At 70.6% G+C, this 55836-nt stretch carries 54 protein-coding genes and 2 tRNA genes (2 of these 56 running past the window's edge); 31 read left to right on the top strand and 25 right to left on the bottom strand.

The window, feature by feature from the left end:
- The 7 genes from AB0C12_RS16855 to AB0C12_RS16825 all read left to right on the top strand — a co-directional run.
- Positions 1-786: the 3' portion of an ROK family transcriptional regulator gene (locus AB0C12_RS16855; RefSeq protein ID WP_360548720.1), read on the top strand. It extends 393 nt beyond the left edge of the window; the window shows 786 of its 1179 coding nt (coding positions 394-1179); its start codon lies off the left edge, out of view; its stop codon occupies positions 784-786.
- Entirely contained in the window at positions 783-2516 is a 1734-nt protein-coding gene (locus tag AB0C12_RS16850) for a sugar ABC transporter ATP-binding protein (RefSeq protein WP_360548718.1), read from the top strand. The genes AB0C12_RS16855 and AB0C12_RS16850 overlap by 4 nt, the downstream gene beginning before the upstream one ends.
- Positions 2513-3595: an ABC transporter permease gene (locus tag AB0C12_RS16845; RefSeq protein WP_360548716.1), complete on the top strand. Its 1083-nt coding sequence runs from the start codon at positions 2513-2515 to the stop codon at positions 3593-3595. The genes AB0C12_RS16850 and AB0C12_RS16845 overlap by 4 nt, the downstream gene beginning before the upstream one ends.
- Before the next feature lie 59 nt (positions 3596-3654).
- Positions 3655-4698, top strand: a complete 1044-nt coding sequence (locus AB0C12_RS16840; RefSeq protein ID WP_360548714.1) for a substrate-binding domain-containing protein — start codon at positions 3655-3657, stop codon at positions 4696-4698.
- A 34-nt stretch (positions 4699-4732) separates the two neighbouring features.
- Positions 4733-5917: a Gfo/Idh/MocA family oxidoreductase gene (locus tag AB0C12_RS16835; RefSeq protein ID WP_360548712.1), complete on the top strand. Its 1185-nt coding sequence runs from the start codon at positions 4733-4735 to the stop codon at positions 5915-5917.
- 511 nt (positions 5918-6428) lie between these two features.
- Positions 6429-7526, top strand: a complete 1098-nt coding sequence (locus AB0C12_RS16830) for a TIM barrel protein (RefSeq protein WP_360548710.1) — start codon at positions 6429-6431, stop codon at positions 7524-7526.
- A gap of 189 nt (positions 7527-7715) precedes the next feature.
- Entirely contained in the window at positions 7716-8723 is a 1008-nt protein-coding gene (locus tag AB0C12_RS16825; RefSeq protein ID WP_360548708.1) for a sugar phosphate isomerase/epimerase family protein, read from the top strand.
- Positions 8724-8870: 147 nt separating this feature from the next.
- On the opposite strand, the gene AB0C12_RS16820 is transcribed toward AB0C12_RS16825, so the two are convergent.
- Positions 8871-9191, bottom strand: a complete 321-nt coding sequence (locus tag AB0C12_RS16820) for a hypothetical protein (protein ID WP_360548706.1) — start codon at positions 9189-9191, stop codon at positions 8871-8873.
- 213 nt (positions 9192-9404) lie between these two features.
- On the opposite strand from AB0C12_RS16820, the gene AB0C12_RS16815 reads away from it, so the two are divergent.
- Positions 9405-9477, top strand: a tRNA-Asn gene (locus AB0C12_RS16815).
- A gap of 1470 nt (positions 9478-10947) precedes the next feature.
- Positions 10948-11205, top strand: a complete 258-nt coding sequence (locus tag AB0C12_RS16810) for a PqqD family protein (protein WP_360548704.1) — start codon at positions 10948-10950, stop codon at positions 11203-11205.
- Between the two features lie 75 nt (positions 11206-11280).
- On the opposite strand, the gene rfbB is transcribed toward AB0C12_RS16810, so the two are convergent.
- From rfbB to AB0C12_RS16780, 6 genes are all read right to left on the bottom strand, one after another.
- Positions 11281-12282 (bottom strand): dTDP-glucose 4,6-dehydratase, encoded by a 1002-nt coding sequence (gene rfbB / locus AB0C12_RS16805; RefSeq protein ID WP_360548702.1) that lies wholly within the window; start codon positions 12280-12282, stop codon positions 11281-11283.
- A complete protein-coding gene (locus AB0C12_RS16800; RefSeq protein WP_360548700.1) occupies positions 12279-13346 on the bottom strand; it encodes a glucose-1-phosphate thymidylyltransferase in 1068 nt (355 codons plus the stop codon). The genes rfbB and AB0C12_RS16800 overlap by 4 nt, the downstream gene beginning before the upstream one ends.
- A 79-nt stretch (positions 13347-13425) precedes the next feature.
- Positions 13426-14085, bottom strand: a complete 660-nt coding sequence (locus tag AB0C12_RS16795; RefSeq protein ID WP_360548698.1) for a response regulator transcription factor — start codon at positions 14083-14085, stop codon at positions 13426-13428.
- Positions 14082-15227: a histidine kinase gene (locus tag AB0C12_RS16790; RefSeq protein WP_360548696.1), complete on the bottom strand. Its 1146-nt coding sequence runs from the start codon at positions 15225-15227 to the stop codon at positions 14082-14084. The genes AB0C12_RS16795 and AB0C12_RS16790 overlap by 4 nt, the downstream gene beginning before the upstream one ends.
- A complete protein-coding gene (locus AB0C12_RS16785; RefSeq protein WP_360548694.1) occupies positions 15224-15736 on the bottom strand; it encodes a hypothetical protein in 513 nt (170 codons plus the stop codon). Before AB0C12_RS16785 ends, AB0C12_RS16790 begins: the two co-directional genes overlap by 4 nt.
- A 44-nt stretch (positions 15737-15780) precedes the next feature.
- A complete protein-coding gene (locus tag AB0C12_RS16780) occupies positions 15781-17859 on the bottom strand; it encodes an MMPL family transporter (RefSeq protein WP_360548692.1) in 2079 nt (692 codons plus the stop codon).
- Between the two features lie 125 nt (positions 17860-17984).
- Between AB0C12_RS16780 and AB0C12_RS16775 the strand changes: the two genes are divergently transcribed.
- Genes AB0C12_RS16775 through AB0C12_RS16765 form a run of 3 tightly spaced genes read left to right on the top strand, consistent with a single transcriptional unit; the run spans position 17985 to position 21083 of the window.
- On the top strand, positions 17985-19193 hold the full coding sequence (locus AB0C12_RS16775; RefSeq protein WP_360548690.1) for a DegT/DnrJ/EryC1/StrS family aminotransferase: 1209 nt from the start codon (positions 17985-17987) through the stop codon (positions 19191-19193).
- The gene (locus AB0C12_RS16770; protein ID WP_360548688.1) at positions 19190-20392 is read left to right on the top strand and encodes a nucleotide disphospho-sugar-binding domain-containing protein; all 1203 of its coding nucleotides are present in this window, start codon (positions 19190-19192) and stop codon (positions 20390-20392) included. The genes AB0C12_RS16775 and AB0C12_RS16770 overlap by 4 nt, the downstream gene beginning before the upstream one ends.
- 31 nt (positions 20393-20423) lie before the next feature.
- Positions 20424-21083, top strand: a complete 660-nt coding sequence (locus AB0C12_RS16765; RefSeq protein WP_360548686.1) for a class I SAM-dependent methyltransferase — start codon at positions 20424-20426, stop codon at positions 21081-21083.
- On the opposite strand, the gene AB0C12_RS16760 is transcribed toward AB0C12_RS16765, so the two are convergent.
- From AB0C12_RS16760 to AB0C12_RS16740, 5 genes are read right to left on the bottom strand one after another with little or no spacing between them, the layout of a single operon-like run.
- Positions 21080-22096, bottom strand: a complete 1017-nt coding sequence (locus tag AB0C12_RS16760) for a prenyltransferase/squalene oxidase repeat-containing protein (protein ID WP_360548684.1) — start codon at positions 22094-22096, stop codon at positions 21080-21082. The genes AB0C12_RS16765 and AB0C12_RS16760 overlap by 4 nt on opposite strands.
- Positions 22093-22815, bottom strand: a complete 723-nt coding sequence (locus AB0C12_RS16755; RefSeq protein ID WP_360548682.1) for a class I SAM-dependent methyltransferase — start codon at positions 22813-22815, stop codon at positions 22093-22095. The genes AB0C12_RS16760 and AB0C12_RS16755 overlap by 4 nt, the downstream gene beginning before the upstream one ends.
- Positions 22809-24071: a glycosyltransferase family 4 protein gene (locus AB0C12_RS16750; protein WP_360548680.1), complete on the bottom strand. Its 1263-nt coding sequence runs from the start codon at positions 24069-24071 to the stop codon at positions 22809-22811. Before AB0C12_RS16750 ends, AB0C12_RS16755 begins: the two co-directional genes overlap by 7 nt.
- Positions 24072-24123: 52 nt before the next feature.
- The gene (locus tag AB0C12_RS16745) at positions 24124-24414 is read right to left on the bottom strand and encodes an acyl carrier protein (RefSeq protein WP_360548678.1); all 291 of its coding nucleotides are present in this window, start codon (positions 24412-24414) and stop codon (positions 24124-24126) included.
- A gap of 27 nt (positions 24415-24441) precedes the next feature.
- Positions 24442-25725 carry an Nramp family divalent metal transporter gene (locus AB0C12_RS16740; protein WP_360548676.1) on the bottom strand — a complete coding sequence of 428 codons (1284 nt, stop codon included), beginning with the start codon at positions 25723-25725 and terminating at the stop codon, positions 24442-24444.
- Positions 25726-25891: 166 nt separating this feature from the next.
- Between AB0C12_RS16740 and aepX the strand changes: the two genes are divergently transcribed.
- The 12 genes from aepX (at position 25892) to AB0C12_RS16680 (ending at position 38407) form a co-directional block, all read left to right on the top strand.
- Complete coding sequence (gene aepX / locus AB0C12_RS16735; RefSeq protein ID WP_360548674.1) at positions 25892-26818, top strand: phosphoenolpyruvate mutase; 927 nt, start codon at positions 25892-25894, stop codon at positions 26816-26818.
- Positions 26819-26882: 64 nt separating this feature from the next.
- The gene (locus tag AB0C12_RS16730) at positions 26883-28121 is read left to right on the top strand and encodes an aminotransferase class I/II-fold pyridoxal phosphate-dependent enzyme (protein WP_360548672.1); all 1239 of its coding nucleotides are present in this window, start codon (positions 26883-26885) and stop codon (positions 28119-28121) included.
- A complete protein-coding gene (locus tag AB0C12_RS16725) occupies positions 28118-29548 on the top strand; it encodes an aminotransferase class III-fold pyridoxal phosphate-dependent enzyme (RefSeq protein ID WP_360548670.1) in 1431 nt (476 codons plus the stop codon). Before AB0C12_RS16730 ends, AB0C12_RS16725 begins: the two co-directional genes overlap by 4 nt.
- Positions 29549-29555: 7 nt before the next feature.
- Entirely contained in the window at positions 29556-30404 is an 849-nt protein-coding gene (locus AB0C12_RS16720) for an SDR family oxidoreductase (RefSeq protein WP_360548668.1), read from the top strand.
- Positions 30401-31501, top strand: coding sequence for an amidohydrolase family protein (locus AB0C12_RS16715; protein WP_360548666.1), 1101 nt, complete (start codon positions 30401-30403; stop codon positions 31499-31501). The genes AB0C12_RS16720 and AB0C12_RS16715 overlap by 4 nt, the downstream gene beginning before the upstream one ends.
- Entirely contained in the window at positions 31498-31911 is a 414-nt protein-coding gene (locus AB0C12_RS16710; RefSeq protein ID WP_360548664.1) for a Rieske (2Fe-2S) protein, read from the top strand. Before AB0C12_RS16715 ends, AB0C12_RS16710 begins: the two co-directional genes overlap by 4 nt.
- Complete coding sequence (locus AB0C12_RS16705) at positions 31908-33146, top strand: beta-ketoacyl-[acyl-carrier-protein] synthase family protein (RefSeq protein ID WP_360548662.1); 1239 nt, start codon at positions 31908-31910, stop codon at positions 33144-33146. Before AB0C12_RS16710 ends, AB0C12_RS16705 begins: the two co-directional genes overlap by 4 nt.
- An 18-nt stretch (positions 33147-33164) precedes the next feature.
- On the top strand, positions 33165-33857 hold the full coding sequence (locus tag AB0C12_RS16700; protein WP_360548660.1) for a VTT domain-containing protein: 693 nt from the start codon (positions 33165-33167) through the stop codon (positions 33855-33857).
- Positions 33854-35080 carry a cytochrome P450 gene (locus AB0C12_RS16695; protein ID WP_360548659.1) on the top strand — a complete coding sequence of 409 codons (1227 nt, stop codon included), beginning with the start codon at positions 33854-33856 and terminating at the stop codon, positions 35078-35080. Before AB0C12_RS16700 ends, AB0C12_RS16695 begins: the two co-directional genes overlap by 4 nt.
- Before the next feature lie 139 nt (positions 35081-35219).
- A complete protein-coding gene (locus tag AB0C12_RS16690) occupies positions 35220-35894 on the top strand; it encodes a TetR/AcrR family transcriptional regulator (RefSeq protein WP_360548657.1) in 675 nt (224 codons plus the stop codon).
- A gap of 63 nt (positions 35895-35957) precedes the next feature.
- The gene (locus AB0C12_RS16685; RefSeq protein WP_360548655.1) at positions 35958-37370 is read left to right on the top strand and encodes an NDP-hexose 2,3-dehydratase family protein; all 1413 of its coding nucleotides are present in this window, start codon (positions 35958-35960) and stop codon (positions 37368-37370) included.
- Entirely contained in the window at positions 37370-38407 is a 1038-nt protein-coding gene (locus AB0C12_RS16680; protein ID WP_360548653.1) for a Gfo/Idh/MocA family oxidoreductase, read from the top strand. Before AB0C12_RS16685 ends, AB0C12_RS16680 begins: the two co-directional genes overlap by 1 nt.
- Here AB0C12_RS16680 and AB0C12_RS16675 read toward each other — a convergent pair.
- From AB0C12_RS16675 to AB0C12_RS16635, 9 genes are read right to left on the bottom strand one after another with little or no spacing between them, the layout of a single operon-like run.
- Positions 38358-39503 carry a phosphonoacetaldehyde reductase gene (locus tag AB0C12_RS16675; protein WP_360548651.1) on the bottom strand — a complete coding sequence of 382 codons (1146 nt, stop codon included), beginning with the start codon at positions 39501-39503 and terminating at the stop codon, positions 38358-38360. The two genes, AB0C12_RS16680 and AB0C12_RS16675, sit on opposite strands and share 50 nt — an antisense overlap.
- Positions 39500-40900 (bottom strand): aldehyde dehydrogenase family protein, encoded by a 1401-nt coding sequence (locus tag AB0C12_RS16670; RefSeq protein WP_360548649.1) that lies wholly within the window; start codon positions 40898-40900, stop codon positions 39500-39502. The genes AB0C12_RS16675 and AB0C12_RS16670 overlap by 4 nt, the downstream gene beginning before the upstream one ends.
- Positions 40900-41787, bottom strand: a complete 888-nt coding sequence (bcpA, locus tag AB0C12_RS16665) for a carboxyvinyl-carboxyphosphonate phosphorylmutase (protein WP_360548647.1) — start codon at positions 41785-41787, stop codon at positions 40900-40902. Before bcpA ends, AB0C12_RS16670 begins: the two co-directional genes overlap by 1 nt.
- 14 nt (positions 41788-41801) lie before the next feature.
- Positions 41802-43016 (bottom strand): hypothetical protein, encoded by a 1215-nt coding sequence (locus AB0C12_RS16660; RefSeq protein ID WP_360548645.1) that lies wholly within the window; start codon positions 43014-43016, stop codon positions 41802-41804.
- A complete protein-coding gene (locus AB0C12_RS16655; protein WP_360548643.1) occupies positions 43013-44314 on the bottom strand; it encodes a CMP-5'-phosphonoformate--3-phosphoglycerate phosphonoformyl transferase in 1302 nt (433 codons plus the stop codon). The genes AB0C12_RS16660 and AB0C12_RS16655 overlap by 4 nt, the downstream gene beginning before the upstream one ends.
- Positions 44247-44840 (bottom strand): adenylyltransferase/cytidyltransferase family protein, encoded by a 594-nt coding sequence (locus tag AB0C12_RS16650; protein ID WP_360548641.1) that lies wholly within the window; start codon positions 44838-44840, stop codon positions 44247-44249. The genes AB0C12_RS16655 and AB0C12_RS16650 overlap by 68 nt, the downstream gene beginning before the upstream one ends.
- A complete protein-coding gene (gene aepY, locus AB0C12_RS16645; RefSeq protein ID WP_360548639.1) occupies positions 44837-45976 on the bottom strand; it encodes a phosphonopyruvate decarboxylase in 1140 nt (379 codons plus the stop codon). The genes AB0C12_RS16650 and aepY overlap by 4 nt, the downstream gene beginning before the upstream one ends.
- A 55-nt stretch (positions 45977-46031) precedes the next feature.
- Entirely contained in the window at positions 46032-47051 is a 1020-nt protein-coding gene (locus AB0C12_RS16640; RefSeq protein ID WP_360548637.1) for a C-terminal binding protein, read from the bottom strand.
- Positions 47051-48352 carry a histidine kinase gene (locus tag AB0C12_RS16635; RefSeq protein WP_360548635.1) on the bottom strand — a complete coding sequence of 434 codons (1302 nt, stop codon included), beginning with the start codon at positions 48350-48352 and terminating at the stop codon, positions 47051-47053. Before AB0C12_RS16635 ends, AB0C12_RS16640 begins: the two co-directional genes overlap by 1 nt.
- A gap of 295 nt (positions 48353-48647) precedes the next feature.
- On the opposite strand from AB0C12_RS16635, the gene AB0C12_RS16630 reads away from it, so the two are divergent.
- On the top strand, positions 48648-49919 hold the full coding sequence (locus tag AB0C12_RS16630; protein ID WP_360548633.1) for an NAD(P)/FAD-dependent oxidoreductase: 1272 nt from the start codon (positions 48648-48650) through the stop codon (positions 49917-49919).
- 36 nt (positions 49920-49955) lie between these two features.
- Here the strand turns inward: AB0C12_RS16630 and AB0C12_RS16625 are convergent, their stop codons facing one another.
- Complete coding sequence (locus AB0C12_RS16625) at positions 49956-50828, bottom strand: SMP-30/gluconolactonase/LRE family protein (protein WP_360548631.1); 873 nt, start codon at positions 50826-50828, stop codon at positions 49956-49958.
- Positions 50829-50888: 60 nt separating this feature from the next.
- On the opposite strand from AB0C12_RS16625, the gene AB0C12_RS16620 reads away from it, so the two are divergent.
- The gene (locus AB0C12_RS16620) at positions 50889-51041 is read left to right on the top strand and encodes a hypothetical protein (protein ID WP_360548629.1); all 153 of its coding nucleotides are present in this window, start codon (positions 50889-50891) and stop codon (positions 51039-51041) included.
- A 71-nt stretch (positions 51042-51112) separates the two neighbouring features.
- Positions 51113-51186: transfer RNA gene (locus AB0C12_RS16615), tRNA-Ile, on the top strand.
- A 56-nt stretch (positions 51187-51242) separates the two neighbouring features.
- On the opposite strand, the gene AB0C12_RS16610 is transcribed toward AB0C12_RS16615, so the two are convergent.
- Positions 51243-51320 (bottom strand): hypothetical protein, encoded by a 78-nt coding sequence (locus tag AB0C12_RS16610; RefSeq protein ID WP_360549042.1) that lies wholly within the window; start codon positions 51318-51320, stop codon positions 51243-51245.
- Between the two features lie 227 nt (positions 51321-51547).
- Here AB0C12_RS16610 and AB0C12_RS16605 point away from each other — a divergent pair, with 227 nt between their 5' ends.
- Both AB0C12_RS16605 and AB0C12_RS16600 read left to right on the top strand, forming a co-directional pair.
- Entirely contained in the window at positions 51548-51703 is a 156-nt protein-coding gene (locus tag AB0C12_RS16605) for a hypothetical protein (protein WP_360548627.1), read from the top strand.
- 86 nt (positions 51704-51789) lie between these two features.
- Positions 51790-52278, top strand: a complete 489-nt coding sequence (locus AB0C12_RS16600; RefSeq protein ID WP_360548625.1) for a hypothetical protein — start codon at positions 51790-51792, stop codon at positions 52276-52278.
- 70 nt (positions 52279-52348) lie between these two features.
- Here the strand turns inward: AB0C12_RS16600 and AB0C12_RS16595 are convergent, their stop codons facing one another.
- Both AB0C12_RS16595 and AB0C12_RS16590 read right to left on the bottom strand, forming a co-directional pair.
- A complete protein-coding gene (locus AB0C12_RS16595; RefSeq protein WP_360548623.1) occupies positions 52349-53719 on the bottom strand; it encodes an aldehyde dehydrogenase family protein in 1371 nt (456 codons plus the stop codon).
- A complete protein-coding gene (locus AB0C12_RS16590; protein ID WP_360548621.1) occupies positions 53716-54585 on the bottom strand; it encodes a fumarylacetoacetate hydrolase family protein in 870 nt (289 codons plus the stop codon). Before AB0C12_RS16590 ends, AB0C12_RS16595 begins: the two co-directional genes overlap by 4 nt.
- Positions 54586-54672: 87 nt before the next feature.
- On the opposite strand from AB0C12_RS16590, the gene AB0C12_RS16585 reads away from it, so the two are divergent.
- Together AB0C12_RS16585 and AB0C12_RS16580 are read left to right on the top strand one after the other, a co-directional pair.
- A complete protein-coding gene (locus AB0C12_RS16585) occupies positions 54673-55443 on the top strand; it encodes an IclR family transcriptional regulator (RefSeq protein WP_360548619.1) in 771 nt (256 codons plus the stop codon).
- Between the two features lie 268 nt (positions 55444-55711).
- On the top strand, positions 55712-55836 hold the start of the coding sequence (locus tag AB0C12_RS16580; RefSeq protein WP_360548617.1) for an extracellular solute-binding protein. The gene runs 1309 nt beyond the window's last position; only the first 125 of its 1434 coding nucleotides appear in the window; the start codon lies at positions 55712-55714; its stop codon lies off the right edge, out of view.

The following is a 55836-nucleotide window of genomic DNA, read 5'->3' as shown; positions in this document are numbered from 1 at the left end:
CGGCTCGATGCCGTCGGCATCGGGGTGCCGGGGCCGGTGAGTTTCCGGGACGGGGTGCCGGTGTCGCCGCCGATCATGCCCGGCTGGGACCGCTACCCGGTGCGTGAGCTGCTCGCCCGCGAGCACGGGTGCCCGGCCGTCGTGGACAACGACGTCAACATCATGGCCATCGGGGAGCGGCACGGCGGGGTCGCCCACTCTGTGGACGACTTCCTCTTCGTCAAGATCGGTACGGGCATAGGCTGCGGCATCCACCTCGGCGGCGGTGTCTACCGGGGTGTCGACGGCTGCGCGGGCGACATCGGCCACATCCAGGTCGACGCGCACGGGCCGATGTGTTCCTGCGGCAACGCCGGTTGCCTCGAAGCACTGTTCAGCGGAGCCGCTCTGGCCCGTGATGCCGGTGCGGCGGCCCGCAGCGGTGAGTCCCCGGCGCTGGCCGAGCGGTTGGAGGCCAACGGTGAGATCGGCGCCCGGGATGTGGCCGACGGCGCCGCGGAGGGCGACGTCACCTGCATCCGGCTGATTCGCGACGGGGGTCGCCGGGTCGGGGCGACGCTGGCCACGCTGGTGAGCTTCGCGAACCCGTCGATGATCGTCATCGGGGGCGGGCTCGCCCAGCTCGGTCACATCCTGCTCGCCGAGATCCGCAGCGTGGTCTACCGGCGCTCGCTACCGCTGGCCACCGGCAACCTACCGGTGGTGCTCAGCGAGCTCGGCGCCCGCGCGGGCGTGAGCGGCGCGGCCGTCCTGGCCAGCGACACGGCCTTCGAGCAGGCGTCATGACCGCCCCCGAACCGGCCCGCGACGACCGGCCCACCGCCGTCCCGGCGCCAGAAACCCCGGCTGCCGGAAGCCCGGCCAACGAACGCAACGCCGCCGGAAGCCCGGCCAATGAAAACAACGCCGCCGGAAACGCGCTCACCGGAAGCACAGCCACCGGAAGCCCGGCCGCCGCGGGAAGCCCGGCCGCCACGGGCACCGAGCAACGCGAACGCGACGGCATCGGCGAGGTCGTCCTCCGTCTGGACGGCGTGGTCAAGACCTTCCCCGGCGTCCGCGCCCTCGACGGCGTGCAGCTCGAGGTCCGGGCCGGCGAGGTTCACTGCCTGCTCGGCCAGAACGGCGCCGGCAAGTCCACGCTCATCAAGGTTCTCGCCGGCGTCCACCACGCCGACGAGGGCAGCATCACCTGGCTGGGGGAGCCCTTCGCCCCGGCCAGCCCCCAGGCCGCCATGCGGGCCGGGATCGCCACCATCTACCAGGAGCTCGACCTCGTCGACGATCTCTCCGTCGCCGAGAACGCCTTCCTGGGGCACGAGGAGAGCCGCGCCGGTTTCCTGCGGCGGGGTTCCACCGCGCACCGTACGAGGCAGATCCTGGCCCGGCTCGGGCATGACCACATCTCGCCGCGCCGCCTGGTCCGGTCGTTGCCCGCGGCCGGCAAGCAGATCGTCAGCATGGCCCGTGCGCTCTCGCACGACGCCCGGCTGATCGTCATGGACGAGCCCAGCGCTGTGCTTGCTCATGACGAGGTCGAGAACCTCTTCCGGATCATCCGCGAGCTGACCGCGCACGGCATCGCGGTCATCTACATCTCGCACCGGCTGGAGGAGATCCGCGACATCGGCGACCGGGTCACCGTGCTCAAGGACGGCCGTACCACCGCCGCCAATCTGCCCGCCCGCAGCACGCCCACGCGGGAGCTGGTCAGCCGGATGACCGGCCGGACCATCGAGTACGTCTTCCCGCCGCGCGAGGTCAAGACCGGCACCACGCCGCTGTTGCAGGTGGAGGGGCTGACCCGGGCCGGGGAGTTCGCCGATGCGTCGCTGAGCGTCAAGGCTGGGGAGATCGTCGGGATCGCCGGGCTGGTCGGGTCGGGGCGTTCGGAGCTGCTGGAGACGATTTTCGGGGCCCGGCGGGCGGACAGCGGCACTGTCACGCTCAACGGTAAGCGGATCACGTCGATCGGGGCCGCGGTGCGGGCCGGCATGGGCATGGCCCCGGAGGAGCGCAAGAGCCAGGCTCTGCTGCTGGACGAGCCGATCTACCGGAACATGACGCTGGCCACCTTCAGCGGGTACGCGCGCGGTGGTTTCACCGATGTCGACAAGGAACGTTCGGCCTCGGCCGAGACCGCCGACGCGCTGGAGTTGCGTCCGCGGGACGTGAGCCGGCCGGTGCGCACGCTCTCCGGCGGCAACCAGCAGAAGGTCGTCGTCGGGCGGTGGCTGCTCGGCGGGACCAAGCTGTTGCTGCTCGACGAGCCGACCCGGGGCGTGGACGTCGGCGCGCGGGCCGAGCTCTACCAGGTCATTGCGGATCTCGCCGCCCGTGGGGTGGGTGTGCTGCTGGTCTCCAGCGAGGTCCCCGAGGTGCTCGGTCTGGCTGACCGGGTGCTGGTCATGCGCGAGGGGCACCTGATCCACGAGGCGCCCGCGAGCGAGATCGACGAAGCCACTGTTCTTGATCTCGTCATGGCGGGATCTCTGATGGAAGGGGAGCCGGCATGACCGATCAGACGACCAAGGCAAGCCTGCCGGCGCAGAGTCCGCCGGTTGAGCCGCCACCGCCCGCGACCGGCCAGGCCCGGTCGCGCGGCAACTGGTTCAAGGGCGACGGCGCCGAGCCGCTGCGCCGCAACCTCGGCCTCGTCGGCGTGCTGGTGATCCTGGTGATCATCGGTGCCGCCACCCGGCCCGAGCTGTACGGCGACGTCACCTGGGTGAAGAACAACACCTTCACGATCCTGCAGCAGGCGTCCGCGATCGGTGTGGTCACCGTCGGCATGACGTTCGTGATCATCGGTGGTGGCATCGACCTGTCGGTCGGCGCGATCATCGCGGTGGCCGGCGTCTGGTCCACCACGCTGGCGACGCAGAGCTACGGCACCCTGGGCATGATCTTCACCGCCCTGGTGGTCGGCATCGTGGTCGGGCTGATCAACGGCGTGCTCATCTCGTACGGCCGGTTGGTGCCCTTCATCGCGACGCTGGCCATGATGGTCGCCGCCCGCGGTGTGGCGGCGCAGATCTCCGGCAAGCAGACCCAGGTGTCGGCCAACACCACGATCAACGACATCGCCAGCACCCGGTGGCTCGGCATCCCGCTGCTGGTCTACATCCTGGCGCTGGTCGTGGCCGCGGGCTGGGTGCTGCTGAACCGCACCACCTTCGGTCGCCGCACGGTGGCCGTCGGCGGCAACCCGGAGGCGGCCCGGCTGGCGGGCATCAACGTCAAGTTCCACACCGTGCTGCTGTACGCGTTGTCCGGCCTCTGCTGCGGCATCGCGGCGATCATGTTGACGTCCCAGGCGACCAGTGCTCAGGCCGCCATGGCGAACCTGTACGAACTGGACGCGATCGCCGCGGCGATCATCGGTGGCACGCTGCTCAGCGGCGGCCGCGGCACCATCATCGGCGCGCTGTTCGGCGTGCTGGTGTTCTCCACCATCACCAACCTTTTTGCGATCAACAATCTCTCCACCGAGGCCCAGAACATGGTCAAGGGCGCCATCATCGTCGCGGCCGTGCTGGTCCAGCAGTTCCGTTACAAGTCACTCACTCAACTCCTGGGTCGTACCAAGAGCTGACCTACCCCACAAACCCCACGGCGACCGGTGACGGCCGCCCGGTCACCCCTGGAGAAAACATGTCGAACTTGTCCCGCCGCCGCATCCTCTTCGGTGGCGCCGCGGTCGGCGCCGGCGCCCTGCTCACCGCCTGCACCAGCAACACGCCGGAGGAGAACACCCAGGTCAACACCGGCAACGAGGACTCCAACCCGAACGCCGCCCCGGGCACCAAGGTGGTCATCGGTTTCTCCGCGCCGGCCGCCGACCACGGCTGGATCGCGGCCATCACCAACAACGCCAAGGCGCAGGCCCAGGCGTACAAGGACGTGGAGCTGCGCGCCGTCGAGGCCGGTGCGGACGCCGCGACCCAGCGGGCCGCGCTGGCCACCCTGATCGCGCAGAAGCCGAACGTGCTGGTGATGCTGCCGCACGACGGCAAGGAGCTCAACGCCACCGGCCTGGAGGCCATGAAGGCCGGCATCCCGGTGGTCAACCTGGACCGGGCGTTCCCGGACCGGGCGGCGTACCGGCTGCAGATCAAGGGTGACAACTTCGGCATGGGCATCGCCGCCGGGACCTACATCGGCCAGCAGCTCAAGGCCAAGGGCGTCACCAACCCGATCATCGGCGAGATCCCCGGCATCGACTCGCTGGAGCTGACCCAGGAGCGGTCGAAGGGCTTCGTCGAGGCGCTGGCGACCTTCGGCTTCAAGGTCGCCAACCGGCGGCCGGCGGACTTCACCGCCGACGGTGGCCAGCGGGCCGCGACCGACCTGCTGCAGGCCCTGCCGAAGATCGACGCCATCTGGAACCACGACGACGACCAGGGCATCGGCGTGCTCGCGGCGATCAACCAGGCCAGCCGCAAGGAGTTCTTCATGGTCGGCGGCGCCGGCTCGAAGGCGGCCATGGACGCGATCGCCGCCGACAACGGCCCTCTCAAGGCAACGGTGACCTACAGCCCGTCGATGGCTTCGTCGGCCATCTCGCTGGCCCGGTTGATCGGCCAGAACAAGGGCATGTCGGACCTGGTGGAGCTCCAGGTGCCCAAGGAGATCACCCTCGCCTCCGAAACGATCACCAAGGAGAACGCCGCCCAGTACGCCAAGCTCGGCTTCTGAGCGTTCCGTCCACTTCGGCGTAGAAGGAGATCACATGGGGCAGCTGCGGGTCGGCATGGTCGGGTACGCGTTCATGGGCGCCGCGCATTCACAGGCATGGCGCACCGTGAACCACGCCTTCGACCTGCCGCTGTCGGCACGGATGTCGGTCGTCTGCGGCCGCGACGAGGACAAGGTCGCGGCCGCGGCGGCCAAGCTCGGCTGGGAGGGGCATGCCACCGACTGGCGTGCGGTCGTCGAGCGTGACGACATCGACCTGGTCGACATCTGCACGCCGGGCGACACCCACCGCGAGATCGCGCTGGCCGCGCTGGCCGCGGGCAAGCACGTGCTGTGCGAGAAACCCCTGGCCAATTCGGTGGCCGAGGCCCGGGAGATGGCCGCGGCCGCGGCCCAGGCCCAGACCCGGGGGGTACGGGCGATGTGCGCGTTCAACTATCGCCGGGTCCCGGCGGTGGCGCTGATGCGGCAGCTCGTGGCCGACGGCCGCATCGGCACCATCCGTCACGTGCGGGCGGTCTACCTCCAGGACTGGATCGTCGACCCGGAGTTCCCGCTGGTGTGGCGGCTGCGCCGGGACGTGGCCGGCTCGGGTGCGCTGGGCGACATCGGGGCCCACATCGTCGACCTGACCCAGTACGTCACGGGCCAGTCGATCACCGGGGTGAGCGCACTGACCGAGACCTTCGTGAAGGAGCGGCCGCTGCCCACCGCGGCGGCCGGGCTGTCGGCGGAGGGCAACGGCAGTTCCGGCCGCGGTCAGGTGACCGTGGACGACGCGGCGCTGTTCCTGGCCCGGCTGGACGGGGGAGCGGTGGCCACGTACGAGGCGACCCGCTTCGCCACCGGCCGCAAGAACGGGCTGCGGGTGGAGCTGAACGGCTCGCTGGGTTCGCTGGTGTTCGACTTCGAGCGGATGAACGAGCTCCAGTTCTACGACGCCGCACTGCCCAGCGCGGAGCAGGGCTTCAGCCGGATCCTGGTGACCGAGCCGGACCACCCGTACATGGCGGCGTGGTGGCCGGCGGGTCACCCGATCGGTTACGAGCACACCTTCACCCACGAGATGCGGGACCTGATCGAGGCGATCGCCACCGGACAGGACCCGACGCCCTCGTTCGCCGACGCGTTGCAGGTGCAGCTCGTCCTCGACGCGGTGGAGCGCTCGGCTGCCGCGTCGTCCTGGGTGGACGTGGAGGCCGTGCTGGCAGGAGTGTGAACCAGACCTCCGCCGTGCGCCGCGAGGGACGAACCGGTTGCGCCCCGGGTCGTCGGGCGGGCGGCGGAGCGGCTGTCCGGCATCGACCGTCCGGGTTCCCGGCCGGTGCCGGACAGCTGTGGGACATCCGCACGTGTGATCGTTCCGTGCGTGTCCAAGTGTGCATTTGATGCACAGATAACGCTCTCTCCGATGGTGTGTCGACTTGCTGTCGGAAGGCTTCACGAGCAGGTCATGGTGGGCGGTGGCATCGGCACGAGCCGATGCCACCGCCCTTTGTGGATCATGTCTGCGCCGGTCAGCGCGTCGCACGGCCGGTACGCCGCTGATCCGGCAGGCGGTCGAGGCTCGTATCCGGGGGCAGACAACCCACGGATGGAGGCGTCATGGCATCCCGTCGGTCCGCCACGACCGCATCGGAAAATCGCGGCCAGATGATCCATACTGGACGCTGCACGAACCGATGCACGTGCGAATGCACCGGTGACGCCCCGCTCCAGGAGGGATTCTGATGCGTTTGCGCCACCACCCGGGCCGGGTTGTCCACCTGAGCCATGGCACCCACGAGCGGCCTGCCCGGGACCTCCCGGCCGTCGTCGAGCACCTCGACGCGTACGCCGCCGTCCGTGACCGGTTGGCCGTGGACACCCTGGGGGTGAGCCTCTGGCTCCCGCCCACCCTCGCCGCCGCCCTCGCGATCGACGGGCGCTCCCGCACCCGGCTGCGTGCCGAGCTCCAAGCCCGCGGGCTCGAGATCGTCACGCTGAGCGGAGCGCCCTACGCCGAGGGCGGCGACGAGGACCCCACCGGGCCGGACTGGAGCCACCCGGCCCGGCTCGAATACACCCTCGATCTGGCCCGCATCCTCACCGACCTGCTGCCCGAGGACGCCGTCCGCGGCGCGGTGACGACCACCGGCCTCGGCCCGCGCGCGGGCTGGGACGCCGCCAAGCAGAAGGCCGCCGCCCGGGTCCTCTCCCGGCTCTCCGCCGGCCTCGCCGAGGTGGCCTGGCACACCGGCCGGGCGGTCCGCGTCGGCTTCCAGCCCGAGCCCGGCTTCGTCCTCGACGACACCGACTCGATCGTCGAGGCGTTCGGCCGGCTCGACCGCGACCGCCTCGGCGTCTGCCTCGACCTGGCCGACCTGGCCTGCACCTGGGAGAGCCCGGTCGCGGCCCTGGACCGGCTGGCCGCGGCCGGCGTCGCGGTCATCCGGGTCGAGATCGCCGCGGCGCTCGAGGCCACCGATCCGGTCGCGGCCGCGGAGGCGCTGCGGGGGTACGTGCAAGCCGGCCACCCGCACCAGGTGACCAACCCCGCCGGCGCGAAGGTCGACGACCTGACCCAGGCGCTCGCCGACTTCCCGCCCGGCCCGTGGCGGGTGCGGTGCCACGTGCCCCTGCACACCCCGCCCCCACCGCCGCTGACCGCCACCACGGAGGTCTGGCAGGCGGCGCTGCGGCACCTGCTCTCCGGCGCACACCCCGGCACCGAATACCTGGCCGTCGAGTCCCCCGCCGGGGGCACGGGCGCCCAGCTCGCGTACCTGAAAAGTGCCCTGGGTGAGCTCGGGCTGTCGCCGCCCGCCGAGGCCTGCGCCGCACACTGATCGCGGGGCTTTCGCGGCCGCGGCCGCGGCTCTAGAGTCGGTGCAGGCACCGCCGCGACGGGCGGGCCGGACCGGGAGGCGCAAACCCGGCCCGGCCGCGACGTCCCGACCGGTGATGCCTGCGGCCCGCCACCCTCGCGCGGGCCACCGGAACCCTTTTCGTGCACCGGCGAACAGGGAGTTTTGACAATGGCGCGACCCATCACGCTCTTCACCGGCCAGTGGGCCGACCTGCCGTTCGAGGAGGTCTGCCGGCTGGCTGCCGAGTGGGGCTACGACGGCCTGGAGATCGCCTGCTGGGGTGACCACTTCGAGGTCGACCGGGCGCTGGCGGAGGACGACTACGTCGACCGCAAGCGCGAGCAGCTCGCGAAGCACAACCTGAAGGTCTTCGCGATCTCCAATCACCTGGTCGGCCAGGCGGTCTGCGACCACCCGATCGACGAGCGGCACCAGGACATCCTGCCCGCGGCGATCTGGGGCGACGGCGAGGCCGAAGGGGTGCGGCAGCGGGCCGCCGAGCGGATGAAGGACACCGCCCGGGCCGCCGCCCGGCTCGGCGTGGACACCGTCGTGGGCTTCACCGGCTCCTCGATCTGGCACACCGTGGCCATGTTCCCGCCGGTGCCGCCGGCCATGATCGAGCGCGGCTACCAGGACTTCGCCGACCGGTGGAACCCGATCCTCGACGTCTTCGACGCCGAGGGCGTGCGGTTCGCCCACGAGGTGCACCCCAGCGAGATCGCGTACGACTACTGGACCACCCGGCGCACGCTGGAGGCGATCGGCAACCGGCCGGCGTTCGGGCTCAACTGGGACCCGTCGCACTTCGTCTGGCAGGACCTCGATCCGGTGAACTTCATTCTCGAGTTCGCCGACAAGATCTACCACGTCGACTGCAAGGACGCGAAGGTCCGTACCGGTGACGGCCGCCGCGGCCGGATGGCCTCCCACCTGCCGTGGGCCGACCTGCGCCGGGGCTGGGACTTCGTCTCCACCGGGCACGGCGACGTGCCGTGGGAGGACTGCTTCCGCGCCCTGAACGCGATCGGCTACACCGGCCCGCTGTCCGTCGAATGGGAGGACGCCGGCATGGACCGCCTGGTCGGCGCCCCGGAGGCACTGCAGTTCGTGCGCCGGCTGGCCTTCGACGCGCCGAGCGCGGCCTTCGACGCGGCCTTCTCGTCGTCCTCCTGAGGCGCCCGTCGTTGTTTTAACGCGCTCGTTGTCCTGACGCGCTACGTCGTCCCGTCCCGGAGCGCTCGTTGCCCCGGAGCGCTTGTTGTCCGGACGCCAAAGGCCCGGTCCACCGTTGGTGGGCCGGGCCTTGAGAAGCGGTACTTGTCAGTACGTGGTGCCGGTGCCGTTCGACGAGGTCATCCCGGACCCGCTGGTGGACAGCGTGCTGGTCTCGGAGCCCGTGCTGGAGCTGGTGCTGGCGGACTTGAGCTTCTCACCGATCTTGGACTCGTTGAGCTTGTCCTTGCCCTCGGTGTAGAGCTTGTTGGCCTGCGCCTGGGCGACTCCGGCGGCCTCCTGGACCGTCGGGTGCTCCCACACCTTCTTGGCGTTGGCGGTGATCTCTTCGTACTTCTCCCGGCCGGCACGGCTGCCCAGGACGAAGCCCGCCGCGAGACCCGTGATGAACATGAGCTTTCCGCGCATGGCGGCTCCTTCCGTTCGGTGACGCTCGTGCGTCGAACAGGTGCTTACCCATCCTGCACCGCAGTCATGCCCCTGGTCTGTGTTTCATCCCTGTTGCGCGCGCCCCGGCGCGCCGGGTCACCCGTTTTCACCCTGGGCGGCCGGTCATGTATTGTCGTTCCGGTCGCCACCACTACCGCGGAAGCGGGAGCGGGAGCGGAGGTGACGGTTTGATCCCCTGTAGCTCAATTGGCAGAGCAGCCGGCTGTTAACCGGCAGGTTATTGGTTCGAGTCCAATCGGGGGAGCTTACGCTCGGGCCGCGGGCGAGTCGGATTTCCGGCTCGTGTGCGGCCTTTCTGTCGTTCTGGGCGATGTGCCGCTGGCCGTCCGGTGAGCCGGCATCTCCTGTCGAAGTAGTCCGGGATGTGGCCCGTCGGTTATCAGGCGGCGGTGTGGCCGAGCTTCCTGGGCGGTCGGCTGGTTCTCCTAGACCGCCTACCGATGACCACCGTCGGTCACGTTCTGTTCGGCCGCGAATGGCAGTTGGGTACCGAGGGTGCGTCCTCGGCGAGGGCCGCGACAGTCCCTATTCCGGGTGATGCCGACGGCCGAGGCCACGATCGGCCCGGTTCCCGATGTGTCCGCCGGAAGATGCGTGCCGACGTGTACGGCCACTACCGGGATCTGCAACGACGTGGGCGGGGGAAGGGGCGCGCCTCTGCCGGCGCGATCGGGATTGACGCCGCGTTGTATTGCTGAGCCTGGACCGCGTGCCGTCCTCGGGCGGGTTACGGCTCGACGGTTTGGGCGGTGGCTCGACGGCTCGGTGGCGTGGGCGGCGGCCCGGCGGCCCGGGGGCGTGGGCGGCGGCGCGGCGGCTTGGCGGCTCAGCAGGGTGGGCGGCGGCTTGGTGGCTTGGGCGGCGGCGTGGCGTGGGCGGCGCGGCGGCGTGGTGGTTCGAGCGGCGGCCCGGTGGCTCGGGCGGCGGCGCGGCGGCTTGGCGGCCGAGCGGCATGGGTGGCGGCATGCTGGCTTGGGCAGCAGCGCGGCGGCGTGGGCGGCGGCGCGGCGGCGAACAGCGACCGCCGGAGCCTTTGGTGATCTCCGATGCGGCGGCCCGCCGGATAGCGCGGCGTGAGTCGCGATGCGGCTTTGCGGGACCGTAGCAGAAGCTCCTATGAAATGGCTGGGAATTTGTACCCCGGCCGGACTATGGGGGGTGGATTTGTCGTTGTCGGGCGCATGCTGTCGCCGGTCCCGAACGACGGATCATCGGGGGTCTGCCGCGCCGTGCTTCACGTTCATTGCTGCTCAGAACCGATGCGGGCGGGATGGCCGCGACCCGTGGACGACCGGGTCATCCGGGTGTGACGAGGCTGGGCGGCGCTAAGAGCCGATCTGGAGCAGTGTGCAGATCGTGCAGATCATCTCATCGGGTCGATCGGCCGTTGATCTTCGGCGGCAACACGGCTATAACATCGCGGGAGTTGAATGTAGTATGAACGGCGACAGTCGTTGAATAGCAAGCACGGGAGCATGACGACCGGCCGATCGCCACCCGCGACGGTGTCTGGACGCCGGCGACCCTGTGCACCGGCGGTGCTGCGGTCGGGGAGTTTCAGCAGCTCAAGCCGGTTCGGGAGGGTGGGGGATCCCGATGACTGTGGCACTACGGGGTGATGCCGGTGCGAGATACGGGGGAATCGAAGGTGGAAGAGGCAGTACCGGAGAGTAACGCGGGTGGCGAGTCGGCTGTGACCGTTCCAAAGTGTGGAATGGTGGCGATCGAAGAAGTTGGCGAAGGATTGCACAATGTCGTCGCGGAACACGACGGAGCCAGCTTCACGACCAATGATGTCGGACGCTGCATTCTCGAACTTTGTGACGGCAATCGGACAGAGGAGCAGATCGTCGGTATCGTCGGTCGCCGGTTCGGCTCCATTCGGGCCGACCTTGTGCGGCTCGATGTCGATCGCTTTCTTCGCGCCGTTGTCGATCTTGGCGTTGCGATCGTGATCTCCAGCCAGATGTGAATGCCGAATGCGCCGTGTGCAGACGATAAGTCGGTGCACGGCGCATGCATTTTTGCCCGGCGGGCGATGCTCATCTCAGCATGCCGGAATCCTTTCACCCGTGGTCGGCGTGCCCTCGGCAACGGCGGGCTGCCACCAAGCTCGGTTCTCCCGGTACCACGCGACGACGTCGGCCAGGCCGCGGGCCAACGGTGTCCGGGGCTCGTACCCCAGCTTCTTGATCTTCGTGATGTCGACGGAGTATCGGCGGTCGTGGCCGGGCCGGTCGGTGACCCGGTCGACGACCGACCAGTCCGCGGCACATTCGGCCAGCACCATCGTGGTCAGCTCGCGGTTCGACAGCTCGGTGCCACCGCCGATGTTGTAGATCTCGCCCGGCTCGCCCCGCTCCAGCACGGTCTGGACGCCGTCGCAGTGATCATCGACATGGAGCCAGTCCCGCATGTTTCCACCGTCTCCGTAGAGCGGAACCCGTCCTCCGTCGAGCAGCCGGGTGACGAACAGCGGAATGACCTTCTCGGGATACTGGAACGGGCCGTACGTGTTGGAGCACCGCGTGACCCGCACGTCCAGCCCGTACGTGTGGTGGTAGGCGCGGCACATCAGGTCACCCGACGCCTTGCTCGCCGAGTACGGAGAGTTCGGCAGCACCGGGTCGTCCTCCGTCCATGATCCGGCGTCGATCGAGCCGTACACCTCGTCGGTGGAGACCTGGATCATGGTGGGGATCCGCGCCTTGCGGACGGCCTCGAGCAGGCGGTGGACCCCGACGACATTGCTGTTGACGAAGGATCCGGCGTCCGCGATGGACCGGTCGACGTGTGTCTCGGCCGCGAAGTTGACCACCACGTCGTGACCGGGCAGCAGTCGATCGAGGCATTCGGTATCGGTGATGTCCCCTTGCACGAGACGGAACCGCGGGTCGGCGGCGACCTCGGCCAGATTCGCCGGATTGCCGGCGTAGGTGAGCTTGTCCAGCACCGTGACCTCGGCGTCCGGACCGTAGCGGCCGGACAGCAGACTGCGCACGTAGTGCGACCCGATGAAGCCGGCACCCCCGGCGACGAGCGTCCTCACGGCCGCAGCTTCAGGGTGCTCTGGTCACCGACGACCAGTTGATGGGTGTTCGGGGCCTTCGTCGCGAGGGTCACCTCGACGTACCGGCCGATGAGCGACGACTCGATACGGGAGACACCGCGGATCGTCGATGAGCTGAACATGATCGAGTATTCGATCTCCGCGTCCTCCAGTGTGCAGTCCGAGCCGATCGAGGTGAAGGGCCCGATGTACGAGCGGATGATCTTGCAGTTGGCGCCGACGATGAGCGGTCCCCGCAGCATGGAGTCCTCGACCACGGCGCCCTCCTCGATGATCACCGGGCCGATGATCTCGGTCGCGGGGTCCACGGTGCCCTCGATGCTGGTCTGCGCGGACTCCAGCACCATGCGATTGCACTCGAGCATGTCCTGCACCTGGCCGGTGTCCTTCCAATAGCCGGTCACCCGGTGCGAGGCCACCCGGTGGCCCTCGTCGATCAGCCACTGCACGGCGTCGGTGATCTCCAGCTCGCCCCGGCGCGACGGTTTGATGGCCCGGACCGCCTCGTGGATCGCCCGGGTGAAGAGGTACACCCCGACGATCGCCAGGTCACTGCTGGGGTCGGCGGGCTTCTCCTCCAGTCCGACGATCTCGCCGCTGCGGTCGAGCACCGCCACGCCGTACGCCTGCGGGTCGTCGACCCTGGTCAGCAGGATCTGCGCGGAGTACACCTCGGGACGGAAGGATTCCACCAGGTCCCGGATGCCACCGACCAGGAAGTTGTCGCCGAGGTAGAGCACGAAGTCGTCGTCACCGAGGAAGTCGCGGGCGATCAGGACGCAGTGGGCCAGGCCCAGCGGCGCCTGTTGCGGGATGTAGGTGATGGAGACGCCGAAGTCGCTGCCGTCGCCCAGCGTGCTGCGTACCTCCGCGCCGGTGTCACCGATGATGATTCCGACGTCGGTGATGCCGGCTTCCCGGATGGCGGTCAATCCGTACAGCAGGACGGGTTTGTTGGCGACGGGGAACAACTGCTTCGCGGAGGTGTGGGTGAGCGGGCGCAGGCGGGTACCTCGACCGCCGGCCAGTACGAGTGCTTTCATTCAGCTCCGATCCTGACGCGGTGACACAGCGGTCGGTGGACATTCGTCGTGGCTCCTCGGCGAGCCGGTGGGCGGCCCATCAGGACATCAGTCCCCGCCGGTAGGCGTAGGCGACGGCCTGGGCGCGGTCGCGCACCCCGGTCTTGGCGAAGACGTGGTTGATGTGGGTCTTGACCGTCGCCTGGCTGAGCACCAGCGCGGCCGCTATGTCGGTGTTCGACAGCCCGCGCGCCACCAGTCGCAGGACGTCGACCTCCCGCTCCGTGAGCCCGTCGGGCGCCTCGCCGTCGAAGACGTCCGCCGACAGGGGCAGGTGTTCCAGCAACCGGCGCTGGACGTCCGGAGTGAGGTCGGCGCCGCCCCGGACCACCCGTTCGAGAGCACGGGCGATGTCCTCGGCGCTCGCGTCCTTGGTCAGATAGCCCCGCGCACCCGCGCGCAAGGCGCCGAATATCTCGGTGTCCTCCGCGAAGGTGGTCAGGACGACAACCTCGGTCCGCGGGAACTCCGTCCGGATCCGCCGGGTCGCCGTGACCCCGTCCGTGCGGGGCATCCGCAGGTCCATCAACACCACGTCGGGATCGTGGGCGGCGGCCGCGGCGATCGCCTCGTCGCCGTCGGCGGCGATCGCCACCACCTGCACACCGTCGAGCATGGACAGCATCATTTGCAGGCCGTCACGGACGAGGCGCTGGTCGTCGGCGATGACAACACGGATCGTTCGTGAGTCTCGAGTCATGCTGGTATCCATAGCCGGACCCGGAACCCTTCACCAAACGGGGCCGCGTCGAACCGGCCGTTCAGCAACTCGGCCCGTTCGCGCATTCCGGCCAGTCCGTATCCGGTACCCGTGTCGGTGGGGACGTGCGGCTCACGGGCACCGGTGTCGGTGACGTCCACCCCGTAGCCTTCCTCGTCGAACTGCAGGTGCACCGTGACGTCCGCGCCCGGTGCGTACTTGCGAGCGTTCGTCAGCGCCTCCTGCACCGCCCGTTCCAGGGTGAGCGCGACCTCCGGTGACACGGCCCGGTCCTCGCCGAAGCAGGTGAACTCCGCGTTGGCCTCGGTCGCGAGCCGCTCGATCGTCTCGGGTGCGGGGCGGGCTGTCCCGCGCAGGGAATACACCGCCCGCCGGGTTTCCATGACGCCGGCGCGGGCCAGTCGTTGGGCCTGCTCCACCTGCTTGGTCACGGCCTCCTTGGGCGCGTCGCGGTCGAGCAGCAGAAGCGCGTTCTCCAGGCACATGACCTGCGCCGACAACGTGTGCCCCAGGATGTCGTGCACCTCGCGGGCCAGCCGCTGGCGTTCGGCGAGCATCTCGGAGCGGGCCGCCGCAGTCCGGGCCGCCCGCTCGCTGACCAGCAGCCGGGCGATGTCAGCGGCCTGGCGGCGGGCGGTACGGACGCTGAATCCGATCAGCGTGACGCCCAGGCAGCCGGCCATCAGTCCGAAGGCCACCGCGGTCGAGTCGCGCAGGAAGCCGATGGCGCTCACGGCGGTCACCACCGCCACTCCGAACACTTCGGTCCATCGCACCGGCAGCCGGCCCAGCGCCCACGGCAACACCACCAGCGACACGGCCCAGCCGACCGAGCGTGGCGCCAGGGCGTAGAAGGCGTCGCCGGCCGCCACCGCCGTTGTCAGGCCGGCCAGGACATGCCGGGGTCCGCGGTCACGCAGCAACCGGGCGTAGCTCCCGCCCGCCAGAGTCACCAGCACGAGTGGGACGGCGTACAGGTACTGCCGGCCGGAGACGGTGGCGAAGGCCAGAGCGGCGTACAGCACACCGCCCGCAATGCGGACGGTGTCCGAGGCACCGCCGTACCACCGATGGTGCTTGGTGACGGCCTCCACGGCGGGGGGCAGCGGACCTCCGCTCATTCCACGAACTCCATGGCGTCGTTTCGCGTTCCTCTGAGGGCGACCGCTCCACGCCAGGCCAGTGTGCAGCTCTGGGAGGTGAGCGTCGTGGCGAAGAAGAGCATCGCCTCGCCGACCCCTTCCTCGGCGCCGATCTGGTGGGCGGTGACGAACTCGCCGATGCGCAGGGCGAAGGTCAGGCACCACAGGATCACCGTCCGGCGGTTGCCCTGGGCGAACGCGACATCGTCGACGATGGACACGTCCATGGTGAAGGCGCGCGCTATGCCGGTCGCGACAGCCAGCAGCACGCCGACGCCGAAGACCATGAGGTCCAGCGACTGGTGCAGCCGGTCCACCATGTCAGGGTCGACGATGAAAGCAAGGACCGCGACGACCAGCGGGAGCGCGGCGAGCCGCCGCAGGGTCAGCTGCCGCCGGCGGAGCTGCCGGTAGATCATGATGGCTACCACGGCGGCACCGAGAGCCCACAGGAGCGCGTCCTGCAGCCATTCTGGTGTGGAGAACATCGTCCCTGCTCCTTCGGTCAGTGCGCCGGGCTTCGCCTCCGAGGCTAGTGATCGGGCGTGGATGCCACATCAATCCGTGAGTTGAACGGCCGGGTCGGCTCCAGGGTGGAGAGCTGCCCGGTGCGCGGTCCGCCCGGCGCCCGGGCCGGCCACCAGATGCGGTCGCCGAGCGTCAGTACGACCGCCGGGACCAGCGTCGCCCGCACGACCAAGGCGTCGAGCAGCACCCCGAGCGTCACCGCGAAACCCACCTCGGCGAACTGGACGAGCGGCAGGGTGATGAGCACCGCGAAGGTGCCCGCCAGGACGACACCGGCCGAGGTGATCACTCCGCCGGTGCCGATCAGCCCGCGCAGCATCCCTTCGGCGGTCCCGGCCGACCAGGTCTCCTCCCGTACCCGGTGCATGAGGAAGATCGTGTAGTCGACGCCGAGCGGTACCAGGAAGAGGAACGCGTACAGCGGGGTCTCGGGGCTCATCCCGGCGAAGCCGAACAGGTGATCGTAGGCGAGTGTGCTGACGCCGAGGGTGGCCGTGAAGCTCAGCACGACGGTCAGGGCCAGGCAGACGGCTGCGACGACCGAGCGCAGCAACAGGCCCAGGATCAGCGCGATGAGAAGGAGGATGCAGGGCGCCACCACCTCGTTGTCACGCCGGGTGGTCCGGCTCCGGTCGATCTGCTCAGCGGTGGTCCCGCCCACCAGTGCCGCGGTGCCGTCGAGGCGGGCGCGCACCTCGGTCACCACGGCGCGGGCCCGTTGCTCGTACGGTCCGCTGTCCAACGTCGCCTCCAGCACGGCTCGTCCATCGATCGCGCTGTCCCACCGCACGGCCAGGACGCCGGGCGTGTCGCGTACCGCTGTGAAGACGTGCTGATCGCGGCCACCGGGAAGAACGATCACCACCGGAGCGACCGCGCCGGGGGAGAAGTGGTCGGCGATGGTGGACAGGCCCGCCACCGACTCGGGGGTGTCGCGGAACGCCTCGGTCGGGGCGAGGTCCAGGCGCGCCCCGGCCAGCCCGCCGCTGAGCAGCAGCAACACGATCGTCGCGCCGACGAGCACGGCACGCCGACGCCGGGCAACCGTACGAGCCGCCCAGGCCCAGCCCGCCGTCCGGCCGGTCGTGCCGACGGCCGGAGTCATCGGCCAGAAGATCCACCGGCCGCCGGCCAGCAGCAGCACAGGCAGCAGGCCGAGCACGACCAGGACGGTCACCAGTACGGCGATGGCGAGCGTCGGACCCAGCAACCGGGTCTCGCCGAGATCGGCCAGCAGGAGGCACAGCAGTGCCGTGGCCACCGTCGCGGCGGACGCCAGGATCGCGCCGATGCACCTGGCGAGGGCCCGTCGCATGGCCGGGAAGCGGTCCTGCTGCCCGCGTAGTTCCTCGCGATAGCGGGTGATCAGCAGCAGCGAGTAGTCGGTGCCGCAGCCGAAGACCAGCACTGTCAGGATGGCGGTGCCGAAGCCGGTGACGGCGCCACCGAGCCGGCCGTACGCGTAGACCGCGGCCCGTGCCGCCTCGAGAGCGACCGCCACGGAGATCAGCGGCAGCAGCCACAGGGTCGGGCTGCGGTACGTCAGCAGCAGAATGATCACCACGACGATCGCCGAGCCGGTGAGCAGCTTGCCGTCGACCCCGTCGAGAGCGTTGTCCAGATCTGCCTCGAGGGCGCCCGGGCCGGTCACCTCCACCCGCAGGCCGGTGCCGGCGGGGAGATCGGCTCGCAGGCGGGTCACTGCCTCCGCCTCGGCATGGGCCGGCGCCGTGGTCCGGAAGCTCGCTGCCGCACCGTCCGGCGCCCGGACCACCGCGCTGGTGTCCGGGGTCGTGGCCGCCACCCGGTCACGACTCGCGGTCACGGCGGCCAGGTCGGCGGGGGAGAGCCCGCCGTCGCGATGGAAGACCACGACGAGATCGGACACGTCGCCCCGAACCTGCTCCTCGAGACGGGCGACCTCGGTGGAGGCCGCTCCCGCCGCCATCCGTCCGGAGTTGTCGCCCTGGTCCAACGAGCTCAGACGATCGGCGAACGGCAGGACGAACGCGGCCAGCAGCGTCCAGGAAGCCAGCAGGAGTGCGAGCCAGGGCCCACGCCGGTGCCTCACGTGTCGCGACACGATCGTCTTCTCCTCGACGTCGACAGCTATCACTACGGTGATGTCATGCAATACACTACCGATGTGACTCATCATTGTGCTGAGGTGGAAGTCGCCCGATCGCGGTGGCGACGTCGGGCGTCGCTGTGAGTGCGAGTCCGGCGGCAAGTGCCGCGTTCGGCCACGCCGTCCGGGTGGGGGCGCCGAACATCCCGGACCGGGACCGCGTGCTGGATCGCATCGCCGGGGCTCTCAGCCGCCGGACGCTGAGCAACAACGGCCCGCTGGTGCGGGAGTTCGAGGATCGCCTTCGCCGGCTGACCGGCGCCCGGCACTGCATCGCGGTGACCAACGGAACCGTCGCCCTCGAGCTCGCCGTGCGCGCGTGCGGCCTCACCGGCGAGGTGATCGTGCCCTCGTTCACCTACGTCGCCACACCACACGCGCTCAGCTGGCAGGGACTGACCCCGGTCTTCGGTGACGTCGACGCCTACGGTTGCCTCGACCCGGAGCATGTCCGCCGGCTCGTGACGCCACGCACCAGCGGCATCGTGGGCGTACACCTGCTGGGCACCTGTTGTGACGCGGCCGGACTGGAGGCGGTGGCCGCCGAGTTCGGCCTCGCGCTGCTTTTCGACGCCGCGCACGCGCTCGGTTCGGCCACGGACGGCCGCCGGGTCGGGACGCTGGGCCGGGCGGAGATCTTCAGCTTCCACGCGACCAAGTTCGTCAACTCGTTCGAGGGCGGCGCGGTCGCCACGGACGACGACGAACTGGCCGCGCGGGTGCGTGCGATGCGCAACTTCGGTCAGGACGACGACGGCGTGGTGCGCTCCTTGGGCACCAACGCCAAGATGCACGAGATCTCCGCCGCCATGGGCCTGACCGCGGTGGAGAACATCACCGGCCTCATCGCCGGCAACGAGCAGCGGCACACCTGGTACGCCGACGGTCTGCGGGACCTGCCCGGCATCGCCGTGCGTGGCCCGCGGCCCGCCGACGCCAGCAACTACTCGTACCTGTCCGTCCAGGTCGACCCCGCGCGTGCCGGTGTGACCCGGGACGAGATCGTCCGTCGCCTGGCGCAGGAGAACGTCTTCGCCAAGGTGTACTTCCACCCCGGCAACCACCGGCTGGAGCCGTACCCGCAGGAGCGGCACCGGCCGCTGCCGTTGCCCCGCTCCGAGCGTCTCGCCGAGCAGATCCTCGTGCTGCCGAACTCGGCCGACCTCACCGCCGACGACGTCGGGCTCATCTGCCGTCTGATCCGTGACCTGGTCACGCCGGCGACCGGAGCGCGCGGCGAGCAGACGTCACGGCCGACCGTATCCGTCCGAGCACGGGAGAGTTCATGAAAGCGCTGTTCACCACCTGGGCCTGGCCCTCCCACTTCTATCCGCTCGTGCCGGTGGCCCGGGCGCTGGCGGCCGACGGTGTGGACGTACGGGTGGTCACCGCCCCCGACCACCTCGCCACAGTGGAGAGCACCGGCCTCATCGGTGTGCCGGCCGGCCGGCCGGTCGACTTCCACTCCCTGCTGAAGGGCGCCCTGGAGCTGGACCCGGAGCAGAGTTCGGCGACCACCCGGGTGGCCATGGACTACGGGAAGCTGCTGCACGCCGTCGAGGTCTTCGTGGAGGTCGCCGACGCGATGCTGCCCGCGACCATCGAGTTCGCCGAGTCCTGGCAGCCCGACCTGGTCGTGTACGACCTGATGAGCTACGCGGGCCCGGTGCTGGCCAACCTGCGCGGCATCCCGTCGGTCAGGCACCTGTGGGGCCCCGACCTGCCCGGACACTTTCGCCAGGTGATGGGGCGCGGCGTCGGCGGGCCGGTCCGGGACCTGTTCGCCCGGTACGGCTTCGACACCGACGACGTGTGGGGCACGCTGACGCTCGACAACTGCCCGCCGAGCCTTCAGGTGGACACGCCGTATCCGACGCAGCACATGCGTTATGTCCCGTACTACGCGTCGGCCGGCGAGTCAGCCTGGTACGGCATGCGCACGTCGCGACCGCTCGTGTGCGTCACCGGCGGCACCACGGATCCGGTTCTCGGTGCGCACGTCTTCGGCGTACCGCAGCAGATCGCCGCGATAGCGGAGCTGGACGTCGACGTCGTCGTCGCGGTGTCCCGGGCCGACGGCGCCCTCTTGACCGGCCTGCCGGCCAACGTCCGGGTGGTGCACGACGTGCCGCTGCACCGGATACTCGCCGACGCCGACGTGCTGGTCTCGCACGGCGGCACCGGCACGGTGCTGACCGGGGTGGCCGCGGGAGTGCCGCAACTGATCACCCCGTCGTTGCCGGACCACGCCTTCAACGCGGAGCGGCTGTCCGGTGCGGGGGCCGGTCTGGTGCTCGATTGGGAGGACATGGACCGTGACACAATCTGCCGCATGGTCACCGATCTACTGCCCCGCGACGGCGGGTACGCGACCGCGGCGCGGCGTCTGAAGGCCGAGAACGACGCCCTGCCCGCGCCGGCGGAAGTGGTACGACCGCTGCGGACACTGGCGCAGCTCTTCGACCCGGCCACCGCCGAGCGGGCGTAGGACCACGGTGACGGCCGCGCACCCGGTGCCGATGGATGCCCGGCTCCGGGCGATCGCGACGGAGGCCCGTGGCTTCATGCCACCGGACGAAGGCCTGGCGCTGTACGCCGCCGGGATCGCGGCCGGTGAGCTCGGCCACCTGCTGGAGGTCGGCACGTACTGCGGCAAGTCGACTGTCTATCTCGGGGCCGCGGCTCAGGCCCGGGGCCGGCGGCTCATCACCGTCGACCACCACCACGGCTCGGAGGAGCACCAGCCCGGCTGGGAGTATCACGAGCCCGACCTCGTCGATCCGGTGACGGGCCGCATCGACACGTTGCCCACCTTCCGCCGCACACTGCATCGCGCCGGTCTCGAGGACGTGGTGGTGGCGCTCGTCGGCTCGTCGGCCACCGCCGCCGGGTTGTGGGGGAGCCCGGTCGCGCTCGTGTTCATCGACGGCGGGCACACCGACGCCGCCGCGGAACAGGACTACCAGGGCTGGACGCCGCACCTGCTGCCCGGTGGTCTGCTGGTGATCCACGACGTCTTCCCGGATCCCGCCGACGGCGGGCAGGCGCCCTACCGGATCTATCGGCGGGCCTTGGACAGCGGGGAGTTCACCGAGTCGGCCGCGGATGGCACCGGCTCGCTGCGGGTGCTCCGCAAGAACCCGGTGGCCGTCGGCGACGTCCGCCCATCCGTGCCCTAGTCGGCCGGCGTAGCGAAGACCTGGCTGGTCGCCGGCGCACCCATGACCGCCGCGGTGGCGAGCACGACGGCTCCCGCGGTCCACGTCGTCCGCTCGACCGGCCAGTAGGCGTCATCGGGGTACACGTAGCCGGTCCAGTACGAGCCGTCGCTGTGGCGTAGCTTCTCCAGCCCGGCCAGCAGGTCCGCGGCGGCGGCGGTGTCGCCGGTGGCGCAGAGGGCGAGGGCCAGCTCGCTGGTTTCGGCGGCGGTCACCCACGGCCGGTCGGCCACGCACCGGGCCCCCAGGCCGGGCACCACGAATCGGTCCCAGTCATCGGCCAGGCGTTCGCGTCGGGCGTCACCGCGCAGCACACCGCCGAGGACGGGGTAGTACCAGTCCATCGAGAACCTGTGCCGCGGGGAGAACCGTTCGGGATGCCCGGTCAGCGCGCCGGCGAGCCGGTCGGCTGCCTCCCGCCAGCGCGGGCGGGCCAGGCCGAGATGAGCGGCCACCGCCAGCGCGCCCCGCAGTCCGTGCAGAATGCTGCTGCAGCCGGTCACCAGCGCCTCGTCGGCCCGGGTGCCGGCCGGGCTGACCGCCCAGGCGACCTGGCCACCGGGCAGTTGCAGGCGCAGGACGAAGTCGACCATCGCCTGCAGCGCCGGCCACATCCGCCGCAGGAAGGCGGTGTCGCCGGTGCACAGCAGATGGTGCCAGAGCCCCACACCCAGGTACGCGGCGAAGTTGGACTCCTTGGTGTGATCGGTGACGACGCCGTCCTGGTACCGGCTGTACCAGGATCCGTCCGGATTCTGCACCCGGCGCAGCCAGTCGAACGCCGCCGCGGCCGCCTCGTGCCGGCCCGCCGCGTCCAGGGCCATCGCCGCCTCGACGTGGTCCCACGGATCCGTGTAACCGCCGGCGAACCACGGGATGGCGCCGTCGGGCTGCTGAGTGAGCAGGATGAACTCGATCGTCCGGTTGATCGAGTCGTCGTCGGGGAGGCCGGGGAGCAGGACGGTCTCCGTCATGCCGGGACCTTCTCCTTGCCCAGGTAGACCACGAAGCTCTTACCGACCAACGGGTTGAGCAGACGTTCCGGGATGCGGGTCCACCACGGCCGGTGCATGATGTCGTGCACCAGGAGCCTGTGGTACAGCTGCGGCAGGCGCGCCTGCTCATCGTCCGGACCCACGAGGCATTTGAGCCACCAGTACGGCGAATGCAGGGCATGCGCGTGATGCGTACCCTTCGGGGTGAAGCCGGCCGCGCGCAGCCGGGCCAGCAGCTGGCCGCGCCGATAGATCCGGATGTGGCCGCCCTCGACCTGGTGGTAGGCGTCGGAGAGGGCCCAGCAGATCCGCTCCGGCCACCAGCGCGGAACGGTGACCGCCAGCATCCCGCCGGGCGCCAGCACCCGCTGCGCCTCGGCGATGACCGCCCGGTCATCCGGGATGTGCTCCAGCACCTCCGAGAGAACCACCACGTCGAACGAGCCGTCCGCGAACGGCAGGCGCCGCGCGTCGCCCCGCAAGGCGATCGCCGTACCCGCCGTACCGGTCTCACCCGCCGCGTCCATCGCCGCGAACATGTCCTTGACCTGGGCGATGTCGGCTGGGTTGAGGTCCACGGCGGTCACCTTCGCGCCGCGCCGGTACAGTTCGAAAGCATGCCGTCCCGCGCCGCAGCCGAGGTCCAGGGCGCGGTCACCCGGCTTCAGCGGCAGTTTGGCGAAATCGATGGTCAGCACCGGTCGAAGCGTCCTTCCTGCGCGGCGATCGCCGCGCGGTAACTTTCGACGGTGCGCTCGGCGCACCGGGCCCACGTGAACTGCCGCTCGACCCGGGCCCGCCCGGCCCGGCCCAACCGGGTGCGTTCTCCGGGATCGTCCAGCAGCTCGCCGAGGCGCTCGGCGAGCGCCTCGGAATCCGCCGGCGGCACCAGCCGCGCCGCCACCCCGTCGGGTCCGGCGACCTCGGGCAGCGCCCCGGCGGTCGTCGCGATCACCGGCAATCCGCAGCCCATGGCCTCGATCACCGGCAGCGAGAACCCCTCGAACAATGACGGGACCACCGCGATCTCGGAGCTGCGCAAGGTGTGGATCAGGTCGTCCTCGCTGAGCCGGCCGGTGAACCGGACGGTGCCCGCGCCGAACCGCTCGTGCAGGTCGGCGACGCGCCCGGGAGTCGCCGACCCGATCACCACCAACCTCGCCGGGCGGCTCGTGCGGATCTTGGCCACGGCTTCCACCAGATACTCCAGGCCTTTGAGCGGGACGTCGCTGCTCGCCGTGGTGACGATCTGGCCCGGGACCCGCGGCACGGCGGGATCCGGCGCGAACCGGTCCGGGTCGGTGCCGATGGGGACGGTGGAGATCCGTTCGGCCGGCACCCGGAGATGCTCGACGATCTCGTCGCGGGAGGCGTTGGAGACCGTCAGGATGCCCGGCAGCCGGCCGGCGACCTTGCGTTGCATACGGGTGAAGCCGTACCAGCGCCGTAGCGACAGCCGCTTGGCCGGCGACACCGCCGCGCTCAGGTCCAGGGCGCGGTCGATCTGGATGGGATGGTGCACCGTGGTCACCAGCGGCACGCCGTCGCGCAGCAGTCCGAGCAGGCCGGAGCCGAGGCTCTGGTTGTCGTGCACCACGTCGTACCGTTCGGTGGATGCCCGCAGCAGGCGGCGCGCCCGCAACGAGAAGGTGCGGGGCTCGGGGAACCCCGCCGTCATCATCGTGGCGACCTCGACGACGTCGATCCAGTCGCGATACTCGCGCAGCCGGGGAACCCGGAACGGGTCAGGTTCGCGGTAGAGGTCGAGGCTGGGCACCCGGATCAGCGCGACGCCCGGATCGAGCTCCGGGTACGGCGGTCCGGAGAAGACGTCGACCCGGTGCCCGAGCCGGGTGATCTCCCGGCTCAGGTGCCGGACGTAGATTCCCTGGCCGCCGCAGGTCGGGTTGCCGCGATAGGTCAGCAGCGCGATGCGCAACGCGGGTCCTCGCATGTCGTCTCCTGACGGGCCGCCTGCACGATCTTGCCCCAACCTAGCGGATCACCTACGCCGAGGTGGCCGGTGTCGATGTGACATCCGCCGATTCCGGGGTGTCCAGCCGGGTCGTGAGATAGGCGACCACCGATCGGACATCGGTGAGCCCCGCCGCGTCCTCGTCGGGAATACGCATCTTGAACTCGTCCTCGGTCACGGCGAGGATCTCCAGCATGGACAGCGAGTCGATGCCCAGGTCGTCCTTCAGGAGTTTGTCCTCGGTGATCTCGTCGGTCGTCAGGCCGACCGTTTTGGCAAGAATGCCGACGACCTGGTCGTAGAGTTCGGCCTCAGTGGGCATCGTTCGCTCCTCATGATCTCGATCGGGTCAGAAAAGGATGGACAGGGTGAGCCCGCAGACCGCGGCGGCCCCGAGTGCGGCGGCCACGGTGGTGCTGCGGGTGTTGACCAGCTCGCGCATCAGGTCCGGCCGCCGGGTGAACATGATCAACGGCACCAGGGCGAACGGGATGCCGCAGCTGAGCACCACCTGGCTGAGCACCAGGGCGTGAGTCGGCTCGATGCCGAGCACGAGGATCACCAGGGCGGGGAGCAGGGTGGCCAGGCGCCGCAGCGTGATCGGGATCCGCCGGCGCAGGAAGCCCTGCATGATGACCGCGCCCGCGTACGTGCCCACCGATGACGAGGCGATGCTCGAGACCAGCAGCGCGACGGCGAAGAGCGTCGCGATCACCGGGCCGATCGTGGCGTGCAGGCCGGCGGTCGCACTCTCTATGTCGGCGACCTGCCAGCCGGTGAGGCTGTCGGCCGCGGCCACGAGCAGGCTCAGATTGGCGACGCCGGCTATCGACATGGCGAGCAGGACATCGGCGCGGCAGGCCCGGAGCACCGCGCGTCGCCGGGCCGTGCCGGCGGGTCCGGTGGCGACGCCGAACCGGCTGCGCATCAGCTCAGCGTGCAGATAGACGACATGCGGCATCACCGTGGCACCGACGATGCCCGCGGCGATGACCGCGCTGCCGCTGCCGTTGAGCCGGGGCACCGTGCCGGCCAGCACCGCCCCGACAGACGTGCCGTCGGCCAGTGCGGCGGCGACGAAGCCGCCGACGACCACGAGGAACAACGCGGCGGTGACCCGCTCGTAGCGCACCTGGCCGATCGACTGCAGCTGCAGGATCGCGATCGCGACGATGCCGACCAGCAGACCGCCGACCGCCAGGGGCAGGCCGAAGAGAATGTGCAGCGCGATGGCGCCGCCGAGCACCTCGGCCAGGTCGGTCGCGGCCGCCACACACTCCGCCTGTAGCCACAACACGAGGGTGACGGCCCGCGGGAACCGGGCCCGGCACAGCTCGGGCAGGGTGGATCCGGTCGCGATGCCCAGCTTGGCCGCGAGGTACTGCACCAGGACGGCGAGGCAGCTCGCCGCGACCACCACCCAGACCAGCTGATAGCCGTAGGTCGACCCGGCCAGCATGTTGGTGGCGACGTTGCCGGGGTCCACGTAGGCGACCGCCGCCACGAAGGCGGGGCCCAGTGCCCGGACCGGCAGAAGTGACCGAAGGCCGCGTTCGTCCGGGGTCACGCCGCTCAGCTCGCCGGCGGAGCGCTCGGTCAGAAGGGACCGGTCCTCGCGAGGACTTTCCGCCATCACAGGCTCCCTTCCGACCAGACACCGGGACGTGCCCCAGCATGCGTGGGACCGGTTACAACGTCAATAGGCTTTCTAACAACAGCGATGTTGTTATGGACAACAACGGTGTGATCGTGTTCAGTGTGGGGTGTACCGCCCTACCGAGTCACTTCGAGGAGCTCGCATGACCATCGACCAGAGGCCGGGCAAGCAGGACGGCGGCGCTACCGGCCACCGAAGCCCCGGCGCAGCCCTACGTGCGCTGCTCGCCGAGGCGAACGCGGCGCCGATCATGGGCGTGCACGACGGACTCAGCGCGCGCATCGCGCTCGCCGAGGGCTTCCAGGCGCTGTGGGCGTCCGGATTGTGCATGTCCACCGTGCTGGGGGTCCGGGACAGCGACGAAGCTTCCTGGTCTCAGTTGCTCGCACTGGTGGAATCGATCGTCTCGAGCGTGGACGTGCCCGTCCTGGTGGACGCCGACACCGGTTACGGCAACTTCAACACCGCCCGCCGCTTCGCCTGCAAGGTGGAGGGCCTCGGCGGCGCCGGCATCTGCCTGGAGGACAAGCAGTTCCCCAAGATGAACTCCTTCGTCGGTGACGGGCACGCGCTCGCCCCGGTCGGCGAGTTCAGCGGGAAGATCCGGGCCTGCAAGGACGCCCAGATCGGGTCGGACTTCGTCGTGGTCGCCCGCACCGAGGCGCTCATCGCCGGGCACTCGGTGAGCGAGGCGCTGGCCCGGGCCGAGGCATACCGGGAGGCCGGCGCCGACGCGATCTTCATCCATTCCCGGCAACGGACGGTCGACGAGATCGCCGAGTTCGCGGTCGAGTGGGCCGGGCGGCACCCCCTGGTCATCGCGCCCACGACGTACTACGACACCCCGATCGCCCGCTTCCGTGAGCTCGGCATCGACGGCGTCATCTGGGCCAACCAGGGGCTGCGGGCAGCGGTGACCGCCATGCACGCGGCGTACGCCGAGATGTGGCGCGACCGCGGGGTGACCGGCATCGAACCGCGGATCGCGACCCTGAAGCAGATCTTCTCGCTGTTGCGTTACGACGAGCTCGAGGCCGCCGAGCAGCGTTACGCCGGCCTCATCAGCTGACCGTTCGCCGGCGATCCCGACCGGTGCCGCGAGTGCCGATCACCTGACCGGATAGGAGACGACGTTGGACCTGTTCGAAAAGCTCACGAGTGGCCCGCGAGGTCCGCTGGCGGCCTTGTCGCACGCCATCCACGGCAAGGCAAGCTTCCCCCGACTGCGGGGTCCGATCGGCAGCCGGATGGAGTGGAACGGCCGGGAGATGCTGGTCTGGAGCGTCAACAACTACCTGGGTCTGGCCAACCTGCCGGAAGTGCGCGAGGCGGACGCCGAGTTCGCCAACCGCTACGGACTGGCCGCCCCCATGGGCTCGCGGATGATGACCGGCGAGACCGACGAGCTGGAGGCCCTCGAAACCGAACTGGCCGACTACGCCCGTAAGCCCGCCGCGCTGTTCCTCAACTACGGTTACCAGGGCATGCTGTCGTTGATCGACTCGCTGGTCACCCGGCACGACTGGATCGTCTACGACGCCGAGTGCCACGCCTGCATCATCGACGGCGTCCGGCTGCACGCGGGCAAGGCGAAATCCTTCCCGCACAACGACATCGCCCGCTTGGAGGCGGTGCTCCAGCAGGTCGACAGCCTGCGCAAGCCGGGCGATTCGGTGCTGGTCATCAGCGAGGGTGTCTTCGGTATGTCCGGCGTACAGGGCCGGCTCGCGGACATCGTCGCGCTCAAGCAGAAGCACGAGTTCCGGCTCCTGGTCGACGACGCCCACGGCTTCGGCGTGATGGGACCCGACGGTGGCGGAACCGGTGAGGAGCAGGGCGTACAGGACGGGATCGACCTGTACTTCGGCACGTTCGCCAAGGCCGGTGCCAGTATCGGCGCCTTCGTGGCCGGGCCGGCCGAGATCATCTGGCAGCTGCGCTACACGATGCGTTCGCAGATCTTCGCCAAGGGCCTGCCGTGGCCGATCGTGGCGGGCAACCGGGTGCGCCTGCGGCTGATGCGTACCCGTCCCGATCTGCGCAAGCAGTGCCTGGCCGTCAGCAACGCGCTGCAGAGCGGGCTGCGTGAGGCGGGCTTCGACGTCGGGGCCACCGCCGCGCCGGTGACGCCGGTCATGTTCAACCTGCGTGACCTCGATGTCGCGGTCGGCCTGGAATTCATGGACCGGCTGCGGACGAAGTACGACATCTTCTGCTCCGGCGTGATCTATCCGGTGGTTCCTCAGGGTGTGGGGCAGCTGCGTCTCATTCCCACCGCGGATCACACCATGGCCGATGTCGACCAGACGATCACCGCGATGGAGCATGCGGCGCACGAGGTGCTCGGCTGGTCCGCGGCGGTGCCGGCGTGACCACTCAGGCGCCGCCCCGCCGGTTCGGCACCATGCCGGCCGCGGAGATCCTGGCCCGGGCCCGGGCCCTCACCGAGCGGCCGGCCCCCGTGCCGGACCCTGACCGGTTGGCCGGCGAACGCGCCGTCTTCGAGAAGCGCACCACCCGCTCGGCCGCGCTGGCCGAGACGGCACGTTCGCGGATCGGGGGCGGAACCGGCCATGTCGACGCCCTGACCACGCCGTACCCGCTGTTCATGGACCGCGGTGCCGGCGGCACGGTGACCGACGTGGACGGCAACACCTACGTCGACTGCATCCTGGCCGGCGGTGCGATCTCGCTCGGCCACAACCACCAGCGGCTGAACCGGGCAGTTCAGGAGGTGGTGGCCACCCGTACCGGCTTCCACGGCCACCTCGACGAGTACGAGCTGCGGACGGCCGACGCGATCTGCGCGATGTTCCCCGCCGCGGAGGCGGTGCGGTTCACCGCCTCGGGTGCCGAGGCCAATCTGGCCGCGGTCCGGCTCGCCCGCGCTGTCACCGGACGCCGGCGCATCGTCAAGTTCATGGGTCACTACCACGGCTGGGGCGACCAGTTCATGGTCGATCTCGAGGTGCCGGGCTCCGGTGCGTTCATGGCCGGCGGCGTCCCGGAGTCGCACTACGCCAACACGGTCCTGGTGCACCCGCACCGGCTGGAGGACCTGGCCGCTGTGCTCCGCCAGGGTGACGTCGCCGCGGTGCTGTCCGAGCCGCTCGGTGGCGAGTCGGGCCTGGTGCCGTTCAACGACGGGTTCCACGCCGAGGCCGCCCGCCTGACCAGGGAGCACGGCGCGCTGTACGTCTTCGACGAGGTCGTCAGCGGCACCCGGGCCGGCCTCGGTGGTGCGCAGAGCGTCCTCGGCGTGGTGCCCGACCTGTTCACCCTCGGCAAGGGCCTGATGAACGGCTATCCGGGCTGCGGTGTGGTGGCCGGCCGGGCGGACGTCATGAGCGCAGCGGGCACGGGCCTGCCTTCCGACGGCCCGTTCGCCTACATCGGCGGCACCATGTCCGGCAACCCGCTGTCCATGGCGGCGGCCTACCACTGCATGGCCGAGCTGGCCCGGCCCGGCGCGCTGGACGGCGCCATCGACCGGGCCGCCGAGCTGGTGCGCCGGCTCAACGAGGTGTTCGACGCCAGTGGGTTCGGGTTCTTCGCGTACCACCTGGGCACGGTTGTGAAGATCGAGATGACGGCGCCGCACGCGCTCGGTGCGGACGCCCTCGACCACGCCGCCGAGATCATCCACCGGCGGATGCTGCTCGCCGACTACATGATCCCGGTCGGCAACGCCGGTGTGCTGTCCCGCATGGGTCGCGACATGCTGGCCCTCGAGCACACCACCGCCGACATCGAGAAGGTGGTGAACGCTTATGCCCGGCTCGTCGAGTTCCTCCGGTGAGCGGCGCATGCTGATCACCGGCGCCTCCAGCGGGATCGGCCGGGCCACCGCGGAGCTTGCCCTCCGCCGAGGCTGGACGGTGTTCGGCACCTCGCGGGCCCCGGAGCGGATGAGCGAGGCCGCCCGGCTGCCCGGCGTCACGTACGTGCCGCTCGATCAGGGCGACCCGGACGGGGTGCGCCGGTGCGCCGAGCGGGTGGGTCCGGTCGACGTGCTGGTCAACAACGCCGGGCAGAGCCTGGGCGGGCCGCTCGAGGACGTGCCCGACGAAGCGGTCCGCCGGCTGTTCGAGGTGGACGTGCTGGGGCCCGTCCAGCTCACCAAGGCGCTGCTGCCCGGGATGCGGGCCCGCGGCGGTGGCCGGATCATCTTCATCGGCTCCCTGATGGCCGACTTCCCGGTGCCGTTCCAGGGCGGGTACGCGGCGGCCAAAGGCGCTCTGCGAGGCTTCGTCACCGCCCTGCGCACCGAGGTCGCGCCGTTCGGCATCACGGCCGCCCTGGTCCAGCCCGGTTACTACCGGTCCGAGATCAATGACCGGCGCGAGTGGCACACCGTGCCCGGATCGCCGTACGCCCAGCGGATGCATCAGGTCCGCGCGGCCGTGACAGCCGCGCATCAGCACGCCGGCGACCCCCGGGAGGTGGCCGAGGCGGTGCTGCGCCTGACGACGACGGCACGTCCACCGCTGGTGACCGCCGTCGGCAGCGGCGGCCCCGCGCTGCGGCTGGCCCGGCGGTTCGTTCCCGACCGCGTGCTGGAGCGCCTGGTCGCTCGCCGGTACGGCATCACCGGCTCCGACCGTCCGCAAACGTTCGTGCCCACCCCGGACATCAGCGAAGGAGTGCAACCGTGACATCAGTCCTCAGTGGCGCGTCCGAGGAGACCGTGGCGAAGAAACGCACCGGTACGCTCATCGACACCGACGTGCACGAGATGATCGGCGGCGCCGAGTTCCTGGACTACATCGACGAGCCGTTCCGGAGCCGGATCCACCCGGACAACTGGATGGGCATCTCGATCCCGTACTCCTGGCCCACCACCGGCGGGCTCGCCCGGCCCGATGCGATCCCGCAGTCCGGGCTGCGCGCCGGCTCCGATTACCGCCTCATGCGCGAGCAGCACCTGGACGCCTATGACGTCGACTACGCCGTCCTCACCGGGCTGATGTACCCGGGGGAGTGGCGTACTCAGCCGGACTTCGCGGTCGCGCTCGCCCGCGGCTACAACGACTGGGTCGTCGCCGAGTGGCTGGCCAAGGACCAGCGGTTCCTCGGCTCGATCCACGTGGCTGCCCAGTCGCCTCAGGCAGCGGCGGACGAGATCGACCGGCTCGGCAGCCACCCGCAGATGGTGCAGGTGATGCTGCCGGTCGTCTCGCACGACACGTTCGGCCGTGAGTTCTACCACCCGGTGTACGAGGCTGCCGTCCGCAACAATCTGGCTGTCGCCTTCCACCAGGGCGCCAACGTACAGACAGCGGTGGGTCTGCCGCCGTACTACGTCGAGTGGCACACCGCGATCTGCCAGGCGTGGCAGTCGCAGTTGATCAGCCTGGTGATCGGTGGCGTGCTGGAGAAGTTCCCGGACCTGCGGGTGGCGATGGTCGAGTCCAGCTGGACCTGGCTGCCGCACCTGCTGTGGCGCTTCGATCACAACTTCCGCAGCCTGCGCCGCGAAGTGCCGTGGGTGAAGCGGCTGCCCAGCGAGTACATCCGGGAGCAGGTCAAGTTCACCACGCAGCCGATGGAGGTGGTGGACAACCCGAGCCACCTCTACCAGATGTTCGACATGGTGGGCAACGACGAGTTCCTGATGTTCTCGTCCGACTATCCGCACTGGGACTTCGACTCGCCGGAGCACTCGCTGCCGTCGACTTTCCCGGCGGACCTGCGTCGCAAGATCATGTACGAGAACGCGGCGAAGTTCTACCGGCTCGAGGACCGGGCATGAGCATCGAAGCCCGCCCCGCCGACACCGAGGTGCGGCACGTGGCCTGTGCCGTCACCGAACTGCCCGAGGGCAGCATGAAAGCACTCGCGGTGGACGGCCGCCGGATCATCGTGGTCGCGGTCGGCGACGGCGAGTACACCGCGCTGGCCGACTACTGTCCACACCAGCGTGGGCCGCTCTCCGGTGGCTCGGTCGAGCGGATGTGGGTCAGCGACCGCGTCGGTGACCACGAACGCTCACCGGACACCTGGGTGGTCATCTGCCCGTTCCACAATTTCGAGACCGATGTGCGCACCGGCTGCCCGGTGCTGCCGCTGGGCCGGTCACGGGCGGCCACCTACCGCACCGCGGTGGAGGACGGGCAGGTCGTGGTCTACCGGCGCCGCGGGCAACGGGGCCGCGACTCATGACCGCCGACCGGGTCGTCGTCACCGGCATGGGACCGGTCAGTTCGGTCGGCGTGGGCATCGAGCGTTTCCACGAGGCCACGCTCAAGAGCATCAGCGGCATCCGGCCGATCACGTCGTTCGATCCGTCCCGGCTCTCGGTCCGCATCGCGGGCGAGGTCGATCTGCCCGAGTCGCTGGTGCCCTCGGGCCGGGACCGGCTCGCCGACGACAGGTGTACGCACCTGGGCATGGCCGCCGCCCGGCTCGCAGTCGACGACAGCGGTCTGGATCTCGCCGCGGAAGCCGACGGCAGGGTCGCCGTGGTGATCGGCACCGGCATCGGCGGCATCGGCACCTGGGAGAGCAACACCCGGGCGGTCATCGAACGCGGCGAACGGGCGATGCGGCCGCGGTTCATCCCGATGGCCATGCTGAACGCCCTCAGCGCCCGGATCAGCCTGGAGTACGGCCTGCACGGCTCGGTCCTGACGATGGTGTCGGCCTGCGCCTCCGGACCGGACGCCATCGCGTGCGCGGCCATGCTCATCCGCTCCGGCGAGGCCGATGTGGTGATTGCCGGCGGCGCGGACGCGCCTGTGGTGGAGACGATCGTCGGAGGATTCGCCCGGATGCGCGCGCTTTCGGTGTCCGACGGGGACCCCGCCCGCGCGAGCCGGCCGTTCCACGCCGATCGGGACGGCTTCGTCATCGCCGAGGGGGCCGGAGTGCTCGTCCTCGAATCGCTCGACCATGCCCGGCTTCGGCAGGCGCGCATCCACGCCGAGCTCACCGGTTACGGCAGGTCCTCGGACGCGTTCCACGCGACCATGCCGCAGCCGGACGGCTCGGGCGCCCGGCGCGCCATAACCTCGGCGCTGCGCTCGGCCGGTCTCGCCGCCGAGGATGTCGCACACGTCAACAGCCACGGCACCGGCACACCTTTCAACGACGCGGCCGAGACGCTCGCTCTGCACTCGGCGCTGGGGGCGGCGGCACCGGAGATCCCGGTGACGGCCAACAAGTCGATCACCGGTCACTGTCTGGGTGCGTCCGGCGCACTCGAGGCCATCGCCTCCATCCAGGCGATCACCAGCGGACTGATCCCGCCGATCGCCAACCTGGACAGGCCGGACGAGCAACTACACCTCGACCTGGTACGCGACGAACCGCGGGAGGCCGACGTGGACAACGTGCTCACGAACAGTTTCGCGTTCGGCGGCCACAACGTGGCCCTCGTCTTCGCCCGGATGAGCTGACGTGCGGGAGGCGGCGCGATGGGGACCGTGATGGACGTCGGCACCCTGGTCTGGACGTTCGGGCTCATCGGGGTCCTGGTCGTGCTGGTGGTCGAGTACGGCTTCCCGATCGGCTTCTTCCTGCCCGGTGACTCGTTGCTGGTGGTGGCCGGGGTGGCGGCGTCGCCGGCCGCGGCAGCGCAGTTCGACCACCGGCTGTCGCTGGCCGGCCTGTTGATCGGGGCGCCGCTGTGTGTCATCGCCGGTGCCCAGGCCGGGCATGCCGCCGGACAGGCCGTCGGCGCCCGGGTGTTCAGCGGCGCCTCACCCCGGCGCCTGCGTCACCTACGGCGGGCCGAGCGCGCGTTCTTCCGGCTCGGCGCGCCCGCGTCCATCGTGCTGTCCCGCTTCATCCCGGTGGTTCGCACGTTCATCAGTCCCGTCGCGGGCGCGGTCGGTTACCCCTGGCGAAGGTTTCTGCTCTGGAACGTCGTAGGCGCACTGTGCTGGGCCGAAGGAATCATCCTGCTCGCCTATCAGGTCGGCGACCTGCTGGCGGACAAGCTCGAGTGGGTGGTTGTCGCGGTGATCGCGGCGGCGGTGCTCCCGCTCGTCGTGGATCTGGCCCGGCACCACCGGACGCGCGGCGCGGCGTCGCTGCCGGAACGCGACGCCGGCCGGGACGTCGAATCGACCCGGCCGCGGACCTCATCGACCGAAGGAAGATCATGACAGACACGGAATCGACGACCGAGCAGATTCCTCAGGAGCTGTTCGACCACCAGTACATGCAGGATCCGCACGCGGTCACGGCGATGCTGCGGCGCACCGCGCCGGTGCGACCGGTGATCACTCCCAACGGCCTCAAGGTCTGGCTGGTGACCAGGTACGACGACGTCCGGCTCGTGATGAACGACCCGCGGGTCAGCAAGGACATGCTCGGGGCCGGCGATCTGATCGAGCGCAACATGATGGTGCCCGCGAAACGGCGGCACTTCAATCCCGACATCATCGACTACATGCTCAACACCGATCCGCCCAAGCACACCCGGCTGCGGACGCTGGTGCTGAGAGCCTTCACGGCCGGCCGGGTGGAGAAGATGCGGCCCCGGGTCCAGGCGTTCGCCGACGAGATCCTCGGCGCGTTCCGGGCGGGCGACGAGATCGACGTGGTCGACCAGCTGGCGTTCCGGCTGCCGATGATGGTGATCCTCGACCTGCTGGGCATCCCGCTGTCGGACACCGAACGGCTTCGCGGCTGGGTCGACGCGCTGGTCACCACGGACGATCCGGCCTCGGTGGAGGTGGCCGGCAGCGCGGTCGTCGCCTACCTCTCCGAGCTGATCGAGGCCAAGCGGGTGCGGCCGGACGAGGGAATGCTGTCGTCGCTCGTCAACACGCCGGACGGCGAGGACCAGCTCACCGGCGCCGAACTGATGTCCATGATCTTCCTGCTGGTCGTCGCCGGGTACGAGACCACCGTGCACACCATCGGCAACGCCACGCTCTCCCTGCTGACCAACGCGGACCAGCGTGAGCTGCTGCAACGCGAGCCGGAGCGGATCGCCGGGGCGATCGATGAGCTCATGCGGTTCGACACCGCGGTCAGCACCGCGACGTTCCGGTTCACCACCGAGCCGATCGAGCTCAGCGGCGTGGAGATCCCGGCCGGCGAGTTCGTCCTGGTCTCCCTGCTGTCGGCGAACCACGACGAGGACCGTTTCCCGGACGGCGCTGAGCTGGACGTCACGCGTTCGGCGCGCGGCCACGTCGCCTTCGGCTACGGCATCCACTACTGCATGGGCGCGCAGCTGGGCCGGATGGAGGTGGAGATCGCCTTGAGCGGCCTGCTTCGCCGGTTCCCGGACATGCGGCTGGCGGTGCCGGCCGACCAGTTGGTCTGGCGTCCCAGTCTGCTGATGCACGGCCTGGAACGTCTGCCCGTGCGGCTGTGAAGCCGCCTCGCGGGACGTGAGCAGCAGTAACCTGCCGCCCGGCCGGGATCCGGGCACCGGCGGTCGTCTAGGCTTGGACCACTCGATGTAGACGTGCGGAACCGCTGAATGCGACCGTCGACTCAGACTGGCGACGACAATGGCAACGAAGGACGAATCGGCGGATTCCGCGAGCAAACGGCTGGAGCGAAGCGGGGCGTCCCGCGATCGGCTCCTGAGCGCAGCGATGGACCTGTTCGCGGAGCAGGGATTCCGCAACACCACGGTCGGTGACATTGAGGCCCGAGCCGGGCTGGCGCCGCGCTCCGGAGCGCTCTACCAGTACTTCTCCAGCAAGGAGGAAGTGCTGCGGGCGGGGATTCTCCGGCAGGTCGAGGAGCTCGGCCGGGTGCTGCCGGTGATGGATCTGCTGCCCCTGGCCGATCTCCGCTCCGAGGTCATCATGTTGGGCCGGTGGAGCTTGCAGGACCTGGCCCGGCGAGAGCCGCTGGACCGGCTGCTGCGTCAGGAGGGTCACCTCTTCCCGGAGTTGCGCAGCGAACTGCGGGACGCGGTGCACGACGACTCCTTCCGGCAGATCGCCGGTTGGCTCAAGCGGCTGGCCGAGGACGTCGGTGCCAAGGACCTGGACCACGAGGCGCTGGCGCTGACCATGGTCGGCTCCCTCGGCTACTACCGAATGCTCGAGTCGATCTACGGCGAGAAGCCGCTCGGCGTCGATGACGACCGGGTGCTGGCGGTGTGGGTCGACGCCTGCATGGCCATCGCCGAGCGGTTCGGCCTCGACAAGCGCAAGCCGGCCCGGACCGACTAGCGACCCCGCCCGCTGGTGGTCGGGTCGCTCAACGAACGTGCGACCACCGGAAAGGGGCAACCCGTGCTACCCGACGCCCTGCCACGTCCCCGCGACCACCAGGATTCCCGCCGGCTCGCCGAACGGCTCGGCGAGTCGCTGCGGATCCGGCGATTCAGCAAGATGCGCACCGAGGCGGTGCCGCAATGGCTGCGGCAGCGCCGGGAGAGCCAGGAGTACGAGGTCAGCCGCTGCCCGCTGGAGAGCCTGGCGGACTGGAACCTCGCCCCCGGCACGGGTGACATCGTGCACCGGGCCGGCCGCTTCTACGCCATCGCCGGCCTGGAGGCGCAGGCCGGCGACGCGCCACCCCGGTCGCAGCCGGTCATCGTGCAGCCCGAGATAGGCATCCTGGGTGTGCTCGCCAAGGAGTTCGACGGCGTGCTGCACTTCCTGCTGCAGGCGAAGATGGAACCGGGCAACGTCAACGTCCTGCAGCTCTCACCGACGGTGCAGGCGACCCGGAGCAACTATCAGCGGGCGCACGGTGGCCGGACCCCCGACTATCTCGAGCACTTCCTCGCCACCAGCGGGGGCATCGTGCACCACGACTCGCTGCAGTCCGAGCAGGGGTCCTACTACCTGCACAAACGCAACCGCAACATCGTCGTCGAGACCACCCGGGAAGTGCCGGTGCGGGACGGTTTCTGCTGGCTGACCCTGGGACAGGTCACCGACCTGAGCCGGCTCGACAATGTGCTCAACATGGACGCGCGTACGGTGTTCTCCGCGCTGGCCGCCAGCGGGGGAGGGCGCCTGCCCACCCCGTTCCGGGATGCGCTGGCCCGCTCACTGCACGAGCATCGCATGCTGCTCAGCACACCCGCGTTGCTCAGCTGGCTGACCGAGGCGCGCACCAACCGGACGGTGCGCCAGCGACGGGTGCCGTTGCGTCAGGTCGCCGGCTGGCGGCACGTCGATGGGGAGTTGCGGCCGGACGACGGCACCGGACTGTCCGTCATCGGCGTCGACGTGCGTGCCAGCACCCGTGAGGTGTCGCACTGGAATCAGCCGATGATCACCAGCGCCGGGACCGGACTGCACGCCTTTGTGGTGAAGTCCTTCGACGGCGTGGCCCACGTCCTGGTGCGGGCGCACACCGAGCCGGGCACGCAGGACGTCGCCGAGATCGGTCCCACTGTGCAGACCGGACCGCGGATGTTCGTCGATCCCGGTGCCGAGGCCGAGATCCGCCGCTACGTGCTCGCGTCGCCGCCGGCCCGGGTGCACGCCGACTGCGTACTGTCCGAAGAGGGTGGTCGCTTCTATCACGTGCAGAATCGCTACATGATCGTCGAGGCGGACGCCGGTTTCGCACCCGAGCTGCCCCCCGACTACGCATGGGCCACCCTGCGGCAGCTGGCCGACCTGGTGCGCTTCGGCAACCAGCTGAACATAGAGGCACGCAGCTTGCTCTGCCTGCTGTACGGCGTCTGATGTCCGCGCTCCGGATCGGCGTGCTCTCCGCTGCCGACATCGCCGTGCGCCGCATCCTTCCCGCGCTGCGCGACCGGCCGGACGTGCGGCTGGCCGCGGTGGCGAGCCGTGACCCGGCGAAGGCCCGGCGGGTCGCCGACGCCTTCGACTGCGCAGCGGTCACCGGGTACGCGAAGCTGCTGGAACGCGATGACGTCGACGCCGTCTACGTACCGCTGCCGCCCGGTCTGCACACCGAGTGGGTGAGCCAGGCGCTGGCCGCAGGCAAACACGTCCTGGTGGAGAAGCCGGCCACCGTCTCGGTGACGGACACCGCCCGGCTGACCCGGCAGGCCGCGGCACAGGGGCTGGTGCTCCGGGAGAACTACATGTTCCCGCACCATGCGCAGCACCGCGCGGTCCGGGATCTGATCTCCCGCCGTGAGATAGGGCGGGTGCGAAGCCTGACCGCCACCTTCACCATCCCGCCGCGCGACCCCGCGGACATCCGGTACCAGGCCGCTCTCGGCGGCGGTGCCCTGTTCGACCTCGGCGGCTACCCGGTGCGCGTCGCCCGGTACTTCCTGGGATCGGACCTGACCGTGCTGGCCGCCGGCCTGCGCACCGGGGCGGGGACCGACGACCCCGTGGACGTCGCCGGCCACGCCGTTCTGTGCACCACCGACGGGGTTCTCGCGCATCTCACCTTCGGTCTGGACGGCCCCTACCGGTCGGAGTACCGCATTGCCGGGTCGCGCGGCGAGATCGAGGTGAACCGCGCCTTCACACCTCCGGCCGACCACCCTCCGGAGATCACCGTCACCCGCTCCGGGGGGAGCGAGCGCCTCGCACTGCCGCCGGACGACCAGGTCGGCAACGCGCTGGGGGCGTTCCTGCGGGCGATCCGGGAGGGGGACAGCCACGCGGACGCCGGGATCGTACGCCAGGCGCAGCTGGTCGAGGAGATCCGCCGGCGGGCCTGCCCGGCACAGCCTGCGGTCCGGTCGCTCACCAGGCCTTCCGCAGTGCCTCCCGTACGGTGGGCCGATCCAGGGTGATCGGCGTGTTGTCCGCGCGAGCGGTGCCCAGCGCGTCCGCCACGATCGCGTCGAGCTGGTCCAGCCCTACCCCGTACGCACGCAACCGGTGGTCGAAACCGGCCGAGCGCACCATCGAGCTCAACGTGGCTCCCAGGCCGGCCGGCTGGTCGCTGCCGAGCAGCTCGGCCATCTCGGCCAGCCGCCGGCCGACGAAGCCGGCCCCCCGGGGGTCGGCACAGGCCTCGTCGAGGCTCGCGCAGGCCGCCGGGAGCAGCGCCGCGAGGGCGAGCAGGCAAGCCAGCCCGTGCGGCACGCCGAACCGGACGGTCAACGGATAGGCGACCGCGTGGCCGACGGTCGTCCGGGTACGGTTGATCGCCAGGCCGGCGTCGATCGCCAGCAGGCTCATCCGCTCGCGGCTGGCCGGCTCCCACCGCCGCAACCCGGGCTGCAGCAGCTCGCTGATGCCCCGGGCCGCCCGCGCGGCGAGACGCCGGGACTCGGCCGTCGACCGCAACGACCAGAGCGACTCGAGCGCGTGCGCCAGCGCGTCGAATGCGCAGCTGAAGGTCACCTCGGCGGGGCAGGTGGCGCTCAGCGCCGGGTCGACGATGGAGATGTCGGCGTGCACCTGCGGACGGTCCAGGGAATGCTTGCGCCCGTTGACGTACACCGTCGCGAACTGGGTCACCTCGCTGCCCGTCCCCGCGGTTGTGGGGAGCAGCAGAAGGGGGATCCGGATGTCCGGGCCGGCGGTTTCGTCACCGGAGAGCGCGGCGATCGCGCGCTCGCGGTCCGGTGGCAGGCCGCGGACCAGCTTGGCGGTGTCCATGGCGGAACCGCCACCGATGCCGACGATCACATCGGGGCGCTCCCGGTGGGCCAGCCGGCACCCGGCGAGCACGTCGTCCAGATCGGGGTTCGGGCGGAAGCCCGTGAAGACGCTGATCTCCCGCCCGGCCAGCGCCGGTGACAACCCGCTGCGGGCCAGGCCGGACCCGGAGCCGACGAGAAGTACCCGCCGGGCCTCCAGCGCGTCCACCGCGGCGCGCAGCGCGCCCGCGGCGTCGCGGGTGAACAGCAGCTCGTGCGCCGCCGCACCGGTCGGGGTCACCGGGACGCAGCGGGGAAGGGGACGGTGACGGTCTTGATGGTGCTCATCTCCCGGATCGAGCACCGTATGCCCTCGCGGCCGACCCCGCTCGCCTTCACCCCGCCGAACGGGATGTGCGGCGAGTCGAAGTGCGGGCCGTGGTCGAGGTTGACCGCACCGACCCGCAGGCCGGCAGCGATCTCCCAGAACGTGGTGACGTCTCGGGTGACGACACCGGCCTGCAGCCCGTACGGCGTGCCGTTGGCCACCGCGATCGCCTCCGCCGTCGAGCGGACCCGGATCACCGGAGCCACCGGACCGAAGGTCTCGTTCTGCACGAGCTCACTGCTCGCCGCGACGTGGTCCAGCACGGCCGGCTGCATCAGCGCCTCCACGCGTTCGCCGCCGTGCCGCAAGGTGGCGCCGTCCTTGACGGCAAGAGCGATCCGGCGTTCCACCTCGGCGGCGGCCGCCGGGCTGATCAGGGGCCCGATATCGGTGCTGTCGAGCCGGGGATCCCCGGCCCGTCGCCTCGCGGTGGCCGCCACCAGCAGGTCGACGAACTCGTCGGCCACCCGGTCGTCGACGATGATCCGCTTGATTCCCCGGCAGGACTGCCCGGCCGTGGCGAATGCCCCGTCGGTCGCCAGGGCAACCGCACGCGGGAGATCGGCGTCGCCGAGCACGATCAGCGGATCGTTGCCGCCCAGTTCCATCACCAGGCGCCGCCCGGCGGCGGCCCGGGCGACCAGCCGGCCGGTGGCGACGCTGCCGGTGAAGGTCACCATGTCGACACCGGGGTGGCCGACGACCAGCGGTCCCACCACCCCGGGCTCGCCGGTGAGGACGGCGAGCATCCCGGCCGGGAGACCGGCATGGATGAGCAGTTCCGCGAAGCGCAACGCCGTCAGCGGCGTCTGCTCCGAGGGCTTCACCACCACGGCGCAACCCGCGGCGACGGCGGGAGCCACCTTGACCACCACCTGGTTGAGCGGGCGGTTGAACGGTGTCACGCCGGCCACCACCCCGACCGGCTCGGCGATGGTCACGGCGAGCCGGTCCCCCTCGGGCAGGGGGATGGACTCGCCGCGCAGGCGCTCGGCCTCCGCGGCCGCGACGCGGAGGTTTCCCGCGGCGCGGGAAACCTCCCTCGTCGTCTCTCGACGGCACACCCCGGATTCCGCGGTGATCAGTTCCGCGAACTCCACGGCTCGCGCCTCGACCGCCTCGGCGGCGCGGAGCAGGATCCCGGCCCGTTCGGCCGGTGCCAGCACACGCCGGCGCTCGGTCAGCATGTGCACCGCCTCCGTCACCTCCGCGGCACCGTCGCGGGTCACCGCACCGATCACGTCACCGGTCCACCGGTGGAACACCGGCACCTCGGTGCCGGCCGGTTGGATGCGACCGTCGAGGAACATCACTCCTCGCTGTTCTTCACGACGAAACGCTCCTCGAGGGCCGAGAGCTTCTCGTACTCGAAGACCTCGAAGAGCTCGGGGAAGGTCATCCGTAGCCCGTAGGCGTCCCAGAACTCCTGGGTGGTGCCCTTGTCGCGCAGCTCGGCGAACATCTTGCGCAGGATCGAGGCGGCCGCCATCCACCCGGACAGCGGATAGATCGCCAGGTTGTAACCGATCGCCTCCAGCTCCGCCGTGGTCAGCCACGGTGTCTTGCCACCCTCGACCATGTTGGCCAGCAGCGGAACGTCGATCTCGTCACGTACCCGTTTCATCTCGTCGACGGAGAGCATCGCCTCCAGGAAGATGCAGTCCGCGCCGGCCGCGGCGTACTCCTTGGACCGTTTGATCGCTTCGTCGAGACCGAGCTTCTCCCGCGCGTCGGTGCGCGCGATCAGCGTCCAGTCCGGGTCCTCGCGCGCCTCGACCGCCGCCTCGATCTTGCCGATCATCTCTCTGGTGGAGATCAGGCGCTTGCCTTCCAGGTGGCCGCAGCGCTTGGGGACGACCTGATCCTCGAGGTGCCCACCGACGATGCCGGCCCGCTCGAACTCGCGGACGCACCGCCAGGTGTTCATGGCGTTGCCGTAGCCGGCGTCGATGTCCATGATCACCGGTAGGTCCACGGCGAGCGTGATGTTCTTGGCGTTCGTGGCCATCTCGGTGATGGTGGCGAAGCCGAGATCCGGCAGCCCGAGCATGCTGGCGGACGTGCCGGAACCGGTCATGTGCACGGCCTGGAAGCCGGTCTGGGCGATGACCTTGGCGGACAGTGCGTCGTAGGCGCTGGGGACCACGAGGATCTCCGGCGCCAGCATCATTTCCTTGAACTTGCTGGCTCGCGACACGCTGGGGTTCTCCTTCACGTCAGAGGGCTCGTCCGCTCCGCCACGGCCTCGGCCAGGCGGAGAAGCTGGTTGTACTGATTGAGCCGGTCGCCGCGGCGCGGGCCACCAACCTTGATCAGGCCGGCGCCGACCGCCACCGCCAGATCACACATCGCGGTGTCGCCGGTCTCGCCCGAGCGGTGCGACACCGCCAGCCGCATCCCGGCCGTCTGCGCCGTCCGTGCCGCCGACAACGCGCCCGTGACGGTTCCGGCCTGGGTGGGCTTCAGCAGGATTCCCCCGGCGAGCGCCGGATCGATACGGGCGGCGTCGGTCGCGAACAGGTCGTCGCCGTACACCGTCGTGCCCGGCGGTAGCCGGGCGGGCAGTTTCAGCCAGGCGTCCGCGTCCGCGGGGTCGTACGGATCCTCCAGGTAGGACAGCGGCACCACCCCGCCGGCGAGCTCGGCCAGCCGGTCGGCGAATGCCCCGGCCTCGAGGACGGCCCCGGCGAAGCGGTACCGGCCGGGGGCGACACACAGGTGTTCCGCCGCGACATCCACGCCGATCGAGCATTCGCCGACCCGCCCGGCTCGCTCGATCGCCTCACGCAGCATGGCCACCTGGGTGGCGCTGTCGGCGGGGATCAGCATCCCGCTGGACGCGGAGAGCCGCGGTGTGCCGTGGGCGCGGGTGGCGAGATCGGTGGCCACGGCGAAGACGTCCAGGGCCAGTTCGACGTCATCGATCAGCCCCGCGGTCTCCGGAACGAGCATCACCTGCTGGAAGCCGTCCGGTTCCCCGGCGTGGTGGATGCCGCCGGAGAACACGTTGACCAGCAGCCGCGGCACGCCGGGGACCGTACCGGCGGCCGCCGCGAGGTACTCGTGCAGCGGAAGGCCCTGTCGAGTGGCCCCGGCGCGGGCGAACGCGACCGACAGCGCCACAGTCACGTCGGAGCCGAGCGACCCGGTGGCGTCCAGCTCGCGCAGCAACCGGTCGAACTCGGCCTGCGGGCCGGCCGGCTGCCCGACCAACGATCGGTCCAGCCCCGCCACGAGCCCGGTGTGCCCGAAGGACCCGAGGCGGTTGTCCGCCCGCCGCCCCCGCTCCCGCCGCCCCGGTGCGATCGCCCGGGGCGCGGAACCGCGTCCGGTCACTCCGTCGGTGAAGGCGAGATCGGCCTCGACGGTGACCTGGGCCCGTGAGTCCAGGATGCCGCGCAGGCGCAGACCGGAGACCCGGGTCATGCCGTCGTCCGGACGGAGATGAGCCAGCCGAGCAGATCCTTCGCCCGCTGCACCGGCAGGGCGCCGCGAGCGGCGGGCCCCTCCCCGAAAGCGGTCACCGCGTCCGGCCGCACGCCGGACCCGAAGACGACGGCGGGCACCTGATCGGCCGAGTGGATGCCGAGCGCACACGGGGTGGCGTGATCGCACGTGACCACCAGGGTGTCGGCCGGGGTCAGCCGGTCAGCGAGCGGACCGACGAAGCCGGCGTCGATCTCACTGATCGCCCGGACCTTGTCCGCCGGCCGGCCGTCATGACCCGGCTCGTCCGGACCCTTGAGATGGACGAAGACGACGTCCGCCGGGTCGGCCAGCACGGCCGGCACCAGTTCCTGGTAGAACTGCGGATCGGTCTGCCCCGGACCCGTGCGCGCCGTCGTGAACCGGCCACCGATCAGACCGGCCAGCCCTCGCTCGGCCGGCACCTGTCCGTACATCGACAAGGCGAGCTTGCCGGCGGCGAAGCCCGGCAACCTCGGTGGCCGGCTGCCCCCGTCGCGCACCAGGATCGTGTTCGCCGGGCGCCGGCCGGCCCGCGTACGGGCCTCGTTGACCTCGCTGCGCCGCAGGATCTCGCCGCTCTGCCGGACGAAGTCGTTCACCAGCATCGCGGTGTACCCGGCCGCGTCGTCGTCGACCAGAGGCTTGGCCTCCAGCGGGGCGGACACCGGGGTGTTGACGGGGATGCCGAATGCCCCCCGGTTGACGAATCCGGGATCGGTGTTGCTGACCTGGCCCGACAGGGGCACCGTCCCGCTGGTGAAGGCGAGGATCCCCCGGTGCCGGCCGAAACCGGTGAGCCGCAGCGTCACGCCCGCCGGCATGGTCACGCCGGCCAGGAGTTCCTCGACGAGGACGGCCAGCTCCGCGTCGGACAGATCCCGGGAGGTCCGCCGGTCGAGCTCGCCGGATCCCGGACGGGCACTGGCGAAGTTGATCCGGAACGCCGCACAGTAGCCGCCGCCGGCTTCCAGGAAACCCATCCCGAGGCCTTCGAGCGGACCGCGTCCGGTGTAGTGGACCAGCGGGTCGTATCCGAGCAGAGCCATCGCCCCGGAATCCGACTCCGGTGGCACCCGCTCGCCGATGACATCGAGCAGCCCGGAAACGCCGGCTGTCGCGAGCCGGTCCAGGTGTGGCGTCGCGGCGGCCTCGAACGAGGTACGGCCACCCAGGGCCGGATCCGGCCGGTCACCGCCCCCGCACAGGGCGATCAAGAAGATCCGTCCCGCGACCGGCTGCCTCGCGAATTCGGACATCGCTGCCACACTCCTTGATCACTCGGGCGACGCCCGGCGCCACCAGCTCTTCCCAGGGCAGAGACGAGGCGATGGCCTGCCGTACGCGGCTGCCGCTGATCGGTTTGTCGGTGCGCCGCCACATCAGCTCGGTCATGAGTCCGAGGGACCGGAACCGCTCCAGCTTCGTGTCGCCCCACTCGTCGTAGACCGTGAGCAGGTAGACGGCGTCGCGCGGGGCGTAGTAACGCAGGCGTTGCGGGAAGCTGTGCGGGAACGGCACGATCCGCAGACGTTCACGGGCGATGCCGGCCTCGGTGAGCGCGGCCTCGGTCATCAGGTACCGCTCGTAGTAGGTCCACGGGTTCGCTTCGTCGGTGCTCCGGGCCGGGTCGGACTCCTCGACGGCGATCTGGGTGGGATCCGGATTGGTGATCCCGACGACGAGCACGTCGGCCCGGTCGGCCCCGGCCAGCAGGTACTCGAGGTGGCCGAGGTGCAGGGGCTGGAACCGGCCGTGGATGACGGCCACCGGGTGCCTGCTCATCCGACGGGCTCCCCGACGAAGGCGCGGAACCGGCGGGCGACCTCGGACGGGGTCACCCGGGGCCGTCCCAACGGCGAGTGCGACCCCGGCTCGATCGGCAGGTGGATGAAGGACGGGCCCGGTCCGTTCAGGGCGCTGTGCAGCGCCTCGGTCAGATCGGCCAGGCCGTGGCACCGGTGCACCTGGGCATATCCGCAGGCGGCGGCCACGGCGGCGACGTCGACGGCGGCGGACAGCGTGCGCTGGCCGCCGGTTGAGTCGTGCACGCCGTTGTCGAGCACGATGTGCACGAGGTTCTCCGGGCCGTGCGTCGCCGTTGTGGCCAGGCTGCCCATCCGCATCAGCAGTGCGCCGTCGCCGTCGATGACCACGACCGGCCGGGGTGTGTGCAACGCGACCCCGAGACCGACCGACACGGCGGAACCCATCGCGCCGACCAGGTAGAAATGCTGCGGACGGTCGGCGATGGTGTACAGCTCCCGGCTGGTCTTGCCGGTGGTGGAGACGACCGCCGCGTCGTCCGGCAGCTCGGTGACCAGGGACTCCAGCGCGGCCCAGCGGGTCGGCGCCGGTGCGTCGGGGTACGAGACCAGCCGCGGCTCTCGAGCGGTGGGCGCCGCCTCGTGCAGCGGCTCGTCCATCACCCGGCCGGCCGGGAGCACGACGGCGTACGGCAGCTGCTTGTCCCGCAGGAACTGCCAGGCGCTGTGCAACGCGCGGGGCAGCTCAGCCGGCGCCGCCGGTAACAGGCCCCAGGGGATCTCCATGAGATCGAGCAACGAGCCGGTGATCCGCCCCATCAACTCGTGCTGGGGCTCGTCGGGACGGCCCGGCTCGCCACGCCAGGTGACCATGGCCAGCAGCGGAATCTGCGCCGGATAGCTCAGCGAGGTCAACGGGTTCACCATGTTGCCCAAGCCGGAGTTCTGCCCGATGGCGCAGCCCAGGCCGCCGCCGAGCCACGCGCCCGCCGCGATCGCCGCGGCCTCGCCCTCGTGCGTCGCGGCCAGGTAGCGCACCCGTGGATCGCTGATCGCCCGATTGATCACCGGGGTGAGGTACGAGCACGGCACCCCCGTGACGGTGGTGACCCCGCCGGCGATGAGCTCCGCCATCAGGCCTCCCGCGTCGATCATCGTGCTCCTCGGGTGGCCGGTCCGGTGCCTGCGTGACCGGGTGTGGTCTGCTGCTTCATGCGACCTGTCCTTCCGGTGGTGGCGTTCCGCCGACGAGCACGGCGCGTACCCCGGCAGCGACCCGGCGCCGCAGGCTGAGCTCCGACTCGTGGGACAGGAACGCGCGGTGCGAACTGACGACGACGTCGTCACGGGCGAGCAACCGCCGGCCGGTCTCGCTCCGGTTGGGGTCCTCGGGCGAGAAGACGTCCGAGGCGTACCCGCCGAGCCGGCCCTCGCTCAGCGCCGCCAGCACGGCAGCCAGGTCGACCAGGCCGCCCCGGGCGGAGTTGACCAGGAGGGTGCCGGGACGGGCGGCGGCCAGCACTGCCGTGTTCACGAGGTCACGGGTCTCGGCGGTCAGCGCGGCGTGCAGGATGACGGCATCGGCCCGCTCGAACAGCTCGGTCAGCCGGTCGACCCGGTCCACCCCGTGGCTGGCCATGAGGTCCGCCGGCACGTACGGGTCATGGGCGAGCACCCGGCGGTAGAACGGCTGCAGTTTGCGGGTGGTGGCCCGCCCGATCCGGCCGAAGCCGACGATGCCGGCGACCCGGTCCGCGGCGCGACGCGGGATCTGGCCCCGGTGAATGCCCCATTCATCCGCTCGGACCAGCCGGTCCTGGACGCAGATTCCCCTTTCGAGGGCGAGCAGCAGCGCCAGGGTGTGCGTGCTGACCTCGTCGCCGCAGTAGTCCGGGATGTGGAAGCCGTACACGCCACTGCGGCGCAGCAGCTCGCCGTTGAGGTTGTCGATGCCGACCCCGCTACGGGCGATCACCCGGCAGCCGGGGCCGGCCGCTTCGAGCAGCTCCGGCGTCACCTGGCAGCGATAGACGACCAGGGCATCGGCGCCCTTGACCGCCTGGTGCAGCTGCTCACCGGCGAGCACGTAACCGGTGTCGAACGGTCCCAACTCGACGGAGATCCCTGGGCCGAGGATTCCCCGCTCGAGCTCGGCGCGGTCCGGGCGCAGGCTGCCCGTCTCGTCGACCGCCCAGGCCGGATCGGTGTACACCACCCGCAGGCCGACCATCAGCTGTCGTATCCCCAGCCGCGGGTGTCCCGGCGGCTGCGGCGCGCAGTGGCGGCGACGGCGAACGTGTTGGTGAGCTCGAACAGGTCGAGGTAACCGGCCCGGCTGCCGGAGCCGAACCGCAACACCGAGCCGGTGCCCGACCAGCGGTGCCGGACGAACGGACCGGCCCAGGCCGACGCGTCGACCTCCAGCCCGGCCGACTGCCAGGCGCCGTCCTGATCCTGCCAGCTCAGCACCGGTGCGCCGGAGATCACCAGGTAATGGCTCTCGTTGGCCTCGACGAGGTCGCCGCCGTGCTCGCCCGCGGCCGTCTCCACCTGCAGGAACGTTCCGCTGAGGTCGCTCAGGTGCGGGGCGCTGGCCATCGACGCGACCCGGTATCCGCGGAAGTCCCGCTGGGTCCGGCGGCCCTCGGCCACGGACGTCCACGTCTTGCCGACCGGGTCGTGCCGCCGCTCCGGCGGCAGCAGCAGCCGGTAGTCGAAGCCGAGAGCCGAACCGAGGGCGCGCATCTCGGGCAGCGAGCCGAACGGGTCGGTGAGGATCTGCTTGACGCCGGCCTCGGTGATGCCCGCGGCCGCAGCCGCGCCGGCGGTGTCGTAGCAGCGCCGGGCCAGCAGAAGCTCGAGGAGAGCCGCCGGCTCGGTCCGTTCGGGCAGCGCGTCGAGGAAGTTGGCGAAGGCGGGCTCGGACCAGGTGTTCAGCTCCTCGACCAGCGGCACGAGATTCGACTGTCCGGTGTACGAGACGATGCGGGCGGCTTCCGCACCGGCCAGCGAGTACGAGTGCGGGCAGTACGACGGCTCCACGTAGGAGTCACCGGTGATCCACCGATCGGTGTCCCGGTTGGCCTCGAGCACCTGCCAGGTCGCCTCGGAGAGGTTTTCACCCCAGCGCCCGTGGATGTCACCCGGGCCGAGGTTCACCGTGATGGCCGGCTCGAGGTGACCGTTGTTGAGTGCCGGCAGCCGGTCCGGCGGGCACAGGATGTCCAGGATCACCGGTGACACCCGGCCGGCCGGGGCGGCCATCGAGTAGTAGTTGTAGAAGTGGATGCCGTCGCGTTGGATCGGCCGGCACGTGTCTCGCAGCTCCTGCGCCGACTGCAGGACCACGGTCAGGTCCGGCTCGGTATTCGTCGACAGCTGTCCCGGCTCGACGCGCAGCGCGGCCGCGCAGGCGCTGAAGACCTCGTCCGGGACCGGCGCACCGCCGTCCGACAGCAGTGCGGCCATCTGTTCGCCGGAAAGGCCCGCCTGCTCGGCGACCTGCTGGGCGGTCACCTTCCGGAGATTCATCCAGTGCCTGACTTTGAACGGGTCGATCGGCATGGGTCCTCGACTCTCGCAACGAGAAGCGTCAGGTGTGACCGATCCGCGTCCGCGCCGGTGGGTACCGACCGAAAAACGCTCAAGGGATCTGTCACTACGATGTTGTGAATCAAAACTACGGTGCAGCGCGTAAGGAAGTCAACACATCGCGGCGGACCGCGATCTGCCGCCGTGTCCGGTGCGGTTGTTCTTTCGCCTGCTGAGATGCCGGTCCGCCGTTAGGCTGAGGTCTGCGTTGTTTGTCCTCCAGTGAGGTGTGCCCGTGTCGCAGCCCGTATCGGTGGACGTCGTCATCGTCGGCGGCGGTCTCGCCGGACTCGCCGCTGCCCGGCGCCTGGACCGCGCCGGGGTGAACTGGCTGCTGGTGGAGGCGGCCGAGCGGATCGGCGGCCGGGTGGCCACCGACGTGGTGGACGGCTGGCGGCTCGACCGCGGCTTCCAGGTGCTCAACACGGCGTACCCGCGGGTGCCGGCGCTGGTCGACGTCGACGCCCTCGACATGCGCTACTTCACCTCCGGCGTGCTCGTACGCCGCGGCCCGGGCCTGCACCGCCTGGAAAATCCGCTGCGAGAGCCGCGCTCGGCGCCCCGGACACTGACTTCGGGGGTGGGCTCGCTCGCCGACCGCCTCAAGTTCGCCGCGCTGGCCACCCGCTACGCGACGTTCCCGCCGGCCCGGCTGCTCGACGCCCCGGAGATGACGACCCAGGAAGCGCTGCGGTGTGCGGGCCTGTCGCACCGGATGATCGAAGAGGTGCTGCGGCCGTTCCTGTCCGGCGTCTTCGCCGACCGCTCCCTGGACACGTCCAGCCACGTGTTGGCGATGGTGCTGCGCTCGTTCGCGCGGGGCCGGATCGGGGTGCCCGCGAGCGGGATGGCGGCCCTGCCCGCGGCGGTGGCGGGCCCGTTGCCGTACCCGCAGCTGCTGGTCGGCGCCCGGACCCTCTCGGTCAGCCCGGGCCAGGTCGTGACGGACGGTGGGGAGCTGCGCTGCCGCGCGGTCATCGTGGCGACCGACCCGGCCACGGCGGCGACCCTGCTGCCCCGGCTGCCGGTGCCGGACATGCGCGGCCTGACGACGTACTACTTCGGCGCGGACCAGGCCCCGATCGACGAGCCGACCCTGCTGCTGGACGGCGACCGCCGCGAGATCGTGGCCAACACGGTCGTGATGTCGAACGCGGCCCCCGAGTACGCCCCCGCGGGCAAATCCCTGATCGCCGCCTCGTCGGTCGGCGTCTCAGCCCCGTCCGGCGCGTCGGAGGCGGTGATCCGGGTCGAGCTGGCTCGCATGTACGGCGTCCCGACCGACGACTGGGAGCTGCTGAGCGTGGTGACGCTGCCCCACGCCCTGCCCGCGGCGAACGTCCCGCAGGCCCGCCTCCGCAAGCCCGTGGCGCTGGGCGACGGCCTCTTCGTCGCGGGAGACCACCGCGACAGCCCGTCGATCCAAGGCGCGCTGGCCAGCGGCTGGCGTACGGCCGGTGAGGTCCTGTCCTCGCTGGGCGCGACGGTCAGCTCGCCGCCGGCCTGACCGCCGGCGCTGTCCTGCTCCGGCTGGGCGCGACGGTCAGTTCGCCGGCCGCCTGACCGCCAGCGCGGGCAATCCCCGCGCGGGCGCGTCGGTGACCAGGACGGCGCCGTCGTCCGGCCCGGGCGCGTCGAGGCCGCCCCGCCCGCTCGTCACAACCAGCTGCGAACCGGCCAGGCACACGCTGGTCGGCTGCCGGGCCGGGACGGGCACGACGCGATCCAGCTGCCCGTCCGGCCGGTAGCGCCGCACGGCACCGCCGCCGAAACAGGCGACCCACAGGAACCCGTCGGCGTCGAGGGTGAGTCCGTCGGGAGAGCCCTCGTCGGGCCCCAACTGAACAAATTCCTGCCGCCCGCTGAGCTCCCCGGTGGCCGGGTCGACGTCGAACCGCTGCACCAGCCCGAGCGGGGTGTCGGAGAGGAACATCGTCCGCCCGTCAGCGGTGATCGCCGGGCCGTTGGCGATGGTCAGCCCGGTGAGAACGGTGTGCACCCGGCCGTCCGGGTCGAAGCGGTACAGCGCGCCGCCCTTCGGCGACTGGTCGCAGGCCATGCTGCCGGCCCAGAACCGCCCGGCCGGATCGGCGGCGGCGTCGTTCATCCGCCACTCCTTGCCGGTGACCGGCTCAGCGCCGGCAAGCTCCCGGACCCCGGCGGGCTCCAGCAGCCAGAAACCGGTCCCGGCCGCGGCGAGCCAGCTCCCGGGCGCATCCCGTACGGGAGCCACGGCGGCCAACGGCACGTCGAGCTCGGCGAGCAGAGTGAGGGTCTGGGGGCTTTCACCGGTGGGTGTGGGCGTACCGAAAAGGCGACCCGCCGGAATGTCGACCAGCACGACCCGGTCACCGACCCAGCGGCTGCCCTCGCCGAGCTCGAACCGGTCGGAAGAGAGCGCACGCACATCGGTCATGCCCGGCACATCCCCTCAGGCGCCGGGCCTGAAACAGGCCGGGCCGGGTAGAGACCGGCCATGGACTCTCACACGGAACCCGAACCGGACGCCACCCAGGGCCCGCAGGACCCGAAGCAGGAACACCCGCCGCAGGAGGCCCACGGCGGAAGCATGGCCCCGGATCTGGTGGACGACACCGGCCACGCCAAGCCGCAGGACGACGAAAAGTAGCCGCTCACCGTGCCGTCGGCGAAGATCGGTAGCTGGGAGTTGAGCAGCCGGGATAGGATCGCCGCCGGTACGGGGCGGTAGCTCAGTGGGTTAGAGCAGGGGACTCATAATCCCTCGGTCGCGGGTTCGAGTCCCGCCCGCCCCACTGGTCAGGGTGTGCCCTTGTGTCGACGTGGGCTGAGGAGGAAAGGCGCCAGGAGCTCACGCGCGGGCGATGCCGATCCGTTGACGTTCGCCGCCGGAGAGTTGATGCGGTCGGCGGTCGGCCTTGTGCGTCATCTCCACGTCCGCGAGCAGGTCGGCGGGGGCTGAGCTGGGCGACCAGCCGCAGCTGCTCAAGTGCCGTGAGGGCCGGTATCAGGTTGCCGCTCTGGAACACGAATCCGATGTGGTCACGCCGGTACGCGGCGCGCTGCTTGACGGTCATGCCGCCGAGGTCGCTGCCGTCCACGGCCACCAGTTCACCCGGGGGACTGTCAGATCCGATCAGCACCGAGGGCGCCTCGATGGCGAACGGCACCGCGCTGCCGCTGATCAGCCCGCCGAACCCGACGCCGACGACGATCCCCGCGCCCATCGCCCGCAGCACCGCCAGCTCGTGTCTGCGGTTGATGGTCCAGACGGTGAAGAACGCACCGACGACCAGTGCCGGGATGGCATAGAGGAAGGACTGGATGAAGCTGCAGCGCCGAGGTCTCGGCGGTGTAGCCGGGCGAGCTTAACCCGGTCTGATCTACGATCGGCGGCCATGCGCCTGCGTGCTCTCGCCATCCTCGTTCTCGTGCCCGTCCTGCTGATCGCGGGCGGTGTCGGTGTCTGGTACGTGGTCACGCAGAAGGAGGGGCGATACGACGCGGCCCCACGCGCATGTCAGAAGATCCGGCCGGTGGTCGACGAGCTGGGTGTGCCGTACGAGCTGCGGCCGGCCGGCAAACCGGCGGTCTGTGATCTCCGGCTGCCGAAGGACCACCCGCGGTACACCGACGCGCCGAAGCTCACCGTGAGCTTCCACGAACCGGTGCTCGACATCGCCGGCGCGAAGCGGCTGATGAGTGACATCCGTTCCCGGCCCGGCGTCACCCCGTTGACTGATGTCGGCGACGACGCGTACGTCCAGGACTCTGATTTTCATGTGCGGGTCAGCAACCTGGTGGTCACCGTCACGGTCCACCCCGACCAGATCAGCGCGCCGGACCAGGTCAGAGACTTCATCGCCGCCCTGGCCGACCACCTCTGACCGGGCCGGGCCCAGATCCGTGATCCACCAGCTGGACGCCGCTGACGGGTCGACTAGGCGGGCCGGTGACCTACGGGGTGAGCGTGACGGTCACCGTGCGCGTGTAGAAGTCGCGGGCCGCTGTCCCCTGCTCGCGTGGCCCGTAGCTCGACTCCTTCTCCCCGCCGAACGGCGCGTGGAAGTCGACCCCCGTCGTGGGCGCGTTGACCTTCACCATTCCAACATCCAGCCGGTCCGTCAGCGTCAGCGCCGCCCCCAGACTCTGGGTGTACACGGCCGCCACCAGCCCGTGCCGTACGTCATTGGCCGTTTGGGCCGCTGCCTCCGCTGATTCCGCCGGCAGCACCACGCACACCGGCCCGAAGTACTCCTCGGTCAGCAGGTCGTCGCCGGCCGGCACACCTGCCAGCACGGTCGGCGCCTGGAACCAGCCGTCACCGTCAGGCTGCCGGGCGCCCGTCAGCACCTTGGCACCCCCTGCGCCGGCTCGCTGCACCGCTGACCGGATCGCCTCGCGGGGCCGGGATTCGATCAGTGGGCCCACCACCGTGGACGGGTCGGCCGGGTCGCCCACGGGTAGCGCCTCGACCGCTGCGGCCAGTCGCTCGGCGAACGGGGCCGGGTCGCCGACCACGATCACCCGGCTGGTCGCCGTACATTTCTGTCCGGCGTACCCCATCGCCGCCGCCGCGATGGCCTTTGCTGCCGCTTCCTGGTCTGCGTCCGGTAGGACGATGGCGGCGTTCTGGCCGCCCATCTCGCATTGGACCGGGATGCCGCGGGTGACCGCCCGCCGGGCCACCGCCTGCCCGGCCGCCACCGACCCGGTGAACGAGACGGCATCCGTCGTGTCGACGATCGCCTCGCCCGTGCCGCCGAGGCCGGTCAGGACCGTCAGCACGCCGTTCGGGAGGGTTCCGGCGAACAGTTCGGCCAGGCGCAGCGCCACCGCGGAGGATTGCGGGGCGGGCTTGAGGAGCACGGTGTTGCCGAAGGCCAGGGCCGGCGCCGCCTTCCAGAGGGGGATCGCCACCGGGAAGTTCCAGGGGGTGATCAGGCCGACGACGCCGTGCGGGCGGCGGCGGGTGTGCAGCAGGGACACGCCGTCGGCCGGGGGATACACCTCGCCCTCGGGGTGCAGGGTCTGCTGGGCGAAGTAGCGCAGGATCGCCACGCCCCGGCCGATCTCGGCGCCCGCCTCGGCGCGGGGCTTGCCGACCTCGCGCACCACCAGGTCGGTCAGTTCGGCGGTCGCGGCCAGGACCGCCTCGGCGCAGGCGTGCAGTGCGGCTGCCCGGGCGTGCGCCGGCTGGCGCGCCCAACCGGGGGCCGCTTCCCGGGCTACGCCGGCCGCTGCGGCCACCCTGTCCGGCGCTGTGTCGGGTACGCGCACAACAACGTCCGACGGCGCTTGCGGGGAGAGGCTCTCGATCGTGGTCATGCTTGTCCCTTCCCGTTGGTGGCCCCGCCGACCGCGACGACGGAGTTGGTCAGTGTGCCGAGTTCTGCCGACGTTATCTGGATCGTGTCCCCGGGATGCGTGGTGAAGTCGGCGTCCGGCACCACCCCGGTGCCGGTCAGCAGCACCACACCGGCCGGGAAGCTCAGCGCCCGGAACAGCCAGCCGGCCAGGTCCTCGAAGCCGCGGGCCATCTCCGCCGTCGTCGTCGTACCGGTGTAGGCCTCCCGGCCGTCCCGCAGCACCCGCAGCCCGATCTGGAACGGGCCCGGGCCGACCGCCCAGCTCGGCACGATCGCCGGGCCGACCGCGCAGCAGCGGTCGTAGATCTTCGCCTGCGGCAGGTAGAGCGGGTTCTCGCCCTCGATCGACCGGCTGCTCATGTCGTTGCCCAGGGTGTAGCCGAACACCTCGCCCGCCGCGTTGAGCACCAGGCCGACCTCGGCCTCGGGGACGTCCCAGCCGGAGTCGGCGCGGATCCCGACGGCGTCGCCGTCGCCGACGACCCGCCACGGGCTGGACTTCAGGAAGAGCTCGGGGCGGTCGCTGTCGTAGACCTGGTCGTAGAGGGAGCCATGCCCGGACTCCTCCTTGCGGCCGTCGCGGCTGCGCAGGTACGTGACCCCGGCCGCCCACACCTCCTGCTCGTCGACGGGTGGCAGCACCTTCTGCCCGGGCATGTCGCCGCGGGTGTCGCGGGCGGCGGCCTCGACCACAGCGCGGGCCTGGTCGAGCGGTACGGCGAGCAGGCCGGCGAGCGTACCGTCGAGCTCGCCCCACCCGCCGTCCTGGCACACCGCCCAGCGCGAGGTGTCGCCGTCGCGCAGGTGGTGAAGGGAAATCGGCATTGGCTATCCTCGGTGTGTAGTAGTGCGGGAAAAATGTGCGGTTACCCTCTGCAGGTGCCGGTCCGGCATTTCGAAGGGACTATCGACATGCCCCGTGTGGTACCGGCGGTCATCCGCGCTCTCGACGTCCTCGAACTGTTCCTGGACCGCCCCCAGCTGTCGGCGCGCGAGGTGATGGAGCGGCTCGACCTGCCCCGCACCACGGTTCACGAGCTGCTCGTCACGCTCGAGGCCCGCTCGTACCTGATCTCCGTACCCGGCCAGCCGGTCCAGTACCGGCTCGGCATGCCCCTGTTCCAGCTGGGCGCGGCGTTCGCCGGCCGGCTCGACCTGGTCCGTGAGGCGCAGAGCGTCGCGCGGGACGTGGGTGCCGCCTGCAACGAGGCCGTCCACGTGGCCGTGCTCGACGGCCCCGACGTCATCTACCTCGTCAAGGTCGACAGCACCCACCCGGTCCGGATGGTCTCCGCGGTCGGGCGGCGGTTGCCGGCGCACTGCACGGCGGTCGGCAAGATCCTGCTGGCCGCCCTCGACCCGGCCGCCCTGGACGCGGTGCTGGCCAAGGGCGCCCTGTCCGGCATGACGCCGGACAGCATCACCGACCCGGACCGGCTGCGGGCCCATCTCGAACGGGTACGGTCCGAGGGCATCGGGGTCGACATCGGCGAGTCCGACAGTGCCATGCGGTGCGTCGGCGCGGCCATCCGCGACCACTCCGGTGCCGTCATCGCCGGGATGAGCATCTCCGCGCCGATCATCCGCTGGACCCCGCAGACGCAGGTGGAGTGGACCGAGCTGGTGCGCGAGGGCGCGGCCACGCTGTCCACCCGGATGGGCTACCGGGCCCGCTCTTACTGACCGGCTTGCCCGTTCCGGTCGGAAATCGCATTGAAACATTGACACCTCTCGCGGTGGTCCTCTAGCGTCGCGTCCACTCGACACGATATCTCGAACTGAGTTCGAAATCTCGAACGGCGGTGGCCCGTGACTCTATCGATCTGCATCACCGGCGCCGCCTCGACCCGGTCGCTGCTCGCCGCACGCGAGGTCCTTCGGCCACCGGCATCAAGACACAGCTAGAGCCACGCCCTTCGGCGGCGGCGGTGCGAGGAGACGGAGGAGGCGAATGTCCATGGACAAACCGGCCTGGTCCCGGCGCGGCTTTCTGGGGATGGGGGTGGGGGTGCTCGGCGCAGCCGGTCTGGCGGCGTGCGGGGACACCTCCGATTCACCCACCAAGGTGCAGCCGGA

Source organism: Actinoplanes sp. NPDC048967, assembly GCF_040649415.1.
In the GTDB taxonomy this organism is placed as follows: Bacteria; Actinomycetota; Actinomycetes; order Mycobacteriales; family Micromonosporaceae; genus Actinoplanes.
This window is presented reverse-complemented; position numbering and strand designations above follow the sequence as displayed.

Excerpts from the sequence above, each read along its gene's own strand:
- AB0C12_RS16850 (WP_360548718.1), top strand. The coding sequence starts at position 783 with ATGACCGCCCCCGAACCGGCCCGCGACGACCGGCCCACCGCCGTCCCG.
- AB0C12_RS16845 (WP_360548716.1), top strand. The coding sequence starts at position 2,513 with ATGACCGATCAGACGACCAAGGCAAGCCTGCCGGCGCAGAGTCCGCCG.
- AB0C12_RS16840 (WP_360548714.1), top strand. The coding sequence starts at position 3,655 with ATGTCGAACTTGTCCCGCCGCCGCATCCTCTTCGGTGGCGCCGCGGTC.
- AB0C12_RS16835 (WP_360548712.1), top strand. The coding sequence starts at position 4,733 with ATGGGGCAGCTGCGGGTCGGCATGGTCGGGTACGCGTTCATGGGCGCC.
- AB0C12_RS16830 (WP_360548710.1), top strand. The coding sequence starts at position 6,429 with ATGCGTTTGCGCCACCACCCGGGCCGGGTTGTCCACCTGAGCCATGGC.
- AB0C12_RS16825 (WP_360548708.1), top strand. The coding sequence starts at position 7,716 with ATGGCGCGACCCATCACGCTCTTCACCGGCCAGTGGGCCGACCTGCCG.
- AB0C12_RS16820 (WP_360548706.1), bottom strand. The coding sequence starts at position 9,191 with ATGCGCGGAAAGCTCATGTTCATCACGGGTCTCGCGGCGGGCTTCGTC.
- AB0C12_RS16810 (WP_360548704.1), top strand. The coding sequence starts at position 10,948 with ATGGTGGCGATCGAAGAAGTTGGCGAAGGATTGCACAATGTCGTCGCG.
- AB0C12_RS16800 (WP_360548700.1), bottom strand. The coding sequence starts at position 13,346 with ATGAAAGCACTCGTACTGGCCGGCGGTCGAGGTACCCGCCTGCGCCCG.
- AB0C12_RS16795 (WP_360548698.1), bottom strand. The coding sequence starts at position 14,085 with ATGACTCGAGACTCACGAACGATCCGTGTTGTCATCGCCGACGACCAG.
- AB0C12_RS16790 (WP_360548696.1), bottom strand. The coding sequence starts at position 15,227 with ATGAGCGGAGGTCCGCTGCCCCCCGCCGTGGAGGCCGTCACCAAGCAC.
- AB0C12_RS16785 (WP_360548694.1), bottom strand. The coding sequence starts at position 15,736 with ATGTTCTCCACACCAGAATGGCTGCAGGACGCGCTCCTGTGGGCTCTC.
- AB0C12_RS16770 (WP_360548688.1), top strand. The coding sequence starts at position 19,190 with ATGAAAGCGCTGTTCACCACCTGGGCCTGGCCCTCCCACTTCTATCCG.
- AB0C12_RS16765 (WP_360548686.1), top strand. The coding sequence starts at position 20,424 with ATGGATGCCCGGCTCCGGGCGATCGCGACGGAGGCCCGTGGCTTCATG.
- AB0C12_RS16760 (WP_360548684.1), bottom strand. The coding sequence starts at position 22,096 with ATGACGGAGACCGTCCTGCTCCCCGGCCTCCCCGACGACGACTCGATC.
- AB0C12_RS16750 (WP_360548680.1), bottom strand. The coding sequence starts at position 24,071 with ATGCGAGGACCCGCGTTGCGCATCGCGCTGCTGACCTATCGCGGCAAC.
- AB0C12_RS16745 (WP_360548678.1), bottom strand. The coding sequence starts at position 24,414 with ATGCCCACTGAGGCCGAACTCTACGACCAGGTCGTCGGCATTCTTGCC.
- AB0C12_RS16740 (WP_360548676.1), bottom strand. The coding sequence starts at position 25,725 with ATGGCGGAAAGTCCTCGCGAGGACCGGTCCCTTCTGACCGAGCGCTCC.
- aepX (WP_360548674.1), top strand. The coding sequence starts at position 25,892 with ATGACCATCGACCAGAGGCCGGGCAAGCAGGACGGCGGCGCTACCGGC.
- AB0C12_RS16720 (WP_360548668.1), top strand. The coding sequence starts at position 29,556 with ATGCTGATCACCGGCGCCTCCAGCGGGATCGGCCGGGCCACCGCGGAG.
- AB0C12_RS16710 (WP_360548664.1), top strand. The coding sequence starts at position 31,498 with ATGAGCATCGAAGCCCGCCCCGCCGACACCGAGGTGCGGCACGTGGCC.
- AB0C12_RS16705 (WP_360548662.1), top strand. The coding sequence starts at position 31,908 with ATGACCGCCGACCGGGTCGTCGTCACCGGCATGGGACCGGTCAGTTCG.
- AB0C12_RS16700 (WP_360548660.1), top strand. The coding sequence starts at position 33,165 with ATGGGGACCGTGATGGACGTCGGCACCCTGGTCTGGACGTTCGGGCTC.
- AB0C12_RS16695 (WP_360548659.1), top strand. The coding sequence starts at position 33,854 with ATGACAGACACGGAATCGACGACCGAGCAGATTCCTCAGGAGCTGTTC.
- AB0C12_RS16690 (WP_360548657.1), top strand. The coding sequence starts at position 35,220 with ATGGCAACGAAGGACGAATCGGCGGATTCCGCGAGCAAACGGCTGGAG.
- AB0C12_RS16680 (WP_360548653.1), top strand. The coding sequence starts at position 37,370 with ATGTCCGCGCTCCGGATCGGCGTGCTCTCCGCTGCCGACATCGCCGTG.
- AB0C12_RS16670 (WP_360548649.1), bottom strand. The coding sequence starts at position 40,900 with ATGTTCCTCGACGGTCGCATCCAACCGGCCGGCACCGAGGTGCCGGTG.
- AB0C12_RS16660 (WP_360548645.1), bottom strand. The coding sequence starts at position 43,016 with ATGACCCGGGTCTCCGGTCTGCGCCTGCGCGGCATCCTGGACTCACGG.
- AB0C12_RS16655 (WP_360548643.1), bottom strand. The coding sequence starts at position 44,314 with ATGTCCGAATTCGCGAGGCAGCCGGTCGCGGGACGGATCTTCTTGATC.
- AB0C12_RS16650 (WP_360548641.1), bottom strand. The coding sequence starts at position 44,840 with ATGAGCAGGCACCCGGTGGCCGTCATCCACGGCCGGTTCCAGCCCCTG.
- aepY (WP_360548639.1), bottom strand. The coding sequence starts at position 45,976 with ATGATCGACGCGGGAGGCCTGATGGCGGAGCTCATCGCCGGCGGGGTC.
- AB0C12_RS16640 (WP_360548637.1), bottom strand. The coding sequence starts at position 47,051 with ATGGTCGGCCTGCGGGTGGTGTACACCGATCCGGCCTGGGCGGTCGAC.
- AB0C12_RS16635 (WP_360548635.1), bottom strand. The coding sequence starts at position 48,352 with ATGAATCTCCGGAAGGTGACCGCCCAGCAGGTCGCCGAGCAGGCGGGC.
- AB0C12_RS16625 (WP_360548631.1), bottom strand. The coding sequence starts at position 50,828 with ATGACCGATGTGCGTGCGCTCTCTTCCGACCGGTTCGAGCTCGGCGAG.
- AB0C12_RS16620 (WP_360548629.1), top strand. The coding sequence starts at position 50,889 with ATGGACTCTCACACGGAACCCGAACCGGACGCCACCCAGGGCCCGCAG.
- AB0C12_RS16610 (WP_360549042.1), bottom strand. The coding sequence starts at position 51,320 with ATGACGCACAAGGCCGACCGCCGACCGCATCAACTCTCCGGCGGCGAA.
- AB0C12_RS16605 (WP_360548627.1), top strand. The coding sequence starts at position 51,548 with ATGGCGAACGGCACCGCGCTGCCGCTGATCAGCCCGCCGAACCCGACG.
- AB0C12_RS16600 (WP_360548625.1), top strand. The coding sequence starts at position 51,790 with ATGCGCCTGCGTGCTCTCGCCATCCTCGTTCTCGTGCCCGTCCTGCTG.
- AB0C12_RS16595 (WP_360548623.1), bottom strand. The coding sequence starts at position 53,719 with ATGACCACGATCGAGAGCCTCTCCCCGCAAGCGCCGTCGGACGTTGTT.
- AB0C12_RS16590 (WP_360548621.1), bottom strand. The coding sequence starts at position 54,585 with ATGCCGATTTCCCTTCACCACCTGCGCGACGGCGACACCTCGCGCTGG.
- AB0C12_RS16585 (WP_360548619.1), top strand. The coding sequence starts at position 54,673 with ATGCCCCGTGTGGTACCGGCGGTCATCCGCGCTCTCGACGTCCTCGAA.